This window comes from Thiobacillus sp. SCN 63-57 (genome assembly GCF_001725555.1).
Lineage (GTDB): Bacteria > Pseudomonadota > Gammaproteobacteria > Burkholderiales > Thiobacillaceae > Thiobacillus.
The window spans coordinates 1-54760 of sequence record NZ_MEGP01000008.1 but is presented as its reverse complement, the minus strand read 5'-3'; the positions used below and the strand labels follow the sequence as shown (position 1 = coordinate 54760).

Below are 54760 nucleotides of genomic sequence, written 5' to 3'. Positions count from 1 at the left end.
ATTGCGTGCCTGACGCAAATAATGTCGTTGCGCGTGCCTGATGCCCCATCTTGTTGGCGCGTACTTGACGCGATTTTCCATCAGACATCCCAGATAAACATATACGTATGACCACCCTTACCAAAGCTGATCTGGCCGAACTGTTGTTCGAAAAAGTGGGTTTGAACAAACGCGAGGCGAAGGACGTCGTCGAGTCGTTTTTCGATGAAATCCGCCTGGCGCTCGAAAAAGGCGATATCGTCAAACTGTCCGGTTTCGGCAACTTCCAGTGCCGCGAGAAGCCGCAGCGTCCCGGACGCAATCCCAAAACCGGCGAGGAAATGCCGATCTCCGCGCGTCGCGTGGTGACCTTCCACGCCAGCCAGAAACTCAAATCGCAAGTCGAAGGCGCCCAAATTGGAACGCCCAACGCGGAGTGAACTTCCGCCGATCCCGGCCAAACGCTATTTCACCATCGGTGAAGTATCTGAACTGTGTGCCGTCAAGGCGCACGTGCTGCGTTATTGGGAACAGGAATTCACCCAGTTGCGTCCGGTCAAGCGGCGCGGCAATCGACGTTATTACCAGCACCACGAAGTCCTGCTGATCCGCCGCATCCGCGAACTGCTGTACGAAGAGGGTTTCACCATCAGCGGTGCACGGCAGCGCCTGGAGCATGATGCCGATACGGTCACCGAATCCGTAACCGATTCCTCGCTGGAACCCTCGCTGGACGTCGGCAAATTGCGCGCCGAAATCAGCGCCATTCTGAAAATATTGGGTTGACGGGCTTCCGCCTCATGCCGCACCTCTGTTAGAATCTTGGGCTTCGTCGGGGCGTAGCGCAGCCTGGTAGCGCACCTGCATGGGGTGCAGGGGGTCGGAAGTTCGAATCTTCTCGCCCCGACCAACAAATCAAGGAATCGGGGTCGGTCATGCCGGCCCTTTTTCTTTACGGCGGCAGAAACCCTGTTGTCGTTGCGGCATCTGCAATGTTCGGTAGAGGCACTATATTTACCGTTTGTTCAATATCAGGAGAAAGCTATGGAACACACCTTGCCCGCACTGCCCTTTGCCATGGATGCGCTCGCACCGCACATGTCCAAGGAAACCTTCGAATACCACTATGCCAAGCACCATCAGGCCTACGTGACCAACCTCAACAACCTGATCAAGGGCACCGACTTCGAGAGCAAGTCGCTCGAAGATATTGTCAAGAGCGCGCCTGCCGGCGGCGTCTACAACAACGCAGCCCAGGTGTGGAACCACACCTTCTTCTGGAACTGCCTGACCCCCAATGGCGGCGGCGCACCCACCGGCGCGCTGGCCGACGCCATCAACAAGAAGTGGGGCTCGTACGACGAGTTCAAGAAGGCTTTCCAGACCAGCGCCGTGGGCAACTTCGGTTCCGGCTGGACCTGGCTGGTGAAGAAGGCCGACGGTTCGGTCGACATCGTCAACATGGGCGCCGCCGGCACCCCGCTGACCACCGGCGACAAGGCCCTGCTGTGCATCGACGTGTGGGAGCATGCCTACTACATCGACTACCGCAACTTGCGTCCCAAGTTCGTCGAGACCTTCCTCGGCAATCTGGTGAACTGGAAATTTGCCGAGGCGAATTTCGCCTAAGCCCACCTCGTAGTAGGCTGCAAACCGGAACCGGGGCATGACGCCCCGGTTTTATTTTGCATTCGCGCCGGTATCCGCCAGTCGCAGGATATCCAGATAGCCGCTCAGCGTCATTGCCTGCGCTTCGCGCAGCAGGTCGTCATGATCCCCTTTCGGCGGCGTATCACCGTCCAGCACCTGCAGCATGCGTACCCAGCGTGCGCACTGATTTGCCACGGTCTTCGGCGCGAGGATACCCTGTCTGCGCAGTTCGGCGGCGCGGCCGACGAGGCGAAATTTCGCGGCTTCGAGTTGCGGCGGCAGTGGCAGCGAGAGGTCGAACGTCAGATCGACGCGGTAGGGGGCTTCGACCTCGCCGTCCGGCTGCGGCGGCGGGCGCCACGACAGTTCGTCCGGGCCGGGTGCAACGCGCTCGGGGTCGAGCGGGAATTTGTAGAAGCCCCATTTCGCGCCCATCCAGCACTCGAGCAGCACCCGATCGTCTTCCACCACGCACAGTTCGCCGGTGGGGGCGGCGAGGTCGGCGTCGCCAGGCAGGGGGCCGTAGGCGCGCGGGTCCTGCTTCCAGCGCGGGAAATCGCGATTGGGCGGGGCGCCATAGTCGGCTTCGAGCGCGTGCCACAACGTGATGAAGCGGCGGTAATCGGCCCGGTAGTCGGGATTGCGGCGCAGGAATTCCCACGCCCACTGGTCGCGCGTCAGGATGGCGCAATACGCGTAGGCATCGGTCTCCATGTCAGACCGGCAGGAACACCATGCTGGTGAGGTTGACGACGCCGAAGCGGATTGCGCGGTTGCTTTTGTCCTCCACGATCCGGGCCAGCGTGTCCTGGTTGCCGATGAGTTTGCCGAATTCGCGTTCGAAGCTGAGATTGATCACGCCGTTGCCGTCGGTACCGTTGGACAACAGCAAGGGTTCGTTGCGCGCGTTCCGGGCTGTCGCCAATTTCCAGGCCACGGCCTCGGTGTTGCGTGCGGCGTTGTAGAGTTTCTGCGCGTCGACGTCGCTCAGCAGATAAAACTCGGTGCGATGGTCGAACGCCGCCATGTGCATCACCAGCAGTCCATCCATCAGCGCCTTCACCCGATCTCCCATGTAATCCTCGCGCCAGGCATCGCGCAGGCTGGCCTGCCAGTCGAGATCCTTTTGCGGGGACAGGTGCCAATGGGACAAGGGCTTGAACAAGGTTTCGGTCGCGTCGTCGGCGCTGGCGTATCCGGATTTCCGCCATTCGCCCGGATTGCGACGGTAGAGTTTGAGGGTCAGGGTCTTGAGGCTGGCCAGGGCAGCCTGCTGATGGATCTCGATGACCTCGTCGACGTCACTCTTGGCCAGATCGCGCAGACTGAAACTGCGTACGCTGCTGCTACCGTCCTTGCGCTGGATGGCCGAACTGCTGCAGGCGCCGAGCAGGAGTGCGGCCAACAGAGGGACGGACAGGGCAGCGAGTCGGTTCACGACGAGCAGCTTACCTCAATCTTCCTCGCCCAATCGGGCGGCTCGGCAGCGTAGGCTTCGTATTCCGGCTGCTCGTCGAACGGACGGGTCAGCAGCGTGTGCAGGCGGTTGACCTCGCTGTAGTCGCGTTCGTCCGCCGCCCGGCGTATGGCGATCTCGGCCAGGTGGTTGCGCAGGATGTACTTGGGGTTGACCGCGCGCATCGCCTGGCGCCGTGCCGTGTCGCTGGAGCCCTGCTGGCGCAGGGCGGCGGCATAGCGCGACGCCCAGGCGTCAAAAGCCGCACGGTCGAGGAAGCAATCGCGCAGCGGCGTATTGGATGCATCGATCGCGCTGTCGAAGTCGCACAGGCGGCGCAGGAAGATCGTGTAGTCGACGCGGTTCTGCGCCAGCAGCTGCAGCGCGTCCATTATGAGAGAAGCAGTATCGCCGCCCGGCGGCAGGCCGAATTTGGCGGCCATGCGTTCGATATAGGCCTTGCCGAATGCCTGGGGATATTCGCTGATTGCGCCGGATGCGGTTTCCACCGACATCAGCGGCACCAGCGCCTGTGCCAGCTTGGTGATGTTCCACGCCGCGACGTCGGGCTGCTGGTCGAAGGCGTAGCGGCCGCCGGTGTCGGAGTGGTTGCAGACGTAGCCGGGCTCGAAGGCGTCGAGAAAACCGAACGGACCATAGTCGAGCGTCAAGCCAAGGATGGACATGTTGTCGGTGTTCATCACGCCGTGCGAGAAGCCGACCGCCTGCCATTGCGCCATCAGATCAGCCGTGCGCAAGCTCACCTGGCGCAGGAATTCGGGGTAGGGATCGGCGAGATCCTTCAGGTCCGGGTAATAGCGTTCGATCACGTAGTCGGCCAGCTGCTTGATCGGCTCGACCTGGTTGCGGTAGTAGAACACCTCGAAGGAACCGAAGCGTACGAAGCTCGGCGCCAGGCGCGTGACCAGCGCTGCGGTCTCCTCGTCCTCGCGGTACACCGGGCGGTCACTGCCGACGATGCAGAGTGCGCGGGTGGTGGGGATGCCGAGCGCGTGCATGGCCTCGGAACAGAGAAATTCGCGGATGCTCGAACGCAGTACCGCACGGCCATCGCCGCCGCGCGAGTAGGGGGTGCGGCCGGCGCCCTTGAGCTGTACCTCCCAGCCTGCGCCCGCCGCATTCCGCACTTCGCCCAGCAGGATCGCGCGGCCGTCGCCGAGTTGCGGCACGTAGTGGCCGAACTGGTGCCCGGCGTAGAGCGCGGCCACGGGTTCCATGCCCGGCAACACGCGGTTTCCGGCCAGGGTTTCGATCAGTTCGGGATGGCGGATGGCGTCGGCGTCCAGACCCAGAAGATTGAGCGCGTCCGGGCTGTGGCAGACGAGGTAGGGGGCGGGCACGGGCGTAGCCTGCACGCGCGAATAAAAGGTGTCGGGCAGGGTGGCGAAGCCGTTGTCGAAGGTGAGGTCGCGATGGGAAGCCATGTGCCGATTGTAAAGGCCTGCCGCGCGCCTGCCACCCGGTTGCCCGCATGGTTACCCCGGAGGATACAGACGCAAAACGCCATGGCGTGTCGCCCCGGGCACGTCATGCGGGTTGGCTGCTTGTACGCTAGTATGCTTTCCTCTCCGCGCGGCTGCCGTCGAGGCCGTGCCGGATCGCGCCGCGTACGGCAAGCCTGGCCGGCCGCACCGGCATTATTTTGTTCGAGACTGTACATGCCCGACCCTTTCAGTTCGTTCTCTCTGACCGCCCCATCATTGCACCGGGTGTGGCCGGACACCGGCACCGCGCTCACCTGGCTTCATGGCGATGCTGCATAGCCCCCGCACGTCCATTCTGCTGTGGCTGGTCACGGTGGTGGTGGTCACGCTGAACCTGCGCCCATTTCTCACCGCCATCGGCCCGCTGAGTCCGGCCATCCAGGCGCAGACCGGCATGGGCCTGGAGGCGCTGGCCTGGCTCACGCTGCTGCCCATGGCCCTGATCGGCGCGGGAACCTGGCTGACGCCCGCCGTGCAGAACCGCCTGGGCGTGCGGCCAGCGATGATGCTGGCGCTGGCGTTCATCGCTCTGGGCTGCGTATTCCGTCTGGCCGGCAGCGTGTCCGCCGTGTTGATCGCCACCGCTGCTCTGTGCGGTGTCGGCGTGGCACTGGTACAGGGCATGCTGCCGGGCTTGATCAAGTTCCACACACCACGCCATGTGGCGCCCATGATGGGGGTCTATTCGGCTGCGTTGATGAGCGGCGGCGCACTGGGCGCGCAGTTCTCGCCGCTGGCGATGCAATGGGGGCTGAGCTGGCAGGGGGCGCTCGCATTATGGGTCTGGCCGGTGCTGCTGGCGCTGTGGCTGGCCTGGACCACGCTGGGCGTCATGCCGCTGCCTTCGGCTGTGCGGCAGACCGGCAGCGATACGGCCTGGCTGCTGCGCCGTCGCCGCACCTGGCTGCTCATGCTGACCTTCGGCCTGATGAATGGCGGCTACGCCACGATGGTGGCCTGGCTTGCGCCGTACTACCAGGAGCAGGGTTGGAGCGCGACACACAGCGGCCTGCTCGTGGCCGTGGTGTCGGTGGCACAGGCGGTGGCGGCGCTCGCTTTCCCGACGCTGGTTGCGCGCCATCTGGATCGCCGGCCCTGGATCTGGCTTACGCTGGCCTGCCAGGCCGCAGGCTTTGCCGCCCTGGCCTGGCGGCCCGACGCGGCGCCCATGACCGCGGCCACGGTGCTGGGCGTGGGGATCGGCGGTTGCTTCGCCCTGTTCATGGTGGTGGCGCTGGATCACCTGCACCATCCCTTGCGGGCCGGTGCGCTCAACGCGCTGATGCAGGGCGGTGGATTCATGCTGACCGCGCTGGCGCCCTGGGTGATGGCGCGGCTGCATCAGGCCACCGGCGGTTTTCATGCGGGCTGGCTGGCGCAGTTCGGCGCGGTGCTGGTGGTGGCGCTGCTGGTGGCACGGTTCAAACCCGGACACTACGACGAGGCGATGCGGCCGCCCGCCGGATAGCGCGCAGACACTTGCCGAAGGCGAAGCCAATACGGCCAGCATGCTCGATTGCCGGGGGTTATAAGCTTGCTGCGTCCTGCGCGATTGTGCTCGGTTTCTAACGGATGGGCGGACCGCGAAGCTCGCCGCGCATATCCCGCGGGGGCAAATGACCTCAGGGCGCGACGGCTACGTTGTGGCCGGCCTGCAATTGGCCAATTTCCGTCGCACGGTCGAAGCCATGACGACGGAAGATGTCGAACACAGCCTCCCTGGACGCGGGCGCACAGCTCACCAGCAGTCCGCCACTGGTCTGCGGGTCGGTGAGCAGGGCGCGTTGCCAGTCGGCGATGCCGTCGGCGAACTGCACTTCGCTGCCATAGCTTGCCCAGTTGCGCTGGCTCGCGCCGGTGATATGCCCGCCCCGTGCCAGTTCGTCGACGCCGGGCAACAGCGGCAGCCGTCCCAATCCGACCTGGGCCGATAGCTTCGATGCGCGGGTGATTTCGAGCAGGTGGCCGAGCAGGCCAAAGCCGGTGATGTCGGTCATCGCGTGTACGCCTGCGGTATCGGCCAGGTCGGCACCCGCGGTGTTGAGCTGGGTCGTGGCGGCGATCATCGATGCGTACTGGTCGGGGCTGAGCAGGCCCTTTTTCAGCGCCGCGCTATATATCCCCACGCCCAGCGGCTTGCCCAGGATGAGGCAATCACCGGCTTGGCCGCCGCCGTTCTGCTTGACCTTGCGCGGGTCCACCACGCCGATGCCAACCAGGCCATAGATCGGTTCAGGCGCATCGATGGAGTGGCCGCCCGCGATCGGAATCCCGGCCGCCTTGCACACCGATTCGCCACCGGCGAGGATCTGGCGGATGACGTCGTTGGGCAGCTTGCCGATCGGCATGCCGACGATGGCCAGGGCGAACAGCGGACGTCCGCCCATGGCATAGACGTCGGACAGCGCATTGGTTGCGGCGATGCGGCCGAATTCGAAGGGATCGTCTACGATCGGCATGAAAAAATCGGTGGTCGCCACGATCGCCTGTTCGTCGTTCAGCCGGTAGACAGCGGCATCGTCGCCGTGCTCGATCCCCACCAGCAGGTCGGGATAAGCCGCCGCCAGGTTCGAGGCAAAGGGCGTGTCGGCCAGGATGTCGCGCAACACCGCCGGGGCGATCTTGCATCCACAGCCGCCGCCGTGGGAGAACTGGGTCAGCCGGATGGGGTCGTTGGGAGTAGGTGTGCTCATGGTCCGATTTCGCCTTCGAGAGTGGGCGCCTAGAATGAAGTGGCTACAGTGCGTTATATAACATGAACCGAACCCGACCCGTCAGCGGCTATCCTGCCGCGCAGCTCATCGACCGCTTGACGCAGGCGCGCAAGCAGCTGCGCCAGTTCATCGACGCGCTGCCTGCGGACGGCTGGCTGGGGCCACGTGCCGGCCATCTGAATCCGCCGCTGTGGGAATACGGGCATATTGTCTGGTTCCAAGAGCGCTGGTGCCTGCGCGAACGGCCCGACGGCACTTGCGGCCCCAGCCTGCTGAGGGGTGCCGACGCCCTTTACGATTCCTCCAGCGTGCCACACGACATCCGCTGGGACCTGCCCTTGCTGCAACCGGCAGCAGTCGACGACTACGCGGACGAGGTTGCCGCCGCTGTGGCAAGCCGCTTGCGCAGCGGACTCGACAACGACATCGCCTACTTCGCCGAACTGTGTCTCTATCACGAACTGATGCACATCGAGGCGTGGTGGATGGCATTCCAGAACCTCGGCTATGCGCCGCCCGAGCTTGTGGACGTCGCAATCCCCCAGTTTGCACAGCGCCTGACGCTTCCTGGTGGGGAGGTGGAACTCGGCAGCGGACCCGATGCGGGTTTCATCTTCGACAATGAAAAATGGCGCCACACAGTGCCGATTTCCGCATTCGACATCGACGCGAGCCCGGTGTCGGAAACGGCCTTTGCCGAATTTGTCGATGCGGGCGGCTACGAGCGCAAGTCGGTGTGGTCGGAAGCCGGCTGGGCCTGGCGCACGGCCAGCGAAGCCAGCCATCCTGTGTACTGGAGACGGGACGCGGGTGACTGGCAGGTGCGCCGCTTCGACCGCTGGCAGCCACCTGGCGAAGCAGTACCGATGCTGCACGTGAACCGTTACGAGGCCGAGGCGTTTGCCGCATGGCAGGGCCGGCGGCTGCCCGTGGCGGCACAGTGGCTGCGCGCGACGACGCGACCGGAATTTCAATGGGGCAAGGCGTGGGAATGGCTGCGCGACCCGTTCGTGCCGTATCCGGGCTTCGTGCCGGATCCATATCGCGACTATTCGCAACCCTGGTTCCACACGCACGGGGAATTGCGCGGCGGCGGACCGGTGACCGATAGGTCGCTGACATACGCTGGTTTCCGCAATTTCTATCTGCCGGACCGGCGCGATCCTTTCGCCGGTTTTCGTACCGTGAGCGCGGATTGAGGCGGCTTCAGCCACCAGTCATCGACATGAAGCGCAGGATCTTGTGGGGCGCTTCGCGGAATTCGTGGCGTTCCGGCTTGAGATTGATCGCGTGCAGGATCGCGCTTTCCAGTTCGGCGTCGGAACAGCCCGCGCGCAGCAGCGGGCGAAATTCGAATTTCTCTTCCTGACCCAGGCACATGTAGGCGGTGCCGTCGACGGCGATGCGGATGCGGTTGCAGGTTTCGCAGAAATGCTGCGAGATCGGCGTGATGAAGCCGACATTGAAGTGGCCGTCCGGCGTGCCGAGATAGCGCGCAGGACCGCCACCGGACAGGGCGGTCTCGACCAGGCCGAACTGTGTACGCAGACGCTCTTTCACCGGCTGCAGGTCGAGGTATTCGGCGTTGCGGCCGGTGTCGCCCATCGGCATCGCCTCGATCAGCCGCAGCACGAAGCCGCGTTCCATGCAGAAGGCGACCATCTCGTCGATCTCGTCGTCGTTGGTGCCGCGCAGGGCCACCATGTTGAGTTTGATCGGTGCGAAGCCGGCATCCTGGGCGGCGGCCAGTCCGGTCATGACCTTGGCGAGTACGTCGCGGCCGTTGATGCGTTCCACCCGCGCCTGTTGCAGTGAGTCGAGGCTGACGTTGAGCCGTGTCACGCCGGCGGCCTTCAATGCCTCGGCGTGCTTGTCGAGCTGGGTTGCGTTGGTGGACAACGATAAATCTTCGATGCCGGGCAGGGCGGCGATACGTCCGGCGAGTCCGGCGATGTCGCGCCGCAGCAGCGGCTCGCCGCCGGTCAGGCGGATGCGGCGCACGCCCAAGCGCGCAAATGCGCCGATCAGGCGTTCGATCTCATCGAAATTGAGCCAGTGTTCCGGCTCCTCGAAGCCCTTGAAACCTTCCGGCATGCAATAGCTGCAGCGCAGGTCGCAACGGTCCGTCACCGACAGTCGTACGTAGTCGATGCGGCGGCCGAACTGATCAATGAGGCCCGGCTGAGCGGTTGAAACAACGGCGTTCATGAGGCGGGTTGGCAGGAATGGGTTATATATGAAAAAATATAGCCTCAAATATAGCCTGACCTGGCCTGACTGACAATGAAGGTGCCACCATGAAAATCTTTGGCATCGCCGGATACAGCGGCAGCGGCAAGACCACGCTCATCGAGCGGGTACTGCCGCACCTGGCTGCGCGCGGCCTCAAAGTCGCGGTGATCAAGCATACTCACCACGATTTCGACATCGACCGTCCCGGCAAGGACAGTTGGCGCGTACGCGAGGCCGGTGCGATGGCAGTGCTGCTGGCATCGGATCACCGCACGGCGGTACTGACTGAGCACCGCGACACGCCGCCACGGCTGGATGACTTGTTGAATAAGTTGCCGCCTTGCGACCTGGTGCTGGTCGAGGGGTACAAGCGCGAAGCCATCCCCAAGCTGGAAGTCCATCGCGCCGAGACTGCCAGGCCCTGGCTGTTTCCCGACGACCCGAATATCCTGGCAGTGGCGTCGGACATCGCGCCGCCCGACGGATTTCCCCACATCGACATCGATACCGTTCAATCCCTTACCGACTTCATCCTGAACCATGCTCACAGCCAACCAACTGCTTGATGCCCTGCTTGAACGCGCACGCAGCGCAAGCGAAACCGAAACGGTTGCAGTGACTGCTGCGCTCGGTCGCGTACTGGCCACACCGCAGACTTCCGCCATCACTGTGCCGCCGCTCGACAATAGCGCGATGGACGGCTATGCCGTGCGCGTTGCCGACGTGGCGGCGGCCGGCACCCGACTGCCGGTTTCGCAGCGCATTCTTGCCGGTGCGGTGGGCGAGTCCCTGCAGCCGGGCACCGCTGCGCGCATCTTTACCGGCGCGCCGATCCCGCCAGGTGCCGATGCCGTGCTGATGCAGGAATACTGTTACGCCGAAGGAGACGGCGTCGTGATCAACGCATTGCCCCGGCGGGGCGAGAATGTCCGCCGTGCCGGCGAGGACATCGAAACCGGCGCACAGGTGCTCGCCACCGGCACCCGCATCGGTGCAGCGGAGATGGGGCTCGCGGCGTCGGTCGGACTGGCCGAGTTGCCGGTGTTCCGGCGGCTGAAGGTCGCGTGCTTCTTCACCGGCGACGAACTGGTGACGCCGGGCACGTCCCTGGGGCCGGGCCAGATCTACAATTCCAACCGCTATACCTTGACCGGGCTGGTGAACGGCCTCGGCTGCGAACTGATCGATCTCGGCATCGTGCCCGACTCGCTGGAAGCGACCGAGGCTGCGCTGGCCGGTGCCGCCAGCGTGGCCGACGTCGTCATCACCAGTGGCGGCGTGTCGGTGGGCGAGGCCGATTACGTGAAGGCCGCAGTCGAAAAACTGGGACGCGTCGAGATGTGGAAAGTCGCAATGAAACCCGGCAAGCCGCTTGTCTACGGACGCGTGGATGAGGCCGACTTCATCGGCCTGCCGGGCAATCCGGTGTCGGCCTTCGTTACCTTCTGCCTGTTCGTGCGGCCGTTCCTCTTGAAGCGCATGGGGGTTCGCGATGTGCTGTATCGGGCGTTTCCGGTCAAGGCGGATTTTGCCTGGACCAAGCCCGGCGTGCGGCGCGAATTCCTGCGCGCCCGCATGCAGGAAAACGGTCGCGCGGCAATCTATCCCAACCAGAGTTCGGGTGTGCTGACATCGTGTGCGTGGGCCGATGGGCTCGTCGATATCGAGATCGGCCAGACGGTGCAACCGGGCGACTGGGTACGCTTCATTCCCCTTGCGGAACTGCTGACATGAAACTGCGCGTGCTCTATTTTGCCCGCCTGCGCGAGCGCCTCGGATGCGCGGAGGAAACGCTGGATTGCGCCGGCAGCACCGTCGCCGATCTGGTCGCCCAGTTGCAGGCCCGCGGGGGCGTGTGGACGGAAGAACTGGCCGCGGACCGGGCATACCGGGTAGCGGTCAATCAGGACATCGTCGCGCTCGATGCGGCCTTGAGCGAGAACGCCGAAGTCGCGATTTTCCCGCCGGTCACCGGAGGCTGAAACGATGAAGATAGTGGTCCAGAACGCGGCTTTCGAGTTGGGCGCGGAAGTCGACGCCATGCGACGCGGCCGCTCCGACATCGGCGCCATCGCCAGCTTCGTCGGCCTGGCACGTGACATGAACGACGGCAGCGATGTCGCCGCGATGACGCTGGAACACTATCCGGGCATGACCGAGAAGGCGCTGGCCGCGCTGGTCGAGGAAGCGCAATCGCGCTGGACTCTGCTCGACGTCACGCTGATCCATCGGGTGGGCCGGTTGCTGCCGGGCGACCCCATCGTGCTGGTTGCCGTGGCGGGCAGCCATCGCGGCGAGGCGTTTGCCGCCTGTGAATTCATCATGGATTATCTGAAAACCCGTGCGCCGTTCTGGAAGAAGGAAGAGACTCCGGAGGGCGAACGCTGGGTTGAGGCGCGCGCCAGCGACGATGCAGCGGCCATGCGCTGGGGAAAAACTGATTGATGCATCGTCCCCGCACAATCGGCCATACGTTTTTACATGGCCCTGTCTCGGTTTGATCCGTATTCTGCGACGCCCCGCAATCGCGGAAACCGAGTAGGATTCTTTTCGTTGCCTGGCTGACCGGACTCCACATTCTGTCGGCCGCTTTTCCCCTCTGAATGGTTTCAAACATGGAGATTGCATGACTTCCGCAATGCGTTATTCCACCCCTGCGATCGTGCTGCACTGGCTGGTTGCCCTGCTGATTTTCGTGGCGTTCCCGCTCGGGCTGTACATGGCCGACCTGCCCTTGTCGCCCGAGAAACTCAAGCTCTTCAGCTACCACAAGTGGATCGGCGTCACCGTGTTCATGCTGGCGGGACTGCGGGTGGTGTGGCGGCTGACGCATACGCCGCCACCGCTGCCTGCCAGCGTCGCCAGTTGGCAGCGCCGTGCGAGTGCCGTCGCGCATGGCCTGCTGTATTTGCTGATTCTGGTGATTCCGATTTCGGGCTGGCTGATGAGCTCTGCCAAGGGCGTGCAGACGGTGTGGTTCGGCGTACTGCCGTTGCCTGACCTGATCGGCAAGGACAAGGCCTTGGGTCATCTGCTCGAGGAAGTGCACGAAACGCTGAATTACACCCTGCTTGCCCTGGTCGTCCTGCATGTGGCCGGCGCTCTCCAGCACCACTTCATCGAACGCCAGCCATTCTTGCAGCGCATGGGCTGGAACAAGACTTAAGCGACAAACCTGTGCATCGTTCCACTTGATGTGCATGCGTGGCGCCGGCCACGCATGCACCAGGCCTGCCGTCGGCAGATTGCCTATTCCCAACCTCCATCTTGAAGGGCCTGCGCGTTCCCATGCGGGGCTCGGTGTTGTCCCCGGTTCGACGTTGCGTGTGGGATTTCCGTCATTTGGCGGCCATTCGCGGCGAATCCGTATGGAGCGTAAAAGCACAACATATTGATTTTGTTGATTTTAATTTGATCGACTTCAGCGCCCGGCAGCGGGCACACGCGTTGCAACACCTGCGAGGCTCCCGGAGGAAACGATGACCGGGAGCGGTCGGGCGGCATGACCGCCGGGCAAATGGATCCCGATGTTCACCTTTCGCAGGAGCATCTATGAAACGTTTTGTCTTGTTGACCGCGCTTGTTGCCAGTGCAACTTCAGCCTTGGCTGCACCCGAAACCTATGTGATCGACAGCAGCCGCACGTCCTCGCAGTTCAGTTATCGCTATCTGGGGCTCTCGAGCCAGACCAATCGGTTCGATAAAGTCAGCGGCATAGTGGTATTCGATCGCGACAGCCAGTCAGGGTCGGCCGAGGTAAGCATCGACGCCGCTTCGGTCAACACCGGCCAGGCTTTGCTGGATGCGCAAATGAAAGCGGCGGATTTCTTCGATGCCGCCAACTATCCGGTCATTACCTTCAAATCCGGCAAGATGAACCTGAACGGCGAGCAGTCGAGTCTGTCGGGCGATCTGACGATCAAGGGGGTGACCCGGCCGGTGACGCTTGCCGTGACGCATTTCCAGTGCATGCAGGATCCCGAGTCCCGGGTGGAGACCTGCGGCGCCAATGCGACCCTCACGCTCAGGCGCTCGGACTTCAACATGCGCAAGTACGCCTTCCTCGTTGGCAACGACATCACGCTGAACCTGGCCTTCAAGGCAGTCAAGGCGCAATCGTATCTGCAGTTGGCAAGCCGCGACCCCGCCAAGTAAGTAAAATGGCGTTTTGCTGTCCGGAATGCCGCCCGTGGAACCCCATCAACTCGAACTGCTCGCTCCCGCGCGCGATGCCGACATCGGCATCGAAGCCGTCAATCACGGTGCCGATGCAGTGTATATCGGCGGGCCGTCGTTCGGTGCGCGTGCGGCCGCATCCAACGAGATCGCCGAGATCGCCAGGCTGGCGGCGCATGCGCATCGCTTCAATGCGCGCGTGTTCGTCACACTCAATACCATCCTGCGCGACGATGAACTGGAGCCGGCCCGGCAACAAATCCGGCAGCTTTACGAGGCGGGCGTCGACGCGCTGATCATCCAGGACATGGGCCTGCTGGAGCTCGACCTGCCGCCGATCCAACTGCATGCCAGTACCCAGACCGATATCCGCACGCCCGAGAAGGCCCGCTTCCTGCAGGACGTCGGATTGAGCCAGATCGTGCTGGCGCGCGAGCTCGACCTCAAGCAGATCGCCGCGATCCGCGCCGTGACCCACCCTGCGCGCTGCACGCTGGAATTCTTCGTCCACGGTGCGCTGTGCGTTGCCTACAGCGGCCAGTGCTACATCAGCCATGCCCACACCGGGCGCAGCGCCAATCGAGGCGACTGCTCGCAGGCCTGCCGCCTGCCGTACCAGGTCACCGACATGGAAGGCCGTATCGTCGCCCACGACAAGCACGTGTTGTCGATGAAGGACAACAATCAGAGCAACAACCTCGAAGCGCTGATCGATGCCGGTATCCGCAGCTTCAAGATCGAGGGCCGCTACAAGGACATGGGCTACGTGAAGAACATCACGGCCCATTACCGGACATTGCTCGACGAGATCATCTCGCGCCGCCCGGAATTCGCACGCGCGTCATCCGGCCGCACCACGTTCAGCTTCACGCCCGACCCCAACCAGAATTTCAACCGCGAATTCACCGATTATTTCGTCGGCGGACGCAAGGACGATATCGGTGCATTCGACACGCCGAAAAATCCCGGTTTGCCGATCGGCCATGTGCGCAAGCTTGGCGACAAATGGGTGGAACTGGAGACCGATATGCCCGATACCGTACTCAACAACGGCGACGGCCTCTGCTACTACACGCTGCAGAAAGATCTGGCCGGGCTTGCGATCAACCGTGCCGAGAAATTGGGCGAGGGCGTGTGGCGAGTGTTCCCAAAAGATCCCATGGCGGGTTTCAAGGACTTGCGCGCCGGCACGCCGGTCAACCGCAATCGCGATATGAACTGGATACGCATGCTGGACAAGGCATCCAGCGATCGTCGTATCGGTGTGTGGATGCGCCTGGGCGAAACCGAAGAGGGGTTCTCGCTCACCCTGACCGATGAAGATGGCCACAGCGCCATAGCGGCCGCCGCACATCCCCGGGAAGCGGCCAACGACACCGCCAAGGCCGAGGCCACATTGTGCGCGCATCTCGGCAAGCTCGGCACTACGCCCTTTGCAGCCATGGGGGTTGCGCTTGAATTGACGCAGTCCTGGTTCATTCCGGCTTCTTTCGTCAATGCCTTGCGTCGCGATGCGGTCGCCGCACTGGAAACGGCGCGTGCTGCGGCCTATACGCGCCCGCCGCGTATGCGGCCGGTCGAGCCGCCCGTAGCCTATCCTGAAGACACGCTCACCTATCTGGCCAATGTCTACAATCACAAGGCGCGCGATTTCTACGCAAAGCACGGCGTGCACGTCATTGCCGCAGCCTACGAAAGCCACGAGGAGTCTGGTGAAGTCTCGTTGATGATCACCAAGCACTGCGTCCGCTATTCACTCTCACTCTGCCCCAAGCAGGCCAAGGGTGTCACCGGCGTGCAGGGTACGGTACGCGCCGCGCCGCTGACGCTGATCAACGGCAGCGAGAAGCTCACGCTACGCTTCGATTGCAAGCCGTGCGAAATGCATGTGGTAGGGAAGCTGAAGCCGGCGGTTGCGAAGAACAGTGCGCCGTTGACGTTCTACAGGGCGCGTCCCAGAGCATAGTCGGTCGCGTCGTGGGGTACGGCAGGTGCGGTTCACAAGAACCACACCTGTACCTGTCATTTACCGGGGATTTACTTGGCGTACTTGGCCTGTATGGACACGACCGGCGCGTTCTGCTGCTTTTGCTTTTCCGAGGGGCCGACATCCATGACGCCTTCGGATTCACTGCGGTCGAGGCGGTAGAGCGCAATGATCAGGCCGATCGACGCTGCCACCAGGAAATAAGGCCCGAACAGCCAGAACACCAGCGGGATGGCAAACAGGAAGGCGCGCATGCCGATCGAAAACATGGTGCCGGAACGATGCAGACGGCGAGCCACAGATTCCGGCGACAGATTGTGATGTGCTTCGAATTCCGGCACGTTGATCATGAACACCACGTGATTGGCCAGGCGTACCGACATGGCAAAGGCAAAGAACGCCACGATGAAGGTGATCAGCAGGGCCATGACCTTGACGATCCACAATTCGGCGGCATGGCTGCTGGTCATGCTGAGCACATGCCAGCTACGCGTAATGCTCTCGGCCTGACCGGAGAGCGTGAGCGTACCGATGATCAGGATGGCAGCAGTGGAGGCCATCAATGTCGAGCCCATGATCCAGTTACGCAGCGTTTGCACGCCCATGATGCCCTGGGCGGGATTGCGCATGATGTTGGCTACCCACAAGCGGCGCGCGAGCTCGTGCACGCCATGTATCGTGTAGGTGGGGTTTTCCCGCACTTTCATGCTGAGGAAAAGGTAGTACGCGACAACACTCAGGACGCTGATTACAAGCGCCACAATATCGGTTTCAAATTCGGTTAACAATTCCATCCTCTCGGTTTCCAGGTCAATTCATCGGCCCATGTTGCACAGCGGATAGCGCTCACAGAGCGCTCTGTGCATGCCGGATGCTCGGCGCAGCGGAGGACGCGTCGGCGCGTGCGGAAACCGCTCCGCACGGAGTCTCATCCAGCTTGGAAGTAGATGACGGTTCGACCTGACGCAGCAGGACATTGAATTCATTCTGGTTGCCGACGTTGGCGAAAGCCAGGGCATTGATGATTCGGGTCATGACGTTCATGGTTTTCTCGCAATTTGTTGTTGAGGTCGCTCCTTTTATTGCATATTGCGTGCCATTTTTATAACCAATTGTTTATTAAATAGAAAATCATTACGGGCCATGTGCTCAGCATGCTTGAATGTTGCCTAATGCAACAGTCCATCCTGATTGTTATCGTTTAAATTACTGTAATTAAATATAAAAATAGATCGTCTAACGTGGCTGTTGCATAGGGTTCAATTTGTTGCAAATTGCAACTATACTGGGCGTGTTGGCGATGCGTCTGGAGGATGGAATCGTGATACCTGCTATTCGAGGCGCTGTGCTGCGTCATTCCCTGCGGGGGAAAATCACGCTGGGGTATTACGCGGTGGCGGCGATCATTCTGGTGGCGTCCCTGTTTTTCGTGGGGGAGCTGCGTACGCTGGAGATGCGGGTGGTCCTGGGGCAGCGTGCCACCGATCTGTTCAACACCGTACTGGAGATACGCCGTTTCGAGCGTAATTACTTTCTCCATCACCAGGTCGCCGATCTCGAGGAAAACGCGGGGTATATCAAGCTGGCCCAGTCGATGCTGACAGACAACCAGGCCGATTTCTCGGCCATCGTCACGCAGGTGCGCCTGCAGGAACTGAACACACTCCTCGGCGAGTATCAGCACCGGATGTCGGCGTTCACCGCCGCCGATCAGGCGTCCCTGGAGCAGGAGCCGCGCGTGCGTGCATTGGGCCAGGAACTGGTGGCGATCGCCGAGGACATGGCACGGGCGGAGCGACGCCAGATCCAGACGACCCTGGCTTCGTTCCGCACGCTGCTGCTGGGAGTCATTCTGACGATGGCCTTCATGATCGTGGTGATCGGCCGCGCGCTGTCGCAGCGGGTCGTCCGGCCATTGAAGGAGATGGAAGCCAGCGTGGCGGCGATTTCTGCCAACCGGCACGAAAGCCTGTCGGCCCCTTCGAACGATCGCGAGATCATTTCCATCATCGCGGCCTTCAACCACATGTTGAAGGAACTGGACCTGCGACAGAAATCGCTGATGCGCTCGGAACGGCTGGCGTCGCTCGGCACCATGTTGTCCGGCGTGGCTCATGAACTGAACAACCCGCTGTCGAATATCTCGACCTCTTGCCAGATCCTGCAGGAAGAGGCGGGCGACTGCGATGTGGCGATGCAGAAGATGTACCTGGAGCAGATCGATCAGCAGACCGAGCGTGCACGCCATATCGTTCGCTCCCTGCTCGATTTTTCCCGCGAACGGGCGTTCAGGAAAGAGCGCGTCCTGCTCAAGCAACTGGTTGCGCAGACGGTCGGTTTCGTGCGTGGCGAAGTGTCGGCCAAATCGGTCGTGCGCCTGTCCATTCCCGAAGACCTGCGCGTGGCGGCCGATGCGCAGCGCCTGCAGCAGGTGTTCGTGAACCTGATTCGCAATGCCATGGAAGGTCTGGGCCCGCAGGGAAGAATCGATATCTCCGCGCAGGTCGTGAATGCCCGCGAACCGCCTGCAGGCACTGCACTGGGCGAGGGATGCGGGACGAAGGGCGAGATGGTGGAAATCATCGTTGCGGACAACGGGCCGGGTATCGCAGCGGACATCCTGCCGCGAATTTTCGATCCGTTCTTTACCACCAAGGACGTTGGCCACGGCATGGGATTGGGGCTGTTCGTCGTGTATGAAATCGTCGACGAACATGGCGGCTGCATCGCTGTACGCAGCGCGCCCGGCGATGGGGCCACGTTCTGTATCCGCTTGCCACTGGAGGATGCAGACGGACAGCCTGCGGCGGCGGTCGATGACGACAACAAGGGAGCGCAATGATGGAAGCAAGCCTGCTGATTGTGGACGACGAGGAGATCGCCCTGCGCAATCTCCAGCACGTGATGGAAAAAGCGGGTTACCAGGTCACCGCCACCCAGAGCGGGGCCACCGCGGTCACGTTGCTGGCGTCACGGCGTTTCGACGTGGTGCTCACCGATCTGCGCATGGAAGGCGTGGACGGCATGGACGTGCTGAAGCAGAGCCGCGAACTGCAGCCGGAGGCAGAGGTGATCTTCATCACCGGCTACGCGACGGCGGAATCCGCCGTGCAGGCGCTGAAGCACGGAGCGTTCTACTACATTGCCAAACCGTTTCGTCTCGATGAAGTGCGCAAGGTGGTGGCCGAAGCGCTGGAAAAAGTCCGCCTGCGCCGGGAGAACGACGCATTGCGCCGTGAAGTCGAGGGCTACCGGGATGGCGAAGGCATCGTCACCCAGGATGTCGATATGCAGCGTTTGCTGGAGATTGCGCGGCAGATCGCGCCGACAGACTGCAGTGTGCTTATCACGGGCGAGAGCGGAACCGGCAAGGAACTCTTCGCAAAATACCTTCACAAACACAGTACGCGGGCCGATGGCCCCTATGTGGCGATCAACTGCGGCGCATTCAGCGAGCAATTGCTGGCGAATGAATTGTTCGGCCACGAGAAGGGCGCGTTCACAGGCGCATCGGCATTGAAGAAAGGCCTGATCGAAGTGAGTTCCGGCGGTACGCTGTTCCTCGACGAGGTGACGGAAATGGCGCCATCCATGCAGGTCAAGCTGCTACGCGTACTACAGGAAAAGGAAGTGTTGCGGGTGGGCGGGACGCGGCCGGTGAAGTGCGATGTGCGGGTACTGGCGGCGACCAACCGGGACGTCGGCGAAGCGGTGAAAGAGGGACGCTTTCGTGAAGACCTCTACTTCCGGCTGAATGTGGTGAATCTGAACATTCCCCCGCTTGCGCAGCGGAAAGGCGATATTCCCTTGCTTGCGCAACATTTTCTGCTCAAGTACGCCAGCCGGATGCGGAAACCGGTGACGCGGATTTCCAGCGAGGTGATGGCATTGCTGGTGGATTATCCGTTCCCCGGCAATGTCCGCGAACTGGAAAACCTGATCGAGCGCGGCACGGCCATGGCGCAAGGCGACACCATCGAGGTGGCGCATCTGCCTGAAGCCTTGCAGAAAAGGGGGGGCGTCGACTTCCGCAGGATCGGGGGCCGTCTGCCTACTCTGGAGGAACAGGAACAAAGCTATATCACCCAGGTGCTGGATGAAGTGCAGGGCAACCAGACGGCGGCGGCGCAGATCCTCGGCATCAACCGGGCTTCATTGTGGCGAAAACTGAAGGCCCGGCGGAACGAGGAATCGTCTGCCAAATAAGGCGGCCGGTTGACTATGCGCCGGGCCCGGGCAGGCTCTGTGCCAGTTTCAGCATGAAGGCCGCGTGTCGCGCCTCGGCCTGTTGATAGGCGGCGATGAGCCGCTCGGCATCAGGTGTGAGCCGGCTGCCGGCCGGGCCGCTTTCAACCAGAGGCGTGTCCCAGGCCGTATTCATCGCATCCACGGCGTCCCATGCGGCCTTGTAGCTCATCTTCATCGTCTTGGCAGCTTTGGAAATGGAACCGGTCTCGCGGATGCGTTGCAGTAGCTCGACCCGGCCCCGGCCGAGAAAGTTCTTGCCGTCCAGTGTCAGCCAGAAACGGCCGTCTGCTCGGAGTTGCGTGTTCATGCGGCGAGTGTAGCAAACGACCATTGCAGTTCGATCGTGCACGACAGAAAATCACGATCTGAAATATTGAAATATTCAGGAGAGTGCCATGAAGAAAATACTCGCTGTATGTGCGATCTTGTGCCTGCCGCTTTCCGCGATGGCGTCCGAAGGCTATACGGTCCTGTTCAAAACCCAGGGCACCTTCCAGGATGTGCGCGATGCGCTTCAATTCTCGATCGAGGGCAAGGGCCTCAAGATCAACCACACCAACAAGATCGCCGAAATGCTGGCGCGCACCGGCCCGGAAGTCGGTGCGACCAAGCAGGTGTATGTGGAGGGGGAGCAGTTCGAGTTCTGCAGCGCCACCATTTCGCGGCAGATGATGGAAGCCGATCCGCATGCGATGGTGATGTGCCCGTATATCGTATCGGTGTACACGATCCCGAACGACAAGCACGTCTACATGGCATACCGCAAACCCGGCCCCACCTCGAATCCGGCGCTGAAGAAGGCGCTGGGCAAGGTGGAAGACCTGCTGACCGGCATCATCAAGGACGCGATGTAAGGTAGCGTCAGAGCAGACGTGCGAGCGTCGCCAGCGCGCGTTCGATGTGCGCATCCCACTGGCAGGCACAAGCGACTCGGGTAAGGTCCTGTACTGCTGGTGGTCGAGAAAATGGGGCCAGGCGCAATGCTGACGCCTGCGATCTGGATGCGGCCGAGAATGCTTCCTGACCGGTACGTGCAGATATCAACGCCTGTGTGCTGCGCGTATGCCCGGGCCGGTCTTCCCGCGACTCAATCTTGCATTTCAGGCCTGCATCCAGACAGAACGGAGACAAGCAAGTATGAGCACCGGGGGATCGTGCCTGCAGGCACGCTACAACCAATGGATGAACGAACGCCTGTATGCGGTGACCTCGTCCCTTCCTGAAGCGGTGCGCCGTCGTGACCTGGGCGCATTCTTCAAATCCCTGCATGGCACGTTCAATCACATCCTGCTGGTCGACCGGCTGTGGATCGGCCGCATGACAGATGCGGATTCAACCGGTGGATGCAACACACTAGAAACTGCGTAAGCAGAAGGAGTGTTGCATCCACCGGTTGAATCCGCAAGACCATCCCTGCCATTTCGATTCGCTGGACCAGGAGCTGTATCGGGATTTCGAGCAACTGCGCATGCAGCAGCGCGAAACCGATGCCGATCTGCTGCACCGCGTCCGTGCGCTGACGGCGCAACAACTCACTCGCCGCATCGACTACATCAGCCTGATGACGGGACAGCCTAAATCGCTCCAGCTCGGCACCTTGCTCACGCACGTGTTCCACCATCAGACGCACCATCGCGGCCAGATCACGACCCTGCTGAGCCAGCTCGGCGCCGATTTCGGCGAGACGGACATGAGCTGGATGCCGGATGTGAATTGAAACGTCTGCATTAGAATGGCGGCATGACCCGTCCCTGCCATCCGTCCCGGCCATGATCGCCTTTCTCGCCATTGGCTTGGGCGCGGCCATCGGTGCGTGGCTACGCTGGGGGCTGGGACTCTGGCTCAATCCCCTGTTTCAACCGATGCCGCTGGGCACGCTGGCCGCGAACCTGATCGGCGGCTATGTCATTGGCCTGTCCATCGCATGGTTTACAGAACATCCTGGCCTGCCGCCGGAAGCCCGACTGTTTCTGATTACCGGCCTGCTCGGCGGACTCACCACGTTTTCCACGTTCTCCGCCGAAGTTGTCACTACGCTGATGCGGGGATTCTGGCTGACCGGCAGCCTGATTGCCTTGACCCATATGATCGGCTCCTTCCTTGCCACCGGACTGGGGTTTTATTCGATGAGGTTTTTCAAATGAACACAGTCTGCCTGCAGGTGTTTGTGTCCGAAGCCAGCCGTCATCATGGCAGGTTGACCTATGAGTGGCTGCTCGATGCCGCACAGGAACTCGGCATTGCCGGCGGATCGGCATTTGGCGCGCTGGCCGGTTTCGGCCGCCATGGCCGGCACGATGCGGGATTTTTCGAGCTGGCGGGCGAGTTGCCGGTGGTGGTGGAGTTCTTCGTCGAGGCGGCGATGGCCGACCAGTTGCTGAAGCGCATCGCCGACGCGGGATTGACGCTGGTTTACGCCAAGCTGCCGGCTGAAATCGGGGTCACGGTCCAATAAGCGCGCTCGACCAGCTGATTTTGTTCGTCGCCTCGCTGGCGGCCAATTTTTTCTCGGCGCTGTCCGGCGGCGGGGCCGGTCTGATCCAGTTTCCCGTTCTCATCTTTCTGGGGCTGCCTTTCGGGGTGGCGCTGGCCACGCACAAGATCGCCAGCGTGGCGCTCGGACTCGGCGCCACCCTCCGGCATCTGAAGGAATCGCATCTCGAACGCCGCTTCTCGCTGATCATCCTGGGCGCGGGGCTGCCGGGCGTGGTGTTGGGTGCGCTGACGATCCTGCATGTTCCCGAGCGGGCCGCCACCCTGGCGCTCGGGTTGCTGACGCTTGGCCTCGGCCTGTATTCGGTATTCAAACCGAGCCTCGGCATGGCACACCAGCCCAGGAACCGGCAGGGCGCTGCGCTCGCCGGCGGCATGGCGGGACTCTTCTTCGTGGGGTTTCTCAATGGCTCGATCACCAGCGGCACCGGACTGTTTCTCACCATCTGGCTGATCCGCTGGTTCGGCCTCGACTACACCCGCGCGGTGGCCTATACGCTGATCCTCTGCGGCTTGGTATGGAACGGCACCGGCGCACTGGTGCTGGGCGTGATCGGCACGGTAGCGTGGGGATGGATGCCGGCGCTGCTGGCCGGCTCGATCCTCGGTGGCTATCTCGGCAGCCACATGGCCATCAGGAAGGGCAATCTGTGGATCAAGCGTTCGTTCGAGATCGTGACCATATTGATCGGCCTGAAACTGATCCTGGGCTAGGGCCTAATCGTCGCTGCTGTGGATGCGGTTGCGGCCGCCGCGTTTGGCCTGGTAGAGCGCCTCGTCTGCGGCCTTGATCAGCGCGTCGCCGGTCTGATGGAGCGGATAGGTGGCGATGCCGCCGCTGGCGGTGGCCAGAAAATGGGTGTCGCGGTAGGGGTGCTTGATCTGTGCGAAATCGCGGCGGATGCGGTCCACGATGGCATAGGCCTCTTCGGCATCGGTGTGCGGCAGGCCGATGAGGAATTCCTCGCCGCCGTAGCGACAGAGAATGTCGTGCTTGCGCAGGCGCTGCTTGAGCAGCCAGGACAGGCTGCGGATGACCTGGTCGCCGACTGGGTGGCCGTAGGTGTCGTTGACCAGCTTGAAATGGTCGATATCCATCATCACCACCGACAGGAACCCGCCTTCGTGCGTGACGCCTGACAGCAGCATGTCGAGGGTGTTCTTGCCACTGGAATGGTTGAGCAGGCCGGTCAGGCTGTCGTGGTACATCGAGCGGCGCAGGGCGCGGTAGCGCTCGATCTTGCTCATGACGATGGTGTTCAGGAATACCGGATTGAACGGCTTGGTGAGGAAATGGTCGCCGCCCAGCCGCATGGCGTCGACCTGCAGGGCGACGTTGGTCTCGCCCGACAGGTAGACGATGGGCATGCTGAGGAATTCGTTGTGCTGGCGGATGATGCGTGCGACCTCGACGCCCGTGCAGTTGGGCATGTACATGTCCATCAGGATCAGGTCGGGATTGAACTGCTTGAGCGCGTTCAGCGTCTGGCGCGGGTCGTTGACGATCTCCGACACGATCTGGTTTTCCTGCAGCGTCCGCCGGATCAGGTGGCTGGCGGTCTTGGAATCCTCCACGATCAGCACGCGGTAGGCCTCCTGCTCGTGCCGCTCGTTCAGTTCCATGATGTGCTCGATGATGGCATGCGGGGGCGTGCCTTCCAGCAGGCAACTGTCGCAGCCGCCGCTCAATGCCTGTTGCAGCTGTTCGAAGTCGGACCGTACACCGAGACAGATCAGTTGTCCCATTCCGAATCGCTGTCGCAGCGACTGGATGCGGGCGCGCCACTCGGTTTCGGGCAGGCTGCCCATGTCGAGCAGCAGGAGGGGAGCGACGCCTGCGCTGTCCGGCAAATCCTGGTCCCAGGTGATGAATCCGGCCGCCATGCCGAAATAGCCGAGCTGTGCCTCCAGGCCGGCCCAATCGGCCCGGTCCTGCGCGATCAGCCAGGTCTGGCCGACGCGTACGGATGCGGGCGAGGCGTGGTGAGTGTCCTGGCAGTGCTCGATCAGCCCGGCCGTGGCCGTGGCGTGGGCGTGGGTCATGCGTGCAAGCGTGCCGACGCGCTCGCTCAGGTCGTCCAGCGCCGCCTGCGGCAGCGGATGCCCGATTTCCCGGTTGAACAATGCAAGTGTCACCTGCTCGAGTTGGTGGCTGGCGTGATGCAAGGCCGCGATGCCTTTGTCGATCAGGAATTCGGTGAAGCTGTTGATGGAAACCGCCAGTTCCACGAAGCTTTCAAAGCTCGGTTCTGCGCGATATCGATGCCACGAGTTCGACACGGCCTGATTTTTCTGCAGGAGCTCTTCGGGGGGGCAAAGCATTGACGATAAGTTTTATACTATTTTCTTATGAAACCCAATTATTACGCTTTATGGGGTGCTTTAGTCAATGACAGTCGTCAACCCCACGACAGGAGATGGCTCCGCAGGTGATTTCGATTCAGCGCAGAGGCTGCGCCATTCGCTGCATAGCTACTTGCCGGTATCTTCCGTCTCCAGCCGCAGATACTGGTTGTAGGCATTGACCCGATTGGCTTCGTTGAATGCCGGCATGGCGCGATATTTCGACCAGTCGGTTTTTTCGTAGGCTTCGTCGAAAGGAACCAGATTGCGGGCCGCCTTACCCATGCTGCTGCGCAGATAGCTCAGGTAGTCGCGCGTGAAGACGAGATCGGCACGCGGTGTCCGTGACGGCGCGCCATGGCCGGGAACCAGGATTCTGGGATGAACCGCGATCAGTTTGTCGAGCGCGGCGATCCAGGCACGGCTGTCGGCGTCACCGACAAACGGCACGCGGCCGCGAAACACCACGTCGCCAGCGTAGAGCACGCCGTCTTCCTTGACCAGCATCGCGAGATCCTCGCTGGAATGGGCGGGGCCGACGTGACGCAGGGTGAAATGAAGGCCGCCCATCCCGAACTCGGTGTCGCCCTCGACGAAATGGTCCGCCTCCAGCAAGCGGGTATCGTCATCCACCCAGGGGAAGAGCGCCTCCTTGCGTTGGGCCAGGCGCCGGGCCGCGTCCTCGGTGCGGGTGGCGCCTTCGGCGGCGCGCTGCGCCCAGATTTCGGCCCCTTGCGCCTTGAAGACCTGCAGGCCATAGAAGTGGTCGGCGTGGTAATGGCTGACAATGACCCGTTTGATCGGTTGTTTGGTGACCGTACGGATCAGGCCAAGCAGTTTCTCGGCCAGGGGGGGCGAGGCAAGGGCGTCGAAGACAACCACGCCGTCGCGGGTGACCACGAACCCGGCGTTGGACATGAAGCCCTGGTTTTCGCTGGAGGCCGCCCCCGACTGGCCCTGGACGAAATAGCTGTGGACGCCGAGACGCACAAGCTTCATCGGCACGGTGACATCGTTGTTGGTGGCGTGAGCCAGCGGAAACAGATTGAGCAGCAGCAAGGCGAACAACAGGCGAATCATGGTGACGGGTCCCTCCCGATACAGGCGGTATTATAATCGCGGGACTCCGGCGAGCGGCGTCGTGCGCACCTGTTGCGTGTGCGCCCACGCCTCGAAAACGGCGGGCGGCTGGGGACGGTTGAACAGATAGCCCTGGTAGGTCTGACAACCGCGATCGGCGAGAAAGACGTGTTGGGCCTCGGTTTCCACGCCCTCGGCCACCACGTCCAGGTTGAGGCTCTGTCCCAGGGCCAGGATGCTGTGCGCAATGGACGCATCGTTGGGGTCGCTCAGCACGTCGCGTACGAACGACTGGTCGATCTTGATTTCGTCCAGCGGCAACCGTTTCAGATACGCCAGGGACGAATAACCGGTACCGAAATCGTCGAGCGAAAAGCCGATGCCGCGTGCCTTGAGCGCGCTCATCTTGACGATGGTTTCTTCCATGTTGTCCACCAGCAGGCTCTCGGTCAGTTCCAGTTTCAGTCGGTGTGGATCGGCACCGCTGCGGTCGATGACGTCCAGTACCTGGGACACGAAATCCGGTTGGCGGAACTGGCGCGCGCTGACGTTCACCGCCAGAGTCAGCGACGCCATGTGCGGCTGGACGGCCCAGGCCACCAGTTGCAGGCAGGCAGTTTCCAGCACACGCAGCCCGATCGGCAGGATGAGGCCGGTTTCCTCGGCCAGAGGGATGAAAGTGGCCGGCGCGATCCAGCCGCGTTCGGAGTGATGCCAGCGCAGCAGTGCCTCGGCCCCGCAGAGGCGCCCCAGGCTGTCGACCTGCGCCTGATAATGCAGTTCGAAGGCATGGTTCAGCAAAGCGTGGCGCAGATCGGCTTCCAGTTCGGCACGCGCGGCGGCGACCGCCTGCATGGCCGGATCGAAAAAGCGCAGGGTATTGCGGCCCTGCGCCTTGGCCTGGTACATGGCGAGATCGGCGCGCTGCAGCAATTCGTCCTGGGTGGCCGGCTGGTCGTTGAAGAGCGTGACGCCGATGCTCGAGGTGCTGTGGTGCACATACTCGGACAGCAAGAAGGGCGGGGCGAAGCTGGCCAGCACTTTTTCGCCTACCACCATCGCCAGGGCGGCGGCTTCATGCGGGGCGGCAGCCAGATTCTCCAGCACGATCACGAATTCGTCGCCGCCGAGCCGTGCCAGCGTATCGCCTTCGCGCAGGCAAGCCAGCAGGCGCTGGGCAAGCTGTTGCAGGAACAGGTCGCCGATGGCATGGCCCAGCGTATCGTTCAGGGCTTTGAAATTGTCGACGTCGATGAACAGCAGGGCCCCCACCTGTGACAGGCGCGCATCGATCGCCAGCGCATGGCTCAGGCGATCGCGCAGCAATTGGCGGTTGGGCAAACCGGTGAGGTGGTCATAAAACGCCAGGTACTGGATCTCGCGCTCGGCAGCCTTGCGTTCGGTGATGTCGGTATTGATCCCCAGGATGGCATCCGGCATGTGTTGTTCGTCGCGCAGCAGGGTCCAGTGGGCTTCGACGATGAGTGTGCTGCCGTCCTTGCGCCGCTGCATGATTTCGCCGTTCCATTCGCCCTGTTCCCGTACCTCGCGCATGCTTTGGTGGAAATCGGCCGGAACGGCATACAGCAACGTGTCTGCTGACTGGCCGATCGCTTCGTCCTGGGTCCAGCCATACAGGCGTTCGGCCCCCTTGTTCCAGTAGCGGATGACGTGGTCGAGGCCGCGGACCACGATGGCATCCTGTGCCTTGTCGAGCAGCGAGGCCTGTTGTCGGATATGGGCGTCGGCGGCTTGACGTTCGAGCTCCGAGGCCACGCGGGAGGCAAAGATCTGCAGCGTGGACGTGATGAAAGCCGTGTCCCGCAGAGGATGGCTGAATAGCACGAACAGCTGCCCGATCGGCTGGCCGGCCGAATTGTCCAGCCGGTGACCCACGTAGGCCTGGGCGCGGTGCGCACTGAGTTCTGCGGTGCAGGGAAACAACTCGCTGACGCGGGCGGGGATTACGTAATTGAGCGTGTCGCTGAGATGCTGGCAGGGCGTGCCTGAGAGTGGATATTCAAAGTTGGGAATGATCCGGCTATCGAGGTAGGCCACCTCGGTGCGCGCCGAGGCCGGTTCGCCGGGCTGGATTCGTGCAATGAACCCAGCGCTGGCGCCGAGTGCCTCGGTCATGTTGCACACCAGCTCCTCGAAAAAGGCGTTGCCCGAATTGGCGGATACGCCCGCGGCGATCTTCAGCACGGCGGCCTGGATCCGATCCTGCTCGAGGCGGTTGCGCAGCGTGGCGATGGCGAATGCAAGATCGCCGGTCAGTTGCTGCAGCAGACGAATCTCCTCGGCACCGAAGTGACGCACCTTGGACGAGAACAGGGAAAATGCCCCGTAGGCATGCTGACCATCGTGCAAGGGCAGCACGACCAGACTGTGATAACCATGGTGCAAGGCGACTCCGAGCCAGGGCTCGGAGCTGGGATCGGACTGCAGGTCCTCGACCGTCACCACCTGGTTGCTGCGCAATGCCCGTCCGACCGGCCCGCGGCCCACGGCCTTGTCGTCGGACCGGCTGAACGAAACATCCTGCAGCGAGCCTGTGCCCACGCCTGCCCAGGCGATGGGCAATACCGATTGTTCGACATCGTCCTGGGTATAGCCGATCCAGGCCATGCGATATCCACCGACGTCGACGGCAATGCGGCAGATCTCGTTCAACAAGCCCTGCTCGTCTGTCGCGTGGACCACGGCTTCGTTGCAGGCGCTTCGCATGCGCAGAGCGCGGTTGAGGCGAGCCAGTTCAAGTTCGGCGTCATTGCGGCTGGTGAGGTCGGTCATGCCGCCGACCATGCGGAGGGCACGCCCGCTGCCGTCGCGGATCACCGACCCGCGATCCAGCACGTAGGCATAGTGGCCGTCCTTGCGCTGGAAGCGGTATTCGGCCGCCCAGTTGGTCCCGCCGTTGTCGATTACCTGGCGGATGCTTTCCAGTACCCGGCCATGGTCGTCGGGGTGGAGATGCCGAGTCCACGAGCTGCTGTCGAGGGGCAGGTCGGCCGGCACATGGCCGAATGTGCTTTGCATGCCTTCGTTCCACCAGATGCGGTCCAAAAGCAGGTCCCAGTCCCAGATGGTATCGGAGATGACGCGTGCGACGGTCTTGAAACGTGCCTCACTTTCGTGCAGTGCCTGCAGGACCCGTTTGCGTTCGGTGATATCGCGTTGCACCGCCACGAAGTGCGTATGCCGGCCGGACGCATCGGTGACCGGGACGATGTCGAGATCGAGCCAGACGGGTTCGCCCGCCTTGGTGTAGTTGATGAGTTCGCTGCGTACCGGCTGTCGGGCTTCCAGTGCGGCACGGATGCGGTCGAGCTCGTGGCGGTCGGTCAAGGGACCTTGCAGGAAACGAGGCGATTTCCCCAATACTTCTTCGCGTCGATAGCCAGTGAGCCGTTCGAACGCATCATTGACGAACACGATGCGTGGTCCCGGTTCGTCGCAGGGGTCGGCCTCCGTGATAAGCACGATATCGTTCAGGCGGGCAACGCTCGCCTCCAGCAGCGCAAGTTGCTGGAGGCCGCTGTTCTCGTCGGCAAGCGGATGCGGTGGGGCGTCCACGACGTCGAGACTAGACATGGCTTCCTGGCCTGGAGACGGCGAATACGCATGCGGAATATCGTCGCAGGGGTCGGATCGATCCAGTCGGTGCGTGCATGGCGGGTCAGGGCGTCAGCGTATGCCTAAGTTAACGTCCATTTTACGGCCGAACTTGAAGACAGGCCGGCGGAAAGGCGCGCATCGGGCGTGGCACGAGGCTGTGGTATCTTCTCGCGTTGTAGAAGGGGGTTGCATCCGTGTTCAAGAAACAGTGGCCGGCATTTGTGCTGGCGTTCGTATTGCCGATCGTCGCAGTTTTCTGGTGGTGGGGCGGGTTCAACTCGGTCAGCGTGACCGAAACCGTGGCCGGGCCGCATCGTTATGCCTATCTCGATTACGAAGGCCCGATCAGCAACATGCGTAAATCGCAGAATGCGGTACTGGACCGGTTCACCGAGGCCCGGGTGACGGCAGGCGACACGATCAGCGTCATCCTCACCGATCCGCGCGCCGACAACGGCAAGGTGCGCGCGCAATTGGGCTATACCCTGGCCGATGACGCCCCGGTCCCTGCCGGCCTGAAGGAGGGCCGTATCGAGCGGCGTCCGGTCTACCTCGCACGTGTTCAGGCGGCGGTTCTGCTGGCACCGTCCAAGGCCTACCAGGCGCTGGACGACATGCTGGAAGCGCATGGCAAGGGCATCGTCATGCCGACGGTGGAGCTGTACCGTCCGGCAGGCCAGGCCGACCGGATCGGCGTCTTTACCCTGGAAATGAACCGCTGATGGCGTTCTTCTCCGTCTTCGCTGCCATCGTGCTCGAGCACATACGCCCGTTGCGGCAGCCGCTGCCGCATTACCAGCGCTACACCTTGTTCATCCAGTGGCTCCAGCGCAAGCTCAACGCCGGCGAATACAGCCACGGTGCGATCGCCTGGACGCTGGCAGTCATGCCGGTGCTGATAGGCGTATGGCTGGTTTTCTTTCTGCTCGGCGGCATCAGCCCGTTTCTCGGGTGGGTGTGGAATGTGGGCGTACTGTATGTCACCCTGGGCTTCAAATATTTTAGCGACGATGCCGAGCGCATCGCACGCCTGTTGCGCGCCGGCGAACTCGATTCGGCACGCACGCAACTCGGCGCATGGCGTGGCGGCGATGCCAGCGCGTTCAGCGCGGACGACATCGCGCGCGTCACCATCGAGCAGGTGATGGCGGCAAGCCAGCGCCAGATGTTCGGCGTGCTGTTCTGGTTCGTGCTGCTGGCGCCACTGGGACCGGTCGGGGCCGTGCTGTTCCGCACCGCCTCGATCCTGGCGCGACGCTGGACGAACACCCAGGGTCGATTCGGCCTGTTCGCCCTGCGAGCCTTCCATGCCATCAACTGGCTGCCGGCCCGGCTGACTGCACTGACCTACGCCATTGCCGGCAACTTCGAGGATGCCACCTTCTGCTGGCGCACCCAGGCGCCGGGCTGGCCGGAAGAGGAAGAGGGCGTGGTGCTCGCCGCCGGCGCCGGCGCCATGGGGGTGCGTCTGGGCCAGAGCCTCAACGTGGGGGACGAAACCGTGTGGCGGCCCGAACTGGGCACGGGCCAGGCCCCCGACGCCGACTGCATCGACAGCGCCATCAGCATGATCTGGCGCGGGTTGGTGATCTGGCTGGTGGCCGGGCTGCTGGTTGTCGTCGCCAGCTGGATTTCCTAAGACTGAACCTAAAAACCACAGTTGACCGCTCAATAATTTAAGCGAATTCCGCATGAATACTGGCCCTTTAGCCTTTGATCGCGTTCATCGGGAAGGTGATTCCGCTACGCACCCGCTGGCTCGCCAGGCCATGCATCTGCATTTGTCGCTCGTCGTTGCAGGCATGAGCCTGCGGCCTCCTCGCTTCGCCCTAAAGGACTCCGATTTACTACGGGCTGAAGCCCGTGTGGAATCGTATGCGGCAGTCGCCCGCTCTGACGCCCCAGCGGGCGCGTCCAACTGCGGTTTCTAGATTCATGCTCAACGCGCTATGGGTCGGTTTTTTTCTGGTCGCCTTCCTGATCGCGCTGTTCAAGCTGGTCTTCCTCGGCGACGCCGGCGTGTTTGCCGCACTGGTCAAATCTCTGTTCGACAGCAGCAAGACGGCATTTGAAATCGCCCTCGGCCTCACCGGTGTGATGGCGCTGTGGCTGGGGGTGATGAAGGTCGGCGAGCGCGCCGGCATGCTCGATGTGCTGACGCGCGGCCTCGCGCCGCTGTTCCGCCGCCTGTTTCCCGACGTGCCGCCCAACCATCCCGCGCTCGGCGCGATGACGATGAACATGGGTGCCAACATGCTGGGGCTGGACAATGCCGCGACGCCGCTCGGCATCAAGGCGATGCAGGAGCTGCAGAAGCTCAACCCCTCGCCCGACACCGCCAGCGATGCGCAGATCCTGTTCCTGGTGATCAACACCGCGTCGGTGACCCTGCTGCCGGTCACCATCTTCACCTTCCGCGCGCAACTCGGCGCCGCCGATCCCACCGACGTCTTCGTGCCGCTGCTCATCACCACCTATATCGGCACCCTGACCGGTATCCTGGTCACCGGCCTGTTCCAGCGCCTGCACCTGTGGAATCGCGTCACGATGGCGTATCTGGGCGGGGCCACGGCGTTGATCGGCGGGCTGGTCGCCTATTTCTCCAGTCTCGACGCGGCCGAAATGACGCGGCAGTCGGCCATCCTCAGCAACGTCGTGCTGTCGGGCCTCATCATCCTGTTCCTGCTGATGGCGGTGTGGCGCCGCGTCAATGCCTATGAAGCTTTCATCGAAGGTGCCAAGGAAGGCTTTCACACGGCCGTCACGATCATTCCGTATCTTGTCGCCATGCTGGTGGCAATCGGCGTGTTCCGCGCCAGCGGCGCGCTCGACCTGCTGATGGACGGCGTGCGCAGCGCCGTGCTGGCGCTGGGCTTCGACGCGCGCTGGGTTGACGCGCTGCCCACCGCGCTCATGAAGCCGTTCTCCGGCAGCGGCGCGCGGGCTATGATGATCGACACCATGCAGGCACACGGCGCGGACTCCTTCGCCGGGCGGCTCGCTTCCATCGTGCAGGGCAGCACCGAGACGACGTTCTATGTGCTGGCCGTGTATTTCGGGGCGGTCGGCATCAAGCGCGTGCGTCACGCCGTCACCTGCGGGCTGATTGCCGATGTCGCCGGCATCCTCGCCGCCATCGGCATGGCCTATCTGTTTTTCGGCAAAACAGCATGAAAACCTACGACACCCTTGCCGCCGTCGATCTAGGTTCCAACTCGTTCCGCCTGGAAGTGGCGCGGGTCGCCGGCGACCAGCTCTACCCGCTCGATTCGCTGAAGGAAACCGTGCGCCTGGCCGGCGGGCTTGGCGCCGACAAGCGGCTCGACGACGCCACCCAGGAACGTGCGCTGGCCTGTCTGCAGCGGTTCGGCGAACGCCTGCGCGGCCTGTCGCCGGAAGCGATCCGCTGCGTCGGCACCTCGGCACTGCGCGTCGCCAAGAATGCCGGTGACTTCATTGCCCGGGCCGAACGCGCGCTCGGACATCCGATCGAGATCGTCGCCGGGCGCGAGGAGGCGCGGCTCATCTATCTGGGCGTCGCGCATTCGCTGCCGGCGTCGCCCAACCGGCGCCTGGTCGTCGACATCGGCGGCGGTTCCACCGAATTCATCATCGGCCACGGACTGAAGCCGCACGAGCGGGAAAGCCTGCACATGGGCTGCGTCAATTTCTCCACACGTTTCTTTGCCGACGGGGTCGTCGACAAGGCTGCGCTGAAAGCTGCCGAGACCGCGGCCCGCGTCGAGGTCGAGCGTATTGCGAAAGCGTTTTCCCGGGGCAACTGGCAGCAGGCCGTGGGTTCCAGCGGCACCGCTCGCGCGCTGCGCGAGATCCTCGAACAGAGCGGCTGGTCGGCGCACGGCATCACGGCCGATGGACTCGCCCAGCTGCGCACCCAGTTCATCCGGGCTGGCCACCTCGACGCGCTCGAACTGCCTGGCCTGACGCGCGACCGCCGCCCGGTCATCGCCGGCGGCTTTGCCATCATGGCGGGCCTCTTCGCCGAGCTTGACATCGAACAGATGGACGTCGCCGAGACCGCCATGCGCGAAGGCATCCTCTACGATCTGCTGGGACGTTTTCACAAGCACGACATGCGCGAGGCGACAGTGGGTGAGTTCATGCGTCGTTACCACATCGACACCCGTCAGGCCGCGCGTGTCAGGCAAGTGGCGATGAATCTGCTGGCTGCTCAGGGCGGCAGTGGCGCTGGCGACGACAATGACGTGCGCTTTCTCGACTGGGCCGCGCGCCTGCACGAAATCGGGCTCATGGTGTCACACGGCGGCTACCATCGCCATTCCGGCTACATCCTGGAAAACGCCGACATGCCGGGTTTTTCGCGCACCGACCAGGCGCGCCTGGCGCTCTTGGCGCGAGCCCAGCGCGGCGCGCTGACGAAGCTGCCGGCATTCGCCTCCGGTACGGTGTCGGACAACGACCGTTTGCTGGTGTGGCTGCTGCGCCAGGCTGTCATCCTCTGCCGTAACCGTGCCGAGCCCCACCTGCCCGAGGTGAAAGTGGATGCGAGCAACAAGCGTTTCCGCCTGACCTTGCCCGAAGGCTGGCTGGAAAGCCGGCCGCTCACCCAGCGTGCGCTGGAAGAGGAAGCGGCGCACTGGCAGGCGGTGGGAATCAAGTATCCGTTTGCCTAGGACGGGGTCACACAACGGTTCAAGCTAAGGACAGGCCGGCAATGCCAGCGCCTGCAAGGTCGCCCCGCGTGCATCGAGCACGAACGCCGTCACGCCCAGATCGGCAGCTTTCCATCCGGGCTGCCGCCTGAAGCGTTGGCGGGCATGGTGCGGATCGAACGGCCCGGCCAGTTGGCGCACGACATGGTCGTGGTGCAGGACCCGCCGGGCGTTTTCCCCTGCAGTGACCTCCGAGTCCAGGCGGTTCTCAGTCAGGGCCAGATACAGTTGCGCCTCATGTCCGGCAGCCGGGTCGTCGAAGCGGCTGTCGGCCTGGACGTCCAGGCGGTCGGTCGATTGGGTCAGCGTGAGTGCCAGACGGACCGGTGCGGGCGCGGTCGAACGAGCGGGCAGGCCGCGTTGCCAGGCGCGGTAATCCTTGCCGTCGAGCATCACCTGCGGCGTGTAGACCCAACCGGTCCCGTTGTTGCGCGCCCGCTGGCGCTGGCTGAAAGCGGCCTGGGCAAATGGGTCGCGCCAACCCAGCCGGTCCCAGTAGTCCACGTGGAATGCCAGCGGTACCACTCCGGCATCGTCAGGCAGGTGCGATAGCCAGCGGTCGGCTGGCGGGCAGGAACTGCAACCCTCCGAGGTATACAGTTCGAGCAGGCTGTTGCGCGATGCGCCGCTGACGGCATTGCAGGTGGCGGCATCCGCGACAGGGATGGCCAGTACACAGCAGAACAGCAGGACGATACGCATGAGATCTCCTGTCAGGAATCTCTTGGTCGCGCCGGACGAACTGCCCTTACAAGCTGAATCACGGCCGATCGTGCTGGACGGAGGAAATCACAAAAATATATCTTATGCGCGCTATGCCAGCCGCAGTTCGTTCCTGCGAGGTGGATTGTCCTGCGCGGATTGGATGGTGCGTACTGAACCGCCAGAGATGCTGCGAGCATTGCCGGCCTGCGGCGAGGTGTGCTGTCTGAATACCCTATGGATACAGGCGTGGATGGAAACCCGGCAATGCGTCTCCCTCACCGAATTGCCATGTCCCGGTTCCTGGAAATCTAACCAGCTGGACGTCATGATGCCGGCAATGCGAAGTACAAGTATCGATATATACGATATATAAGATATAAAAAAATCGTTTGTTAAATAATTGTCGAAAATCTACTCTGGGCGCCTCAAGGTTTTTAGAAAGGGAACCCTCGATGCAAACGGAAGATGTGCTCGTCCTTGACCCTGCCGGAGATGCGCCGACGCTCCCGCCACCCCCCACCATCCTCCGCGAGCTTGCCGGCGATGCCGGCGTCACGATCAATGGCGACGCCCCGTGGGATATCCGGATACTCGATGAACGCGTCTACCAGCTTGTCTTGACGAAGGGGTCGCTCGGTTTCGGCGAGGCCTATATGGACGGGATGTGGGAGTGCGAGCGGCTGGACCAGATTTTCCACCGTCTTCTGAGCGCCCGGGTCGAGGAAAAAATCGACAACTGGTCGCAGCTGCGCCTGCTGGGCGAGATTCTGCGCCACAGCCTGTTCAACCTCCAATCCAGCCGGCGCGCCTTCCAGGTAGGCGAGCAGCACTACGACATCGGCAACGACGTGTTCGAGGCCATGCTCGACCCCACCATGAGCTACTCCTGCGCCTACTGGCACAACGCGGCCGGGCTGCGGGACGCGCAACTGAAGAAACTCGACATGATCTGCCGCAAGCTGGAGTTGAAGCCCGGCGAACGCATGCTCGAAATCGGTTGCGGATGGGGCGGGCTGGCCCGCTATGCGGCAGAACACTACGGCGTCGAGGTGGTCGGCATCACCATCTCGAAAGAGCAGCAGAAACTGGCACGGGCGCGCTGCGAGGGTCTGCCGGTATCGATCGAGCTGATGGACTATCGGGACCTTACCGAACAATATGACAAGATCGTTTCGGTGGGCATGTTCGAGCATGTCGGCCCGAAAAACTACGCCGTCTATTTCGACACGGCGCATCGTGCGCTCAAGGACGACGGACTGTTCCTGCTGCACACCATCGGCAATTCCGTCACGTCGCCGAAGACCGATGCCTGGATCGACAAATACATCTTTCCCAATGGCAAGCTGCCGTCGGCCAAAGAGATCGCATCAACCCTGGAAAGCCGCTTCCTGATCGAGGATTGGCACAACTTTGGTCAGGATTACGACCATACCCTGATGGCCTGGTGGGAAAACTTCGACACCGCCTGGCCTTTCCTGGAAGCCAAGTACGGCAAGCGCTTCTATCGCATGTGGAAATACTATCTGATGAGTTGCGCGGGTTTTTTCCGTTCCCGCCAGGGCCAGCTCTGGCAGCTGGTCCTGAGCAAGCCGGAAAGAGGGGGTGTCTATCGTTCGGTACGGTAACGCGTTTTACAGCAAGCCCAGTTCCGCATCGGTCGCGTTGTGCGCATACTTGTTTCGCGGCGGCCAGGGGCGGGTGCGCCAGTCGGGTGCCGGCGACAGGGAAGACTTCGTTCGGCCGGGCGGCAAGGCGCCGTTCCCGGCCCCCTTCGAATAGTCGTAATAGAGCTTGACCACTTCCTCCAGGGTCGTCTGCTGGGCAGCCGGATGCGACATGCAGGCGTCGACCCACGCGCGCACGCGGGCGTAGCGCGCGTCGCCGGGCAGCGTGAAGCCTTCGTAATATTCCAAAAACCAGAAACGCTCGAAGAACGGCGTGAACACGGTCTCTGCCCAGCCGAACGTTTCGAACAGGAAAGGGCCGGACGGCGCGTGTTCCAGCAGGAAATCGTTCAGCAGGGCATATTGCTTCAGCATGTCTTCCCGCAGGACCGAACAGCGTGCGGGGTCCTGGTTCATCAGCCAGGTGTAGCCCTGGCTGAAAAAATCAGCATCCATCCGCGTCAGCATATTTTCCACCGCACGCCGGTAAGGGTCGCGCTGGGCGACCGGCTGTTCCGGATAGATGTCCTCGAGATACTGCAGGATGACCAGGCTTTCCTTGATGATGTGCCCGTCGGCCGTTTCCAGGACCGGCAATGCCGTGGTGCCGCGGGTCTTTTTCAGCAGCCAGTCGGGACGCGGCTGAGTGATGTCGATCACCTGGAAGTCGATTTCGTCGCGGCGGCCCTTCAACGTCAGGAGGATGTCCAGACGCTGGCAGAACGGGCAGACGGGAATGTGGTAAATGATGGGTTTGCTCATGGTTGGGGGGTACCCTGGAGAAAAGCTGACGATAACGCAAATGGGCGGACGTTGGTTCTTGCCGGGCCTGAATGGGATGTCCGGCCGATCCATCCGGGCAGGGGCCTGGCTTGCACGTGAAGCCGGGGAGACATCCCGGGCATATGGGCGTTACCGTCCGCTTGCAGCCTCCCCCCGGATGGTCATGACCGTACTCATTGCGAGCGCGACCGGTTTGCCGTCGTCCCGGGTGATTTCGCATTCGTAGTGGGTCAGCGTCTTCCCGTGCTGGACCTGCCGTGCGGTCGCGGTCAGCACGGATCGCCACACGGGCCGGAAGAAACTGATCCGGAGGTCGATGCTGGCGAAGGTTTCGCCTTCCGCAATGGCGGTCGAATGCGCGGTTCCGATGGTGGCGTCGGCCAGTTCGCACAACATGCCGCCGTGCACGGTGCCCTGCTGGTTGCCATGGATGGCTGCATCTGCATCCAGTTCGACTTGCGCATAACCCACATCGACATCCGTAATCCTGAACCCCAGAAGCTGCGAGATTGCAGTGGGATAACGCATCTCCGTGGTGGCATCCGCAGGCAGGCTGCCATCCAGTTGCCGTTGCAGAAACGCGAGCGTAGACAGTTTGCTGTTCATGCATCCTCCGATGAATGACCCCATGAACCGTTCATGCGGATCTGGGCGGCTAGTCTACGGTCGCGCTCCAAATATTTATAATCGATTGTTGTTATTGAAAATAATAGGAGAAACCTATTATGAAAATCCAGCATCTCCGCTTCCTGGCTGCAGTGGTGGAGTATGGCGGCGTGATCAAGGCGGCCGAGCGGCTGCATCTTTCGCAGCCGTCCGTGTCGGCCGGCCTCAAGGCGCTGGAGCAGACGCTGGGCCGGCCGCTCTTCGACCGTTCCATCCCGGCCAACCGGCCGCTTCGGCTGACGCCGGCAGGCCGCCGCTTCTATCGGCATGCGCGAGAGATCCTCCGGCAATGCGATGCAGCGCGTGCCGATTTTCTGGGCGAGGCCGAGGACCTACGACGGATTCGCGTGGGCGTGCTCAATACCCTGCCGCACGAGGCGATTGCGGCGCTGGTTCAAGCGGTGGCAAAGCAGGCGCCCAACGTACGACTGGAGGTTTGGGAAGCTTCCGCCGAGCGTGTGGCCGGATGGCTCGCCCAGGCGCGGATCGACTTCGGCTGGACGAATGTCAGCGATCTCGCCGCCAACGCGCGCGTATTGTGGCGCGAACCCCTGGTCGCCGTGGTGGCGCCGGACCATCCGCTCGCACAGACGTCCGGACCCATTTCGGTTCGGGATTTGGGGGCGTATCCGTTTGTACACCGATCGACTTGCGAGCTGGATGCGGTAGGCCGTGCGCAGTTGAAGGCCGCTGGCGTGACGCTGCGTGTGACGGTGCGTGCCGAACGTGAAGAACTTGCTTTCCGGCTGATACGAAACGGGAAAGGAATGACCCTGGCGCCGCGCAGCCTCGTGCCGGACGACCTGGTGGCCGTGCCGGTCTCGGGCTTGGGCGTGGCGAGAACCATCGGGCTTGAATGGCGCGAGGGCCTGGATCCGATGCTGCCTGGCCTGCTCGCCGATGCGATGGAGGATGTGATGTCGCTGATGCCCGTGTCGGCGGAAACGGGGAGGCAATCGAAACGAGCCGGATAGGAGCGGCGCCGGGCCGCACTGATCTGCGTTTAGATCGAGGCGCGCACGTTGCGCTCGACGTTCACTCTGTCGGAAGGCGTGTGGATTTCAGGAACGGGCAGCGTGCAGCGCTTTGCACGCTCAATGGACATCTGGATCATCGTTTTCGCGTGCCCGACAAAACGCGTTAGGGCCTCGCATTTTTCGCGGCAGATGCAGCTTCGGTCCTCGATCAGGCGGGATACCGTCACTGCGAGCGCATCACACGCGTTCACCAGGCGATCGAAACCCGCCGTGCTGGCGCATTCGCGCAGGCGCATCAGTGCCAGGGCATAGGCCGTGATCCGGTCTTCGGTCAAGGTCTCGGGATGGGTAAAACATTGATGGGCCGTGATGTTTCCCATCTCGTTCAGTGCGTCCACTGCCGCTGCAACCAGATCCTCGGATGTATCCGCCCGCTGTTCCAGCCTGGCTGGTGTCGTGACACCGATCCGATGTTTGGAAGTCAGATATTGCATGTTGCGCATGGCATATCTCCTGGTTATCGAGGTGGTCAGCGGCGTACGGAGGGGGGGCTGACTGGCCTGATGATTACGACAGGTGCAAGGCAAACTTTAACGTCTGTACCACTATAGACAGGTTTATTTGTACTACCAGGTGGATTTGAAGCCTTTCCGATAAAACATAGTCCGGATACGGGCGTTGTCGAGCCCGCGATCCGCCCAAGAAAAATAAGACCTGGCTGGGCCGTATTCGTTCTCGGAAGGGAGGGATTCGTGAAGGCCGCGTCCGCGGGGAAAGCCAATCCCCGGCGGGTGCGTCAGATGGATTGCGTCTGATCCCGGCCCAGCGCCTTGGACTTATACAGGGCTTTGTCGGCGCGGGTCAGCAAGGCATCCAGGGTGTCGTCCGGGTCCTGCCATGCCGAAATGCCGATGCTGACCGACCAGGCGACAGGCTGGCTTTCCCTTCCAGCTTCCTGAAATCGATTTGCAACGAGCCGGGCCTGTTCGAGATCGGCGTCAGGGAGAATGGCCATGAACTCATCGCCCCCGAAACGCGTGAGCTGGTCCGATGCCCTGAGCGAGGCTTTGACCTTTCTTGCGAACTCGACCAGGATCCTGTCGCCCTCGAGGTGGCCATGCGTGTCGTTGATATCCTTGAAGTTGTCCAGATCGAACAGCATGATCGCCAGCTTGTTCCCATGGCGCCGGGTATGGGCAATCTCCCGCTCGAGCTCTTCCATCGCCGCATTCTTGTTGAGGCATTTGGTCAGGCCGTCGTGGCGGCTGATGAACTCGAGGTCGTGCCGCAGCTTTTCCGACGCGAGCAGGATCAGGCTGATCGTGCCGAGCGGAATCGTGAGCGCGGGAATCGCCACATAGACAAGCTGCGAGGCCGACGTGTCAAACACCCCGGTCGGGGGGGAGAAACCGATGAGCAGGGCGCCCAGGCGAACCAGCCGCGAAACGATCATGATCGCCAGCGACGAGACCCAGATATGACGCCCCATCGTCCTGGGCAAGGCCCGCAGCACAAGAAAGAGCTGATCCAGGACGACGATGAGCGTGAACAGGACCATGGTTCCGACGCGCATCCGGATATCGGGCTGGACATACGTGAACCAGACAAACAGCACCACGAACGTCAGCACGAACAGGGCCAGCAGGACGCGGTTGTATTTCGGCGGCGTGCCGGCGAACTTCCGGGTGCCGACGTTCAGCGCCATGAAGGCCAGCAACAGCGTCAGGTTGGCCAGGATGACGCTCAGCAGGTCCGGGATATGGTCCCGGGCGATGAAGAGCGGAAAACACAACGCGATGGCCAGCGCGCCCAGGCTCCATTCGCGCAGGCCCCGTATGGTTTTGGGGTAGGTCTGCGCAAGGATCAGCAGGATTCCACTCATGGCCAGCGCCACGAAGAAGGAAATAATGAAAATGAGCAACGAGGGGTTCATCTACGGGACAGCGTATGTTCTGGTGGTGCAGCTACCGGGCACAGTCTAGCGTATCGCGCCGTTCCAGCCATCGATCATGGCCGGATCGGGACGATTTTCCTGCCCCGAGGGGCATTTATTGGGGTGGTTTGTGGCAAATCGGCCCGTCGACCGGATTTTCCACGCTTTCGGCAATCGCGGTGGCGATCTCGTGGACTTCCTCGGGCGTGAAGTGCTCGAAGAGGCGGCGTGCGATCGGGGGCGGAATGCGGACGGCACGGGTCGTGCCGTCCGACAGCGTCACGGTGACACCGGCGACGGCGTGGCTGACCAGATCCTCGTCCGATTCGGCGAGCAGCATCTGTGCGTCCATGATCGCGTCGTACTCGGCCTCGAGCGCGTCCTGCAGCTCGTCGTCCAGCCCGTCCGGCAGTTCGATGACAAAGCCCTCGATCTCGTCCTGCCGCATCGTGCTCGCGATGCCGTACCCTGCCGCAAACGCCACGAAACGGTCGCGCAGCGCCTCGTCGAAAAACATGTATTCGAAACCCATTTCGTCGTCCTTTCGTTATGCGCCTGCGCGCCGCGCTGTCATCAAAAACACCGGATAGTCCCGCGTCCCGGTCTCGCGTGCCTTGGCAATGCTGAACACGGTCTGGAACCGCACATCGGCAAACCCCGTCTGCGCGGCGCGCCGGCCCAGGTCGGCCCGGTCGAAGCCATGATGCACGTCGACCTCCGGCCCGTGGAAGGAGCCGTCTTCCTGGTCCAGGTCGGCGATGCAGAGGGTGCCGCCGGGATTCAGCAGATCGTGGAAGATGCGCAGGATAGCGTCGGTGTCGGGCACATGGTGCAAGGTCATCGATGTGACGATCAGGTCGAATCGTTGGGCCGGGACCGGATCGACGAGCAGATCCAGCTTCATCGGCGTCATGTTGGCCACACCCTGTGCGGCGATCTTTCCCGCCACCACCTCGAGCATGCCGCCCGAGCTGTCTGCCATCAGAATGGGGCCCAGCTCGTCCTTCAGCGGAAAGGACAGCAGGCCCGTGCCGCAGCCGTAGTCGAGCGCGCTCATGCGTTTGTTCAAGGCTACGGCCTGCCGGATGGCCTGCGCAATCTTCAGACCGCGTTCCTGGAACACCGGGTTGTCGTCCCATTGGCGGGCCTTGGCGTCGAAGTGGGTGGCGTCGAGTTGGGTCGGGCGGGTCGTCATGGGGAAGCGGCGTCAGTTGGCAGGGAGGCGATGCAGGGCAAAGCCGGACGGGAGACAGGGCTATTCTAATGGCCCTGGGCCGAATGGCGTGGATCGCGTGTGTTTTCGGTATCAGTGCTGAATGGCCATCTGGCGCAGATAGGCCAGCAGATCGTCCAGCTGCGCCTCACCCAGCACCGTCGGCGCGAAGCCCGGCATGCTGCGCCGTTCCCAATTGCGAACCGATGCCGGGTCGCGGATCAGCTTGCGCAGGAACGGCTCGTTGAAGTATTCGGTCGGACTGAACGGCCGGTTCAGGTCGGGGCCCACCGCCGCATCGCCGCCGCCGTTGATCGTATGGCAGGCCGCGCAGTGGGTCACGAATACCTGCATCCCCCGTCGCTCCGCACTGTTCGCGGCCGTCCTGGGCTGGATTTGCGGATAGCGCGTTTCCAGCGGCGGCGCGTCCGCAATCCTGGCGATCTGGTAAGGCCATTGCTCGGGCGAGATGCCGGCTTTTTCCGGCGCCCGCCATACCAGATAGAACGGCCCGGCACTGCTGCCTCCCGGCTTGAGCGCCGGCCACGCGGCATCCTCCGGTTCGATCGCCAGCCAGGGCTGCGCCCCGCCGGCAAGCAGGCCACTCGGGATATTGGCGACAAAGCCGTCGCGTGCGATGAATTGCAGCGACTCGACCTGCGGCAATGACGTGATCAGCGCGGCGAGCGGTATCGCCTGGTAGCGCATCGTGCGGTGGTAGGCCACATCGTTTCGAATCTCGATGCTGCGAAGTGCGGGGTGCCTCAGCAGTTCGGTGCGAGTGAACCGATGCGGCTGTGCGCCAACGGCAATATCGATCGAGGGTTCTGCCGCCCGAGCCATTCCGGACCACGCAATGACCAGCAGGACGGAGGCGGCAAGGTGGAGCAGGTTGCGGACGATGATGGAATGGCGAGCGGGCATGGCGGCGTGGAGGAAGGGATGACTCGCGGCCGCATCAAGAATGGCCGCCCGTTGGAGGCGTCAATTCTGCAGCACGGCCGCCCAGCGCGTCAGTTTTTCTTCGAACGGCATGGCCGCATGGGCCGGGCTGGTCGAGGGAAGCGTTGCGTATCGGATGGCGTGGAGTGTCTCGGGCAGGCCGGGCAGCACGAGCCTGCGGTAGAGCTCGGCCGCCTTGCTGCCGTTGAAGCAGACGAGTCCGACGTCCGGATGGCTTGCCAGGAACGCGGCGAGATCATTCGGCACCACGCTCGAATGAACAATCGCGGAATCGAGGCTGCCCGGTCGTTGCGCCGCGGCACAGACATCCCACAGCGCGATCCCGTTCCCGATCAGGCCGTGCACGCGGTTCGCGTAGGGCAGTCCCGGTCCTGCCCCGAAGAGACGTCCCATGATTTTCCAGAACGCATTCTGCGGCTGCGCGTAGTACTGCTGCCGCTGGAGCGACACCTGCCCGGGCAGGCTGCCGAGGACCAGGATTCGCGCGTGCGCGTCGGCGATGGGCGGGAAACCTTGGGCGTGCATCGGCTAGTGTGGGTGAGATGAGTACTTGATGACCTGGCTGATCGAATGGACGCCCGGTACGTAGGCTGCCATGGACAGGCGGCAATCGCAATGAAGCCGCTTGGCATCGACATTGCGCCCATTCCCGACATGGCCGTACTCCAGACGATCGTCGCTGCCGCGCTTGCCGCGAAGCGCAGCGCCGATACGCCAAGAAAGACGTGCTGGGACGCCTGCGCGGAAAGCATGGCCTGTCCTCAGCGCTTGCCGTACTCGTCGTGGCGGCGCCACCACATGCCCGTTTCGTTGCGTCCCCTGGGTGCGCGGTCGAGCCACTGATACATGCCCCAGAGGCCGTCCAGCCCGCGCGCATAGGTGGAGTAGGTGTGGTAGACGACGCCGTCCTCGAGCGCGAATGCGCTCATGCCGGGGCGCTCGCGCAGGTAGGTCGAGACATCGGTTCCGGTCATGATGGCATTCTGGACGGGCGGAGATTGGTCGCCGACTTCCTTGCCCATCGTGAAGGGAATCGGCGCCATCGGCGGCTCGCGCCGATAGTTGTATTCGATGCCGGCCCCGCGCTGGTCTTCCTCGGAGTACGAGGCGTCGAAGTCGAAGTTGAAGTCGCCGTCGAGCGATGAGGCCCAGGGAAAGGTCCAGCCCATCCGCTGCTTGTATGCCTGGAGTTTGGCGAGCGGTGCCCGCGACACCGCCGCCAACGTGACGTCGTGGTTGGCCAGGTGAACGGCGAAGCCATCGAAGCCGTCCGCAATCGACGAGCACGTCGGACAGCCTGCCTTGTAGTCGGGGCCGAACATGAAATGGTAGACGAGAAGCTGCGAATTCCCGCGGAAGAGGTCGGCCAGCGAGGCATTCCCCTCGTCGGTGTCGAAGCGATAGTCCTTGTCGACGCGAACCCACGGCAGCGCCTGCCGCCGCCGTGCCATCTCGTCGCTGCGCCGCGTCAGTTCCTTCTCGTCCTCGAGCAACTCAAGCCTTGCTGCGAGCCAGGCTTCACGTGTTCCGATCGTGTGTTTGGCCATCGTATCCATGTCTGTCTCCTTGCTCATGATCTGCCTTGTTTCGGACGCCGCACGGCACGGACCTTTCCGCTCGGCCCGCCGCCGCAATAAAACAGGTTTGCGCCGTCGGACTCCAATCCGCTGACGCCGATGCCGGCCGGCATCTCGAGCCGTTCGAGCACGGCGCCGTTCTCCGGGTCGATGCGGCGGAGTTCGCTGCCGTCGTCTTCCCAGGTGCCGTGCCACAACTCGCCGTCGACCCAGGTCACGCCGGTGACGAAGCGGTTGGATTCGAGGGTGCGCAGGATGTCGCCGGTGGCGGGATCGATCTGGTGGATCTTGCGGTCGCGATACTGTCCCACCCACAGGCTGCCTTCGGCCCAGGCGAGCCCGGAGTCGCTGCCGTGCCCGGGTGCCGGAATCGACGCCACGACCTCGCCGGTGACGGGATCGATCTTGTCGATGCGCGCGTCGGCAATTTGGTAAAGGTGCGTGCCGTCGAAGGCGGTGCCGGCGTCGCCGGTGCGATCGAGCGTATGCGCGAGCTGGCCGCTTTCGGGATCGAAGGCGACCAGCCTGGATCCGGTGGCGGCCCAGACGTGGCGGCCGTCGTGGGTGACGCCGGCGATCTGGTCGGCACCGGCGAAGGGACCGTATTCACGCACGATCTCGGCGGCGCGTGCCGGTGTCTGGGAGAGGGATTCGGCTGTCTTGGCTTGGGGTGCGGTCATCAAATTGACTCCTTTGGGCGCGCCGGAATGGCGCCGTGAGACTCAATTTAGCCGAGCGGCAGCGCAGTGGGGAGTAACAAGATCGTCGTGAATCCGGCCAGCGGCGGCGCCATCCAGCGCTGCGTGCGGGCGCGCCCGATCGAGCGCACCTTTTCCTCTGCCTCCCTGCACCGTACGCTGGCTGGCCCCGAGCGCCAGCGCGAGGGCCGAGGTCGACCAGGCCGTACCGTCGGCAAGCAGCGCCAGCAGCGACGCCTGGTCGCCGTCGATGGGAGGCACCAGCACGACCACGGCGTCCGCGTCGCGCGGCGTGAGCGCAAAGCCACGCGCGGTGGCCTCGATATGCGTGAGTGGCGCAGCCAGTGCGCGCAGACGGCCGATCCCCACCCGCAGACGCGCGCGGTGCGTCTCGTCAGGACGGCGGGTGTGGAACGCGCGCGCGATCAAGGCGTCGCGGCTCACATCCCCCGGCCACGCCTCGGCGAGCGCGCGCGCCAGCGCGAACAGTACCGGCCGGCGCGCCAGCGGCCGCCAGATCGTGCCGGCGCGCAGGCCGCGGCGGCAGGCGTCGACCACCAGTGCACCCGAGGCGAACAGGGCTTCCACCTCGTCGAGGCGCAGCGGTTGTTCGCGGTCCGCGTGGACGCGGCGGGCGGCGGGACGATCGAGCGCAGCGCGCGCCTCGCCTACCTCGGCGAGGAGGGCGGGCACGCCCGCGCGTCCGGCCGCATCCAGGGCACGTGTGAGCGCAGCCTGCGCCGCTGCCGTCCGCAACGAGCGCAGCGCCACCTCGGCCGCGGCCAGCTCTGCGATCGCCCGCAACGATGGCGGCAGGCCCTGCGTATCGAGCGTGGACAGGGCGGATGCGGCCTCGTCGAGGCGGCCGAGCAACAGCAGCCGGCGCACCAGGATCAGACGCGCGTGCAGCGCATTGGCACGATCGGCGCGCGCCTCGAGCGTGGCCGTCGCGGCCGCCAGTGTGCGCGGCGAGCCGAGGAGGTCGCGCATCGCCAGCGCCACCTCCGCCTCCGCGACCACGCAGCGGGCGTGCGCCACGTGCTCGCGCGCGCCAAAGCCGCGGGCGGCGCGCCGCAGCAGCTCGCGGGCGCGCGGGTAGTCGCCGAGCTGCGCCAGGGCGGTGCCGCGCAGGGCGAGCGCCGGCGGGTCATCGCGCAGGGCGACACGCTTGAGGGCACTGAGCGCGTCGCCGGCTGCGAGCGCGCGCGCGGCAGCGGCGATCAGGGAATCCATCGCGACAGGGTACCCATCAAGGGGGCCGCGATCAAAGGCGCCGAGCCCTTTCCCGGTCACGGCCCGGTCGTGACGCCTACTTCCGGGTGATCACGACCTCCAGATACTCGCTGGGGACGACCAGCGAATGCGCGCCGCCGACGTTCTGGCGTTCGAGCAGCGCGCCGATGTCCCGGGTCAGGCTCGCCTGGCGATCGGGATCGAGCGCGGCGTACACCTTGTAGGTGGGGCCGTAGAAGTTGCGGAACACCTCGATCCAGTGCGTGGCGGATTGATAGCGAAAGTTGAAGCGGCGCCGCTCGCAGCGGATGTCGGTGGCATCCGGGCCGAACAGCTCGACGATGCGCGGCTCGGTTCCCCACAGCATCGGCGACTGCACGCCGGCCGGCGGCGGCACATAGGAAGCGATCAGGCGAAACAGGTCGCCGATGAAGCCTTCGGGCGTCCAGTTCGCCAGGCCGATGCGGCCGCCGCCACGCACCACGCGCGTCAACTCCCGTGCCGCGCGGGCCTGGTGGGGCGCGAACATCACGCCGAACGTGGACAGCGCGACATCGAAGGCGCCGTCGGCGAACGGCAGGTCTTCCGCATCGGCCGCCTGGAAGTGGACTTCCAGCCCATTGGCGCGGGCGCGCTCGGCGCCTTTCTCGAGCAGCTCCGGCACATAGTCGGTCGAGGTCACGCGGGCAAAGCGGCGCGCCGCCGCCAGCGTGGCGTTGCCGTTGCCGGCGGCCACGTCCAGCACCTCTTCGCCGGCACGCAGGTCCACCGCTTCTGCCAGGTGTTCGCCGACGATCTGCAGCGTGGTGCCGACGATGGCATAGTTGCCGCTCGCCCAGGTGGCGTGCTGGCGCTGCTTGATCGCGCCGAAATCGACCTGGCCCGGGCCGGGGGCAGGCGCCCCGGGCGGTGCGGCCGGGGTGCAAACATTCAGTTCGGTAGTCATGGGGATGCTCCTCTCCTCATTCGGATGGAAGGGGACCGGCGGGGCCGGTCGTCCGCTGCCTGGTTGCCCGGCTTTCAAAGCGATGCGTCGTCTCCGCATCGCAGCCGGTCAGTCAGCGCCCCCATTGTCACGAAGCCGCCTGATTGACACTTCACTCTGCGTCGCGCAAATATGCTCAAGCGTCCGGGATTCGTTGCCCCCCGATTGCAGGTTTGCGCTTCCCGATCGATCGCCCGTCGAAAGGTCCACGCCCATGAGCCGAGACACACTTTCCGATCTGCTGCGCACCGTGCGCGTGCGCGGCGCCGTGTTCTATTACGTGAGCTGCAGCGATCCCTGGTCCACCGAGGCGCCGCCGGCCGGCGAGATTGCCGAAGCGGTGATGCCCGGCTGCGAGCATGTCATCGAGTACCACATGATCGCCAAGGGCAACGGCTGGGCCGCGGTCGCGGGCCAGCCGCCGGTGAAACTGGCCACCGGCGACATCGTCATGTTTCCGCAGGGCGATCGCCATGTCCTGTCGAGCGCACCGGGCATCGAGCCGCTGCGCCGGACCGCCGAGTGGGTGTTCTCCACCCGCAACGTCCCCAAGCCCATGCCGATCGCCTTTCATCATGGCGTGGTCGAGCCGGGGTCGCCGCTGCCCGTCGAGGCGGCGGACATGATCGCCGTGTGCGGCTTCCTCGGCTGCGACCTGCGGCCGTTCAATCCCCTGATCGCGGCGCTGCCGCCCATCCTGCATCTGCCGGCCGAACGCGCCAGCGGCTGGGCCGCCCGTGTGATCGAGCAGGCGGTCGTCGAATCCAGCAGCCCGCGGCCCGGCGGCGACGCCGTGCTCGAACGGCTCGCCGAGATGATGTTCGTCGACGCCGCGCGCCGCTATCTCGACACCCTCCCCGAGAACGCGACCGGCTGGCTCGCCGGACTGCGCGACCGCTACGTCGGCAAGGCGCTCGAACGCATGCACGAACGTCCGGACCAGCCCTGGACAGTCGACGACCTCGCCCGCGAAGTCGGCCTGTCGCGTTCCGCGCTGCACGAACGCTTCATGCAAACCCTCGGCGATCCGCCGATGCACTACCTCGCCAGTTGGCGCATCCAGCTCGGCAGCCGGCTGCTGCGGGAATCGAATCGCACCGTGGCGACCATTGCCCTGGAAGTGGGCTACGAATCCGAAGCCGCGTTCTCGCGCGCATTCAAGCGCATGGTCGGCCTGCCGCCCGCCGCGTGGAAACGGACGCAGGCCAGCCGGTAGGCAAGGGGGAACAGGCTATGGGGGCGGGAGATCCGGCCTTGCACCTTGAAGCCAATGTCTTAAGGTGAAGAAACTCCAAAGACACGATAGTTCTCACAACGTATCCTCAACCGGGAGCATGGCGATGAAAAACAATCTGGACGATGTCGGCAAGCTGGTCTTGCGTCTCACCCTCGGCATCCTGATTCTGCTGCACGGCATCGCCAAGCTCCGGCACGGCATCGCCCCGATCGAGGGCATGGTGACCGGCATGGGCATGCCCGCCTTCTTCGCTTACGGCGTATACGCCGGCGAAGTGCTCGGCCCGCTCCTGCTCATCGTCGGCCTCTATGCGCGCATCGGCGCCGCGCTGGTCGCCGCCAACATGTTCTTTGCCTTCGCGCTTGCCCACCTCGCGCAACTCACGAGCCTCAACGAACAGGGCGGCTGGGCGCTGGAACTGCAGGGCATGTTCTTGTTCACTGCGATTGCGCTGCTACTCATGGGGCCCGGGCGGATCAGTATCAATCGGCGCTGATCGCCGAGGCCCGCGCAATGGAGTTGGGACATCCCCGGCCGGACTCGAAACCCGTCAGGGTTGCGAGGTATTTCGACCCTGGCCCGTTTTCCGCCTTTAATCCGCGAGCCTCGTCGCGCGCTTCAGTTGGCGGGGCCAATGGGTGGTGTCTGCGAGCCGCGCGTCGTCGATATCCCCTTCAGCGTTCGCCCGCCTCCCGCCACTCGACTGCGCCGAACCTGGCATCGCCGAAATAGTAGGTGTAGAGCAGGCTCACCGTTCTCACGGTCTGCAGGGTGTTGGGAATATCGGGGTATCGCGCATCCCGTCGCGAGGCGTTGTACTTGAGCGTGAGGGCGTGGGGGCCGTGGATGCGCATGGTAAACGCCGCATCTCCCCGGAAGATGCGCTCTGTCCCCCGGTCCTCGGTCGAAGCCACATCGCTGACGTAGTAGGAGCGCGCCGTCAAGTCGACGTTGACGCGCTCACCCAATAGCAGGCGCAGCGACAGGAGCGCCTGCGGCGTGGCGCCGTAATGGTAATTGCGCTCACCCTGACCGTGTATGGTCCCGGCGGCTCCGTAGCCCACACCCGCAAGGGCGGTGCCCTGCAGCGCCACGTTGTCCGAAATCCACCATTGCGCGGTCGTACCGAACGACACCGCGGTGCTCGAGACGCGAAACGTCTGCGGCGAGATATAGTCGTAGCTGCCATAGAGGCCCCAGATGCCGCGGTAGTTGTCGCCCGCCGTGTATTCCTTTCCGATCAGGAGGCCGCGGCTCATGATGTTCTCGAACACGTTGGCGGTCGTCGCGGTGAAATCGAAATCGAAGTAGTCGAACGGACGTGTATAGCGATAGCCGTTCTTCCCGGGCAGCCCATAGGACATGTGAAAGTCCACGGTGGCCGTATCGCGTTTCACCGTCTGTCCCACGATGCCATCGAGTGCGTCATCGATCTTGTTCCAGCCGAAACGGACATAGCTGTAGGTGGCTGGGTTGTGGCTCTGAAACACCGCGCGGAAGCGGTCGCCGAAGGCGAGCCGGTTGAAGCCCAGCGGCGGGGAGATCGCCGCTGCCCCCGTTTCACGCCAGAATCCAGGCGTGTCGCCGCCGTGCTCCAGCAGCAGGTTCGCCATGCGGAACAGCGGTTCGCCGAGAAACGTCCCGCCGAGGCCGGTGGTGACGAAGTCGTTGATGGAAGGCGGCCCCGTTTCGCCGGCGATCTCCCAGATCAGGCTGCCCCCGAAGGTGTACCCAAGCGACGTCCAGTAGTCGAGGCCGGACGAGCGTGCGAGCCCGAAATAAACGGAGCCCTGATACGGATGCATGAACTGGTTCACCGCGAACGGATCGGTGTCGACCACCCATTTGGCGCTCAAATTGTCCCGGATCGTTTGCAGGCTGGTGTCGTAGACCGGTTTGTCGATGAAGTGGTAGTTGAACCGGTTGAGCAGGAAATTGAATCCGATAATCTCCACGGCCGGAAGGGCATAGTTGGGGCGGGCCTCCCTTTTTACGGAGCCTTCGAGCTGCGCGACAGGGGTATCGGTAGGTGTGGACGCGGCTGGAGACGTGACATCCGTCGCGCTGGCAATATCTTGCGCGAGGAGGTATGGGTCGAAACGATCGGGCGTGAGTTGCCAGCCAGGATTAAACGGCACGAGCACGCGTTCAGGGGTGTCCGCCTCGGCTTCCGCGGCAGGAGCCGGGCCCGGGCTCGCGAGCGCACAAGCGAAAACCGACCCCATGAACAGCATCCTGAACGTCATGCGGTGCATCGGTCGATCGGTGCCCTGCGGGGTAGCAGCCGGGGTTTTGAGCGTGGTCGTGGCAGAGCCATACATCGGCCAAGACGCCGCCGCGGCATGTCTATTTGATTGCATGACTGCCTCCACTTACGGTCTGAAACGAATCGCGCAAACCCACTTTATACCCTATGTCGCGGCTGGATTAAGTCCGGTCTCGCGACTTTGAATTCGTGCAAATGAACCGCCGTCGCCCTGACGGGTCTGACCAGGGAGCCCACGCAGATGAACTGATATGCCGGATTCCCACGCCGCCTTCGTCGCGCCGCATCCCTGGTCGATCGAGCAGATTGCGTTCGACCGCATCGCGCATGAACGCATCGCCCGCGAAGAGACGTGGTTCCATGTGCTCGCAGCGGCGTCATTTGTGGAGAGCCTGGCGGATTTGTACACCCACAATCTGCTGGACCACATGGCGGGCGATGCCGAAGCCAGCCAATGGCTGCGTGAGCGATGGGAACCAGAGGAGCTGCAGCACGGACGCGCGCTGCGACGCTACGTGGAGACGGTGTGGCCCGCATTTGACTGGCAGACGGCGTTTGACGGGTTCTGCACGGACTATCGTCCGTATTGCAAGGCGGAACTGCTGGAGCCCACGCGCGCGCTGGAAATGGTTGCGCGGTGCGTCGTGGAAACCGGCACCGCGGGCCTGTATGGCTTGTTGCAGCAAATCAGTCCGGAGCCCGTGCTGGCCACGCTTGTGGGCCATATCCGTGACGACGAAGTGGGGCACTACAAGTATTTCTATCACGCCTTCCTGCGGTATCGCGAACGGGAACACCCTTCGCGCTGGCAGGTGGCCCGCGTCATTCGGCAGCGGCTCGGGGAAATCGGTCAAGAGGACGCCTACCTGGCGTTGAAAAACGCCCATGCGGTGCGTCATCCCGGACAGACCTTCAGCCCCCGGGACTTTCAGCGCTTTCAACATACGGCCGGGCACTGGGCGCGCGCCCACTATCCTTATGAGATGACGGTGAAAATGCTGCTCAAGCCGCTGCACCTGCCGGGCCTGGTCAACCGCATGGCGCTTCCGCTGCTGGTGCGTCATGCGCGGCGCGTGGTGGCGCCGTGACGGGGCTGAACAGCCCCTGTTTTCCTGGCGGATTCAAGCCGCGGGTTGCAAGGCCGCCTGCATCGCCTGCTCGCTCACCGGGTAGGCCAGCACCGCATGGATGGGAAACAGTTCCAGCAGCTTGCCGATGTGGTCCTCTTCGCGCGGATGCATGAACACGATGACCTTCGCCTGCGGCGCAAAGCGCTGCAGCGTGCGGATCGTGACGTCCAGGTTGGAGACGTTGGCGCCGGCGTAGTTGTTGCCCCAGCCGTAAATGAATTCCCCCACGAAGAAATCCGGCGGCGCTTTCTGCATCGCCCGGTGAAGATTGCGGGCCGAGTCGAAGCGCTGCGCCTCGATGCCAAGCTTCCGGTACAGGGCGCTGAAATCGGGGTGGAAGGGGGACTCGATCAGGGAGAAAAGGGTTTGCATGCTACCTTCAGTCGGGTTGCCGTCGCGCTTTCATTCGCTCAATCCAGCGCGCTTTTTAACGAATGCCACTGGATCGGCGCGGGCCGCGTGTTCTCCAACGCCTCGGCCTGCTTGCGTTTGGCGTATTCCTCCGCACGCTGCGTGAATTTCTGAAGATCGGCGTTGGCGATGCGGGTCTGTTCCGCCATCTCGTCGGCGGTCAGAGGCACTTCGATCAATTGCACCTCGATACGCAGAACGGCAGGATATTTTTCGGTCAGCGCCTGCAGGATCGCGTCGAGCTTCTCACCGGGCAGACCGTAACGCAGCTTCTTGGTGAGAAACAGCCGCAGGATTGCCCCGTCGCCCGGCTTCGCGCGGTTGTTGATCACTGCCGCTTCTTTCTGCAGCCAGCCACGCAGCCGCAGCGGCGTGATTTCGACGCCGGGGTTCAAGATGGCGATGTGGATTTGTCCCGAAGCCATGCGGAACTCCTGTCATGCAAAGGCGGCATTGTGCAGAAGATTTGCGGGCAGCGCCAACCCGGGTCAGTTCAGCCTGGCCCCTTTGGTTTTCTACCGAGTCGTCCCGCATCACCGCGCCATCAGCGCGAACACGCCCCAGCCCAGGTATTCACGCGTGTAAGCGGCATAGCGCGCGGGCTCCGACGTCAGTTGGGCGCGCACCTCTTTCGCCAACGCGTCGTCGGGGTTGGCTTCAAGCCATCGGCGCATGGTCAGCCACTTGGCCGCCTCGTATCGGTCCCAGCTGTCCTGGTCTGCCAGAACCATTTCAACGACGTCGTAGCCAAGGGTGCGGAACGACGCGAGCAGTGCGGGAAGCATGAGAAAGTCGGAGATGTCGTTGGCAAGACACCCCTTGGCAATTGCTTCCGTCGGCAGCTGCCGCCAGAAGGGCTCGCCGATGAGGATGATTCCTGCCGGGCCGAGGCTTTGCGCCAGCAGCGCGATCGTGCCGGTGACGCCGCCGGCTATCCAGCTGGCGCCCACACAGGCTGCCACATCGACCTTCTTGTCCGAGACGTAGCCGGCGGCATCGCCATGGATGAACTTCACCTGGCCGGCAACGCCGAGTTCTTCGGCACGACGTTTCGCTTGCTCGGTGAACAGCTGGCTCAGGTCGATGCCGGTGCCGACGATCCCGTGATCGCGTGCCCAGGTGCACAGCATCTCCCCCGAACCGCTGCCGAGGTCGAGCACTCGCGCCCCCGCTTCCAGACGCAGCGCCGCGCCGAGTGTGGCGAGCTTTTCGGGGGTGAACGGGTTGTGGATGCGGTGAGCGCTTTCGGTGATGTTGAATATTCTTGGGATGTCCACTGCGAATAGCCTCCTTGGCGTGTTGGTTCACCCGGCCGCATTAGCGTTGCATTGCAGGGCGTGCCCCACTGTCTTTTGACCCCGCGGTTTTCAGCTCGGCGGATATGTGGGCGCAAGGACCCGGCGACCACGCGTTTTAATGTTGTGCGCTAGTTCTTGAGATTGCTGATTCTGTTTTCATTACCAGTTTGGAGAGATATCCCATCATGCTTTCAGCAATCGTTTGCACCTCATGTTGTGAAAACTGGACGACAGAACTGTTAGGGAGCTTTGCCTTGATATCTCGCGGAAAGGCTTCGCTAACTTGACGGGTGAGTCGGGGCGTTATCTCGCCACCAGCGTGAACAATAACGTGGCGGCAAGCTTGAGCAAGGATGATGTTATTGACGACAGCATCTTTATCTATCTCTACACCAATGTAGTCTCGGAAGGCCCTGTGGATCGCTTTCATGTCTTGGAATGACAGATCTTTTTTCTCAATGAATAGAGCGACAAGCGCATCCTCAGCACTAGAGGCGGCGTCCATTAATTCACCCACCGTTAACTTCAGGTCTTACTTGAGAAGGCGGGAAGATCCGCCAGCGCGAAGAGTCGCAGTCATTGCGGACGAAAAGACGTCTTCGACTGCTGATCCGAAGTATGAGACGAGAAGGACAACAGCTTGATTAAGAATTAAAGAGAATCTCGGCTTTAGAGATTCGTTGTCCCGGACACCCCGAAGAATTTTCAGGGCTCTGCCGCCATTCATCTGCTCATTTGTGATTTCCATTGTATTAACTAGCCGCCCATGTAATTCCTCGACAGCTGAGATGGCAACATGCATTACCTCGCGATCAAACTCAATGAGCCGATTTACGTCCGAGACAT

The 54760-nt window shown here is 63.0% G+C and carries 60 protein-coding genes and 1 tRNA gene (1 of these 61 cut by a window edge); 31 read left to right on the top strand and 30 right to left on the bottom strand.

Translation table 11 applies throughout. The features are described from left to right. The 5 genes from pheT to ABT23_RS04030 all read left to right on the top strand — a co-directional run. Positions 1–13, top strand: the end of a protein-coding gene (gene pheT, locus ABT23_RS04050) for a phenylalanine--tRNA ligase subunit beta (protein WP_296631543.1). The gene continues 2333 nt to the left of window position 1, outside the view; the window shows 13 of its 2346 coding nt (coding positions 2334–2346); its start codon lies off the left edge, out of view; the stop codon is at positions 11–13. A 94-nt stretch (positions 14–107) separates the two neighbouring features. Next, positions 108–419, top strand: coding sequence for an integration host factor subunit alpha (locus ABT23_RS04045; protein WP_018508200.1), 312 nt, complete (start codon positions 108–110; stop codon positions 417–419). Then, positions 397–765, top strand: coding sequence for a MerR family transcriptional regulator (locus ABT23_RS04040; RefSeq protein WP_296631540.1), 369 nt, complete (start codon positions 397–399; stop codon positions 763–765). Before ABT23_RS04045 ends, ABT23_RS04040 begins: the two co-directional genes overlap by 23 nt. A 47-nt stretch (positions 766–812) precedes the next feature. Then, a tRNA-Pro gene (locus ABT23_RS04035) sits at positions 813–889 on the top strand. A 134-nt stretch (positions 890–1023) separates the two neighbouring features. Continuing rightward, positions 1024–1608 carry a Fe-Mn family superoxide dismutase gene (locus ABT23_RS04030; protein WP_296631538.1) on the top strand — a complete coding sequence of 195 codons (585 nt, stop codon included), beginning with the start codon at positions 1024–1026 and terminating at the stop codon, positions 1606–1608. A gap of 51 nt (positions 1609–1659) precedes the next feature. Here the strand turns inward: ABT23_RS04030 and ABT23_RS04025 are convergent, their stop codons facing one another. Genes ABT23_RS04025 through ABT23_RS04015 form a run of 3 tightly spaced genes read right to left on the bottom strand, consistent with a single transcriptional unit; the run spans position 1660 to position 4530 of the window. After that, positions 1660–2343, bottom strand: coding sequence for a DUF6499 domain-containing protein (locus ABT23_RS04025; RefSeq protein ID WP_296631537.1), 684 nt, complete (start codon positions 2341–2343; stop codon positions 1660–1662). A 1-nt stretch (position 2344) separates the two neighbouring features. Next, complete coding sequence (locus tag ABT23_RS04020; RefSeq protein ID WP_296631534.1) at positions 2345–3067, bottom strand: hypothetical protein; 723 nt, start codon at positions 3065–3067, stop codon at positions 2345–2347. After that, a complete protein-coding gene (locus tag ABT23_RS04015) occupies positions 3064–4530 on the bottom strand; it encodes a protein adenylyltransferase SelO (protein WP_296631530.1) in 1467 nt (488 codons plus the stop codon). The genes ABT23_RS04020 and ABT23_RS04015 overlap by 4 nt, the downstream gene beginning before the upstream one ends. A gap of 328 nt (positions 4531–4858) precedes the next feature. On the opposite strand from ABT23_RS04015, the gene ABT23_RS04010 reads away from it, so the two are divergent. Then, positions 4859–6058: an MFS transporter gene (locus ABT23_RS04010; protein WP_296631528.1), complete on the top strand. Its 1200-nt coding sequence runs from the start codon at positions 4859–4861 to the stop codon at positions 6056–6058. A 154-nt stretch (positions 6059–6212) separates the two neighbouring features. On the opposite strand, the gene selD is transcribed toward ABT23_RS04010, so the two are convergent. Then, positions 6213–7283, bottom strand: coding sequence for a selenide, water dikinase SelD (gene selD / locus ABT23_RS04005; protein WP_296631525.1), 1071 nt, complete (start codon positions 7281–7283; stop codon positions 6213–6215). 62 nt (positions 7284–7345) lie between these two features. Between selD and senA the strand changes: the two genes are divergently transcribed. Further along, positions 7346–8503: a selenoneine synthase SenA gene (gene senA / locus ABT23_RS04000; RefSeq protein WP_296631522.1), complete on the top strand. Its 1158-nt coding sequence runs from the start codon at positions 7346–7348 to the stop codon at positions 8501–8503. Positions 8504–8510: 7 nt separating this feature from the next. On the opposite strand, the gene moaA is transcribed toward senA, so the two are convergent. Continuing rightward, complete coding sequence (gene moaA, locus ABT23_RS03995; RefSeq protein WP_296631519.1) at positions 8511–9512, bottom strand: GTP 3',8-cyclase MoaA; 1002 nt, start codon at positions 9510–9512, stop codon at positions 8511–8513. A gap of 89 nt (positions 9513–9601) precedes the next feature. On the opposite strand from moaA, the gene mobB reads away from it, so the two are divergent. The 7 genes from mobB to ABT23_RS03960 all read left to right on the top strand — a co-directional run bounded on the left by mobB (position 9602) and on the right by ABT23_RS03960 (position 15678). Further along, positions 9602–10102, top strand: a complete 501-nt coding sequence (gene mobB, locus ABT23_RS03990) for a molybdopterin-guanine dinucleotide biosynthesis protein B (protein ID WP_296631516.1) — start codon at positions 9602–9604, stop codon at positions 10100–10102. After that, positions 10077–11270 carry a gephyrin-like molybdotransferase Glp gene (gene glp / locus ABT23_RS03985; protein ID WP_296631513.1) on the top strand — a complete coding sequence of 398 codons (1194 nt, stop codon included), beginning with the start codon at positions 10077–10079 and terminating at the stop codon, positions 11268–11270. The genes mobB and glp overlap by 26 nt, the downstream gene beginning before the upstream one ends. Beyond that, positions 11267–11518 carry a molybdopterin converting factor subunit 1 gene (gene moaD / locus ABT23_RS03980; RefSeq protein ID WP_296631510.1) on the top strand — a complete coding sequence of 84 codons (252 nt, stop codon included), beginning with the start codon at positions 11267–11269 and terminating at the stop codon, positions 11516–11518. The genes glp and moaD overlap by 4 nt, the downstream gene beginning before the upstream one ends. A gap of 4 nt (positions 11519–11522) precedes the next feature. Next, positions 11523–11981: a molybdopterin synthase catalytic subunit MoaE gene (moaE, locus tag ABT23_RS03975; protein ID WP_296631507.1), complete on the top strand. Its 459-nt coding sequence runs from the start codon at positions 11523–11525 to the stop codon at positions 11979–11981. Positions 11982–12162: 181 nt separating this feature from the next. Beyond that, on the top strand, positions 12163–12702 hold the full coding sequence (locus ABT23_RS03970) for a cytochrome b (RefSeq protein ID WP_296631504.1): 540 nt from the start codon (positions 12163–12165) through the stop codon (positions 12700–12702). A 386-nt stretch (positions 12703–13088) separates the two neighbouring features. Beyond that, the gene (locus tag ABT23_RS03965) at positions 13089–13691 is read left to right on the top strand and encodes a YceI family protein (protein WP_296631501.1); all 603 of its coding nucleotides are present in this window, start codon (positions 13089–13091) and stop codon (positions 13689–13691) included. 25 nt (positions 13692–13716) lie between these two features. Further along, on the top strand, positions 13717–15678 hold the full coding sequence (locus ABT23_RS03960; protein ID WP_296631498.1) for a U32 family peptidase: 1962 nt from the start codon (positions 13717–13719) through the stop codon (positions 15676–15678). Between the two features lie 71 nt (positions 15679–15749). On the opposite strand, the gene ABT23_RS03955 is transcribed toward ABT23_RS03960, so the two are convergent. Continuing rightward, positions 15750–16493, bottom strand: coding sequence for a DUF599 domain-containing protein (locus tag ABT23_RS03955; protein ID WP_296631496.1), 744 nt, complete (start codon positions 16491–16493; stop codon positions 15750–15752). A 52-nt stretch (positions 16494–16545) separates the two neighbouring features. Then, positions 16546–16743, bottom strand: coding sequence for a hypothetical protein (locus ABT23_RS03950; RefSeq protein WP_296631493.1), 198 nt, complete (start codon positions 16741–16743; stop codon positions 16546–16548). 301 nt (positions 16744–17044) lie between these two features. On the opposite strand from ABT23_RS03950, the gene ABT23_RS03945 reads away from it, so the two are divergent. Continuing rightward, the gene (locus ABT23_RS03945; RefSeq protein WP_296631491.1) at positions 17045–18541 is read left to right on the top strand and encodes a HAMP domain-containing sensor histidine kinase; all 1497 of its coding nucleotides are present in this window, start codon (positions 17045–17047) and stop codon (positions 18539–18541) included. Then, a complete protein-coding gene (locus tag ABT23_RS03940) occupies positions 18538–19905 on the top strand; it encodes a sigma-54 dependent transcriptional regulator (RefSeq protein ID WP_296631489.1) in 1368 nt (455 codons plus the stop codon). Before ABT23_RS03945 ends, ABT23_RS03940 begins: the two co-directional genes overlap by 4 nt. Positions 19906–19918: 13 nt before the next feature. Here the strand turns inward: ABT23_RS03940 and ABT23_RS03935 are convergent, their stop codons facing one another. Continuing rightward, positions 19919–20254 (bottom strand): LysR family transcriptional regulator, encoded by a 336-nt coding sequence (locus ABT23_RS03935; RefSeq protein WP_296631487.1) that lies wholly within the window; start codon positions 20252–20254, stop codon positions 19919–19921. Between the two features lie 88 nt (positions 20255–20342). Here ABT23_RS03935 and ABT23_RS03930 point away from each other — a divergent pair, with 88 nt between their 5' ends. From ABT23_RS03930 to ABT23_RS03905, 6 genes are all read left to right on the top strand, one after another. Further along, entirely contained in the window at positions 20343–20801 is a 459-nt protein-coding gene (locus tag ABT23_RS03930; RefSeq protein ID WP_296631484.1) for a DUF302 domain-containing protein, read from the top strand. Between the two features lie 283 nt (positions 20802–21084). Further along, positions 21085–21315, top strand: a complete 231-nt coding sequence (locus tag ABT23_RS03925; RefSeq protein WP_296631483.1) for a DinB family protein — start codon at positions 21085–21087, stop codon at positions 21313–21315. A 25-nt stretch (positions 21316–21340) separates the two neighbouring features. Next, positions 21341–21664, top strand: a complete 324-nt coding sequence (locus ABT23_RS03920; RefSeq protein WP_296631480.1) for a DinB family protein — start codon at positions 21341–21343, stop codon at positions 21662–21664. Between the two features lie 52 nt (positions 21665–21716). Further along, the gene (gene crcB / locus ABT23_RS03915; RefSeq protein WP_018508224.1) at positions 21717–22091 is read left to right on the top strand and encodes a fluoride efflux transporter CrcB; all 375 of its coding nucleotides are present in this window, start codon (positions 21717–21719) and stop codon (positions 22089–22091) included. Then, on the top strand, positions 22088–22402 hold the full coding sequence (locus ABT23_RS03910) for a DUF190 domain-containing protein (RefSeq protein WP_296631476.1): 315 nt from the start codon (positions 22088–22090) through the stop codon (positions 22400–22402). The genes crcB and ABT23_RS03910 overlap by 4 nt, the downstream gene beginning before the upstream one ends. 20 nt (positions 22403–22422) lie before the next feature. Then, positions 22423–23154, top strand: coding sequence for a sulfite exporter TauE/SafE family protein (locus ABT23_RS03905; RefSeq protein WP_296631475.1), 732 nt, complete (start codon positions 22423–22425; stop codon positions 23152–23154). Between the two features lie 3 nt (positions 23155–23157). Here the strand turns inward: ABT23_RS03905 and ABT23_RS03900 are convergent, their stop codons facing one another. The 3 genes from ABT23_RS03900 to ABT23_RS03890 all read right to left on the bottom strand — a co-directional run bounded on the left by ABT23_RS03900 (position 23158) and on the right by ABT23_RS03890 (position 29457). Next, on the bottom strand, positions 23158–24669 hold the full coding sequence (locus tag ABT23_RS03900) for a diguanylate cyclase (RefSeq protein WP_296631472.1): 1512 nt from the start codon (positions 24667–24669) through the stop codon (positions 23158–23160). Between the two features lie 243 nt (positions 24670–24912). Continuing rightward, entirely contained in the window at positions 24913–25863 is a 951-nt protein-coding gene (locus ABT23_RS03895; protein WP_296631470.1) for an MBL fold metallo-hydrolase, read from the bottom strand. A gap of 30 nt (positions 25864–25893) precedes the next feature. Then, on the bottom strand, positions 25894–29457 hold the full coding sequence (locus ABT23_RS03890) for an EAL domain-containing protein (RefSeq protein ID WP_296631468.1): 3564 nt from the start codon (positions 29455–29457) through the stop codon (positions 25894–25896). A 218-nt stretch (positions 29458–29675) separates the two neighbouring features. Here ABT23_RS03890 and ABT23_RS03885 point away from each other — a divergent pair, with 218 nt between their 5' ends. The 4 genes from ABT23_RS03885 (at position 29676) to ppx (ending at position 34136) form a co-directional block, all read left to right on the top strand. Further along, positions 29676–30203 carry a hypothetical protein gene (locus tag ABT23_RS03885; RefSeq protein WP_296631465.1) on the top strand — a complete coding sequence of 176 codons (528 nt, stop codon included), beginning with the start codon at positions 29676–29678 and terminating at the stop codon, positions 30201–30203. After that, positions 30203–31120 carry a CobD/CbiB family protein gene (locus ABT23_RS03880; protein ID WP_296631461.1) on the top strand — a complete coding sequence of 306 codons (918 nt, stop codon included), beginning with the start codon at positions 30203–30205 and terminating at the stop codon, positions 31118–31120. The genes ABT23_RS03885 and ABT23_RS03880 overlap by 1 nt, the downstream gene beginning before the upstream one ends. 296 nt (positions 31121–31416) lie before the next feature. Next, on the top strand, positions 31417–32655 hold the full coding sequence (locus ABT23_RS03875; protein ID WP_296631458.1) for a spore maturation protein: 1239 nt from the start codon (positions 31417–31419) through the stop codon (positions 32653–32655). Then, positions 32652–34136, top strand: a complete 1485-nt coding sequence (gene ppx, locus ABT23_RS03870) for an exopolyphosphatase (RefSeq protein ID WP_296631455.1) — start codon at positions 32652–32654, stop codon at positions 34134–34136. The genes ABT23_RS03875 and ppx overlap by 4 nt, the downstream gene beginning before the upstream one ends. A gap of 24 nt (positions 34137–34160) precedes the next feature. Here the strand turns inward: ppx and ABT23_RS03865 are convergent, their stop codons facing one another. Then, a complete protein-coding gene (locus tag ABT23_RS03865) occupies positions 34161–34877 on the bottom strand; it encodes a thioredoxin family protein (RefSeq protein ID WP_296631452.1) in 717 nt (238 codons plus the stop codon). Between the two features lie 455 nt (positions 34878–35332). On the opposite strand from ABT23_RS03865, the gene cfa reads away from it, so the two are divergent. Then, positions 35333–36505, top strand: coding sequence for a cyclopropane fatty acyl phospholipid synthase (cfa, locus tag ABT23_RS03860; RefSeq protein WP_296631450.1), 1173 nt, complete (start codon positions 35333–35335; stop codon positions 36503–36505). Positions 36506–36511: 6 nt separating this feature from the next. Here cfa and ABT23_RS03855 read toward each other — a convergent pair whose 3' ends face one another. Both ABT23_RS03855 and ABT23_RS03850 read right to left on the bottom strand, forming a co-directional pair. Beyond that, entirely contained in the window at positions 36512–37306 is a 795-nt protein-coding gene (locus ABT23_RS03855) for a glutathione S-transferase family protein (protein ID WP_296631447.1), read from the bottom strand. Between the two features lie 150 nt (positions 37307–37456). Beyond that, positions 37457–37933, bottom strand: coding sequence for a PaaI family thioesterase (locus ABT23_RS03850; RefSeq protein ID WP_296631444.1), 477 nt, complete (start codon positions 37931–37933; stop codon positions 37457–37459). Positions 37934–38052: 119 nt separating this feature from the next. Between ABT23_RS03850 and ABT23_RS03845 the strand changes: the two genes are divergently transcribed. After that, a complete protein-coding gene (locus ABT23_RS03845; RefSeq protein WP_296631441.1) occupies positions 38053–38967 on the top strand; it encodes a LysR substrate-binding domain-containing protein in 915 nt (304 codons plus the stop codon). Between the two features lie 29 nt (positions 38968–38996). On the opposite strand, the gene ABT23_RS03840 is transcribed toward ABT23_RS03845, so the two are convergent. The 10 genes from ABT23_RS03840 to ABT23_RS03795 all read right to left on the bottom strand — a co-directional run bounded on the left by ABT23_RS03840 (position 38997) and on the right by ABT23_RS03795 (position 47533). After that, positions 38997–39473, bottom strand: coding sequence for a hypothetical protein (locus ABT23_RS03840; protein ID WP_296631439.1), 477 nt, complete (start codon positions 39471–39473; stop codon positions 38997–38999). 293 nt (positions 39474–39766) lie between these two features. Continuing rightward, positions 39767–40903 carry a GGDEF domain-containing protein gene (locus tag ABT23_RS03835; RefSeq protein WP_296631438.1) on the bottom strand — a complete coding sequence of 379 codons (1137 nt, stop codon included), beginning with the start codon at positions 40901–40903 and terminating at the stop codon, positions 39767–39769. Positions 40904–41018: 115 nt separating this feature from the next. Continuing rightward, positions 41019–41435, bottom strand: a complete 417-nt coding sequence (locus ABT23_RS03830) for a hypothetical protein (protein WP_296631434.1) — start codon at positions 41433–41435, stop codon at positions 41019–41021. Between the two features lie 15 nt (positions 41436–41450). Next, positions 41451–42098 (bottom strand): class I SAM-dependent methyltransferase, encoded by a 648-nt coding sequence (locus ABT23_RS03825; RefSeq protein WP_296631431.1) that lies wholly within the window; start codon positions 42096–42098, stop codon positions 41451–41453. A 111-nt stretch (positions 42099–42209) separates the two neighbouring features. Next, positions 42210–43040, bottom strand: coding sequence for a c-type cytochrome (locus ABT23_RS03820; protein ID WP_296631430.1), 831 nt, complete (start codon positions 43038–43040; stop codon positions 42210–42212). A 60-nt stretch (positions 43041–43100) separates the two neighbouring features. Then, positions 43101–43604: a DNA-deoxyinosine glycosylase gene (locus ABT23_RS03815; RefSeq protein ID WP_296631426.1), complete on the bottom strand. Its 504-nt coding sequence runs from the start codon at positions 43602–43604 to the stop codon at positions 43101–43103. A gap of 236 nt (positions 43605–43840) precedes the next feature. After that, positions 43841–44653, bottom strand: a complete 813-nt coding sequence (locus tag ABT23_RS03810) for a DUF899 domain-containing protein (RefSeq protein WP_296631424.1) — start codon at positions 44651–44653, stop codon at positions 43841–43843. Then, positions 44650–45336, bottom strand: coding sequence for a PQQ-binding-like beta-propeller repeat protein (locus ABT23_RS03805; RefSeq protein WP_296631421.1), 687 nt, complete (start codon positions 45334–45336; stop codon positions 44650–44652). The genes ABT23_RS03810 and ABT23_RS03805 overlap by 4 nt, the downstream gene beginning before the upstream one ends. Positions 45337–45378: 42 nt before the next feature. Further along, positions 45379–46587, bottom strand: a complete 1209-nt coding sequence (locus tag ABT23_RS03800; RefSeq protein WP_296631420.1) for a helix-turn-helix domain-containing protein — start codon at positions 46585–46587, stop codon at positions 45379–45381. Positions 46588–46663: 76 nt separating this feature from the next. Next, positions 46664–47533 carry a class I SAM-dependent methyltransferase gene (locus tag ABT23_RS03795; protein ID WP_296631418.1) on the bottom strand — a complete coding sequence of 290 codons (870 nt, stop codon included), beginning with the start codon at positions 47531–47533 and terminating at the stop codon, positions 46664–46666. A gap of 253 nt (positions 47534–47786) precedes the next feature. Between ABT23_RS03795 and ABT23_RS03790 the strand changes: the two genes are divergently transcribed. Both ABT23_RS03790 and ABT23_RS03785 read left to right on the top strand, forming a co-directional pair. Next, complete coding sequence (locus ABT23_RS03790) at positions 47787–48788, top strand: AraC family transcriptional regulator (protein WP_296631415.1); 1002 nt, start codon at positions 47787–47789, stop codon at positions 48786–48788. Between the two features lie 124 nt (positions 48789–48912). Further along, positions 48913–49305 carry a DoxX family protein gene (locus ABT23_RS03785; RefSeq protein ID WP_296631413.1) on the top strand — a complete coding sequence of 131 codons (393 nt, stop codon included), beginning with the start codon at positions 48913–48915 and terminating at the stop codon, positions 49303–49305. A gap of 178 nt (positions 49306–49483) precedes the next feature. Here ABT23_RS03785 and ABT23_RS03780 read toward each other — a convergent pair whose 3' ends face one another. Further along, on the bottom strand, positions 49484–51064 hold the full coding sequence (locus tag ABT23_RS03780) for a DUF3943 domain-containing protein (protein ID WP_296631410.1): 1581 nt from the start codon (positions 51062–51064) through the stop codon (positions 49484–49486). A gap of 262 nt (positions 51065–51326) precedes the next feature. Here ABT23_RS03780 and ABT23_RS03775 point away from each other — a divergent pair, with 262 nt between their 5' ends. Beyond that, the gene (locus ABT23_RS03775; protein WP_296631408.1) at positions 51327–52163 is read left to right on the top strand and encodes a ferritin-like domain-containing protein; all 837 of its coding nucleotides are present in this window, start codon (positions 51327–51329) and stop codon (positions 52161–52163) included. Positions 52164–52196: 33 nt separating this feature from the next. On the opposite strand, the gene ABT23_RS03770 is transcribed toward ABT23_RS03775, so the two are convergent. From ABT23_RS03770 to ABT23_RS03750, 5 genes are all read right to left on the bottom strand, one after another. Then, complete coding sequence (locus ABT23_RS03770) at positions 52197–52577, bottom strand: hypothetical protein (RefSeq protein ID WP_296631405.1); 381 nt, start codon at positions 52575–52577, stop codon at positions 52197–52199. Between the two features lie 38 nt (positions 52578–52615). Further along, entirely contained in the window at positions 52616–53011 is a 396-nt protein-coding gene (locus ABT23_RS03765; RefSeq protein ID WP_296631403.1) for a hypothetical protein, read from the bottom strand. Positions 53012–53149: 138 nt separating this feature from the next. Then, positions 53150–53893: a class I SAM-dependent methyltransferase gene (locus tag ABT23_RS03760; protein WP_296631400.1), complete on the bottom strand. Its 744-nt coding sequence runs from the start codon at positions 53891–53893 to the stop codon at positions 53150–53152. Positions 53894–54029: 136 nt separating this feature from the next. Continuing rightward, on the bottom strand, positions 54030–54431 hold the full coding sequence (locus ABT23_RS03755) for a hypothetical protein (protein ID WP_296631398.1): 402 nt from the start codon (positions 54429–54431) through the stop codon (positions 54030–54032). Between the two features lie 15 nt (positions 54432–54446). Then, the coding region (locus ABT23_RS03750; RefSeq protein ID WP_296631396.1) for a hypothetical protein at positions 54447–54760 on the bottom strand (314 nt) is incomplete at its 5' end.

What these genes read in the sequence shown, in the direction of transcription:
- ABT23_RS04045 (WP_018508200.1), top strand. Translation starts at nt 108, where the DNA reads ATGACCACCCTTACCAAAGCTGATCTGGCCGAACTGTTGTTCGAAAAA.
- ABT23_RS04030 (WP_296631538.1), top strand. Translation starts at nt 1,024, where the DNA reads ATGGAACACACCTTGCCCGCACTGCCCTTTGCCATGGATGCGCTCGCA.
- ABT23_RS04025 (WP_296631537.1), bottom strand. Translation starts at nt 2,343, where the DNA reads ATGGAGACCGATGCCTACGCGTATTGCGCCATCCTGACGCGCGACCAG.
- ABT23_RS04015 (WP_296631530.1), bottom strand. Translation starts at nt 4,530, where the DNA reads ATGGCTTCCCATCGCGACCTCACCTTCGACAACGGCTTCGCCACCCTG.
- ABT23_RS04010 (WP_296631528.1), top strand. Translation starts at nt 4,859, where the DNA reads ATGCTGCATAGCCCCCGCACGTCCATTCTGCTGTGGCTGGTCACGGTG.
- selD (WP_296631525.1), bottom strand. Translation starts at nt 7,283, where the DNA reads ATGAGCACACCTACTCCCAACGACCCCATCCGGCTGACCCAGTTCTCC.
- senA (WP_296631522.1), top strand. Translation starts at nt 7,346, where the DNA reads ATGAACCGAACCCGACCCGTCAGCGGCTATCCTGCCGCGCAGCTCATC.
- moaA (WP_296631519.1), bottom strand. Translation starts at nt 9,512, where the DNA reads ATGAACGCCGTTGTTTCAACCGCTCAGCCGGGCCTCATTGATCAGTTC.
- mobB (WP_296631516.1), top strand. Translation starts at nt 9,602, where the DNA reads ATGAAAATCTTTGGCATCGCCGGATACAGCGGCAGCGGCAAGACCACG.
- glp (WP_296631513.1), top strand. Translation starts at nt 10,077, where the DNA reads ATGCTCACAGCCAACCAACTGCTTGATGCCCTGCTTGAACGCGCACGC.
- moaD (WP_296631510.1), top strand. Translation starts at nt 11,267, where the DNA reads ATGAAACTGCGCGTGCTCTATTTTGCCCGCCTGCGCGAGCGCCTCGGA.
- moaE (WP_296631507.1), top strand. Translation starts at nt 11,523, where the DNA reads ATGAAGATAGTGGTCCAGAACGCGGCTTTCGAGTTGGGCGCGGAAGTC.
- ABT23_RS03970 (WP_296631504.1), top strand. Translation starts at nt 12,163, where the DNA reads ATGACTTCCGCAATGCGTTATTCCACCCCTGCGATCGTGCTGCACTGG.
- ABT23_RS03965 (WP_296631501.1), top strand. Translation starts at nt 13,089, where the DNA reads ATGAAACGTTTTGTCTTGTTGACCGCGCTTGTTGCCAGTGCAACTTCA.
- ABT23_RS03960 (WP_296631498.1), top strand. Translation starts at nt 13,717, where the DNA reads ATGCCGCCCGTGGAACCCCATCAACTCGAACTGCTCGCTCCCGCGCGC.
- ABT23_RS03955 (WP_296631496.1), bottom strand. Translation starts at nt 16,493, where the DNA reads ATGGAATTGTTAACCGAATTTGAAACCGATATTGTGGCGCTTGTAATC.
- ABT23_RS03950 (WP_296631493.1), bottom strand. Translation starts at nt 16,743, where the DNA reads ATGAACGTCATGACCCGAATCATCAATGCCCTGGCTTTCGCCAACGTC.
- ABT23_RS03940 (WP_296631489.1), top strand. Translation starts at nt 18,538, where the DNA reads ATGATGGAAGCAAGCCTGCTGATTGTGGACGACGAGGAGATCGCCCTG.
- ABT23_RS03935 (WP_296631487.1), bottom strand. Translation starts at nt 20,254, where the DNA reads ATGAACACGCAACTCCGAGCAGACGGCCGTTTCTGGCTGACACTGGAC.
- ABT23_RS03930 (WP_296631484.1), top strand. Translation starts at nt 20,343, where the DNA reads ATGAAGAAAATACTCGCTGTATGTGCGATCTTGTGCCTGCCGCTTTCC.
- ABT23_RS03925 (WP_296631483.1), top strand. Translation starts at nt 21,085, where the DNA reads ATGAGCACCGGGGGATCGTGCCTGCAGGCACGCTACAACCAATGGATG.
- crcB (WP_018508224.1), top strand. Translation starts at nt 21,717, where the DNA reads ATGATCGCCTTTCTCGCCATTGGCTTGGGCGCGGCCATCGGTGCGTGG.
- ABT23_RS03910 (WP_296631476.1), top strand. Translation starts at nt 22,088, where the DNA reads ATGAACACAGTCTGCCTGCAGGTGTTTGTGTCCGAAGCCAGCCGTCAT.
- ABT23_RS03895 (WP_296631470.1), bottom strand. Translation starts at nt 25,863, where the DNA reads ATGATTCGCCTGTTGTTCGCCTTGCTGCTGCTCAATCTGTTTCCGCTG.
- ABT23_RS03890 (WP_296631468.1), bottom strand. Translation starts at nt 29,457, where the DNA reads ATGTCTAGTCTCGACGTCGTGGACGCCCCACCGCATCCGCTTGCCGAC.
- ABT23_RS03880 (WP_296631461.1), top strand. Translation starts at nt 30,203, where the DNA reads ATGGCGTTCTTCTCCGTCTTCGCTGCCATCGTGCTCGAGCACATACGC.
- ABT23_RS03875 (WP_296631458.1), top strand. Translation starts at nt 31,417, where the DNA reads ATGCTCAACGCGCTATGGGTCGGTTTTTTTCTGGTCGCCTTCCTGATC.
- ppx (WP_296631455.1), top strand. Translation starts at nt 32,652, where the DNA reads ATGAAAACCTACGACACCCTTGCCGCCGTCGATCTAGGTTCCAACTCG.
- ABT23_RS03865 (WP_296631452.1), bottom strand. Translation starts at nt 34,877, where the DNA reads ATGCGTATCGTCCTGCTGTTCTGCTGTGTACTGGCCATCCCTGTCGCG.
- cfa (WP_296631450.1), top strand. Translation starts at nt 35,333, where the DNA reads ATGCAAACGGAAGATGTGCTCGTCCTTGACCCTGCCGGAGATGCGCCG.
- ABT23_RS03855 (WP_296631447.1), bottom strand. Translation starts at nt 37,306, where the DNA reads ATGAGCAAACCCATCATTTACCACATTCCCGTCTGCCCGTTCTGCCAG.
- ABT23_RS03850 (WP_296631444.1), bottom strand. Translation starts at nt 37,933, where the DNA reads ATGAACAGCAAACTGTCTACGCTCGCGTTTCTGCAACGGCAACTGGAT.
- ABT23_RS03845 (WP_296631441.1), top strand. Translation starts at nt 38,053, where the DNA reads ATGAAAATCCAGCATCTCCGCTTCCTGGCTGCAGTGGTGGAGTATGGC.
- ABT23_RS03840 (WP_296631439.1), bottom strand. Translation starts at nt 39,473, where the DNA reads ATGCGCAACATGCAATATCTGACTTCCAAACATCGGATCGGTGTCACG.
- ABT23_RS03835 (WP_296631438.1), bottom strand. Translation starts at nt 40,903, where the DNA reads ATGAACCCCTCGTTGCTCATTTTCATTATTTCCTTCTTCGTGGCGCTG.
- ABT23_RS03830 (WP_296631434.1), bottom strand. Translation starts at nt 41,435, where the DNA reads ATGGGTTTCGAATACATGTTTTTCGACGAGGCGCTGCGCGACCGTTTC.
- ABT23_RS03825 (WP_296631431.1), bottom strand. Translation starts at nt 42,098, where the DNA reads ATGACGACCCGCCCGACCCAACTCGACGCCACCCACTTCGACGCCAAG.
- ABT23_RS03820 (WP_296631430.1), bottom strand. Translation starts at nt 43,040, where the DNA reads ATGCCCGCTCGCCATTCCATCATCGTCCGCAACCTGCTCCACCTTGCC.
- ABT23_RS03815 (WP_296631426.1), bottom strand. Translation starts at nt 43,604, where the DNA reads ATGCACGCCCAAGGTTTCCCGCCCATCGCCGACGCGCACGCGCGAATC.
- ABT23_RS03810 (WP_296631424.1), bottom strand. Translation starts at nt 44,653, where the DNA reads ATGAGCAAGGAGACAGACATGGATACGATGGCCAAACACACGATCGGA.
- ABT23_RS03805 (WP_296631421.1), bottom strand. Translation starts at nt 45,336, where the DNA reads ATGACCGCACCCCAAGCCAAGACAGCCGAATCCCTCTCCCAGACACCG.
- ABT23_RS03800 (WP_296631420.1), bottom strand. Translation starts at nt 46,587, where the DNA reads ATGGATTCCCTGATCGCCGCTGCCGCGCGCGCGCTCGCAGCCGGCGAC.
- ABT23_RS03795 (WP_296631418.1), bottom strand. Translation starts at nt 47,533, where the DNA reads ATGACTACCGAACTGAATGTTTGCACCCCGGCCGCACCGCCCGGGGCG.
- ABT23_RS03790 (WP_296631415.1), top strand. Translation starts at nt 47,787, where the DNA reads ATGAGCCGAGACACACTTTCCGATCTGCTGCGCACCGTGCGCGTGCGC.
- ABT23_RS03785 (WP_296631413.1), top strand. Translation starts at nt 48,913, where the DNA reads ATGAAAAACAATCTGGACGATGTCGGCAAGCTGGTCTTGCGTCTCACC.
- ABT23_RS03780 (WP_296631410.1), bottom strand. Translation starts at nt 51,064, where the DNA reads ATGCACCGCATGACGTTCAGGATGCTGTTCATGGGGTCGGTTTTCGCT.
- ABT23_RS03775 (WP_296631408.1), top strand. Translation starts at nt 51,327, where the DNA reads ATGCCGGATTCCCACGCCGCCTTCGTCGCGCCGCATCCCTGGTCGATC.
- ABT23_RS03770 (WP_296631405.1), bottom strand. Translation starts at nt 52,577, where the DNA reads ATGCAAACCCTTTTCTCCCTGATCGAGTCCCCCTTCCACCCCGATTTC.